Source organism: Streptomyces sp. bgisy159 (assembly GCF_965341775.1).
Classification (GTDB): domain Bacteria; phylum Actinomycetota; class Actinomycetes; order Streptomycetales; family Streptomycetaceae; genus Streptomyces.
In genome coordinates, this window is the sequence record NZ_CBDQZH010000047.1 from 1 (window position 1) to 56628 (window position 56628).

The 56628-nt window shown below is 72.0% G+C and carries 52 protein-coding genes and 1 pseudogene (1 of these 53 only partly in view); 23 read left to right on the forward strand and 30 right to left on the reverse strand.

The window, feature by feature from the left end:
* Window positions 1–1406: ABC transporter substrate-binding protein (locus ACSLTV_RS30780; protein ID WP_432134358.1), on the reverse strand; the 1406-nt coding region annotated here is incomplete at its 3' end.
* Window positions 1407–1953: 547 nt separating this feature from the next.
* Between ACSLTV_RS30780 and ACSLTV_RS30785 the strand changes: the two genes are divergently transcribed.
* The gene (locus ACSLTV_RS30785; RefSeq protein ID WP_432134359.1) at window positions 1954–3573 is read left to right on the forward strand and encodes an ABC-F family ATP-binding cassette domain-containing protein; all 1620 of its coding nucleotides are present in this window, start codon (window positions 1954–1956) and stop codon (window positions 3571–3573) included.
* A 327-nt stretch (window positions 3574–3900) separates the two neighbouring features.
* The gene (locus ACSLTV_RS30790; RefSeq protein ID WP_432157582.1) at window positions 3901–4794 is read left to right on the forward strand and encodes a phosphorothioated DNA-binding restriction endonuclease; all 894 of its coding nucleotides are present in this window, start codon (window positions 3901–3903) and stop codon (window positions 4792–4794) included.
* Window positions 4795–4989: 195 nt separating this feature from the next.
* Here the strand turns inward: ACSLTV_RS30790 and ACSLTV_RS30795 are convergent, their stop codons facing one another.
* Window positions 4990–5469, reverse strand: a complete 480-nt coding sequence (locus ACSLTV_RS30795; RefSeq protein ID WP_435613307.1) for a hypothetical protein — start codon at window positions 5467–5469, stop codon at window positions 4990–4992.
* Between the two features lie 185 nt (window positions 5470–5654).
* On the reverse strand, window positions 5655–7328 hold the full coding sequence (locus ACSLTV_RS30800) for a phospholipase D-like domain-containing protein (protein WP_432134362.1): 1674 nt from the start codon (window positions 7326–7328) through the stop codon (window positions 5655–5657).
* A gap of 450 nt (window positions 7329–7778) precedes the next feature.
* Here ACSLTV_RS30800 and ACSLTV_RS30805 point away from each other — a divergent pair, with 450 nt between their 5' ends.
* Window positions 7779–8444, forward strand: a complete 666-nt coding sequence (locus ACSLTV_RS30805) for a hypothetical protein (protein ID WP_432134363.1) — start codon at window positions 7779–7781, stop codon at window positions 8442–8444.
* Window positions 8445–8453: 9 nt separating this feature from the next.
* Here ACSLTV_RS30805 and ACSLTV_RS30810 read toward each other — a convergent pair whose 3' ends face one another.
* A complete protein-coding gene (locus ACSLTV_RS30810) occupies window positions 8454–8720 on the reverse strand; it encodes an SHOCT domain-containing protein (RefSeq protein WP_432134416.1) in 267 nt (88 codons plus the stop codon).
* Window positions 8721–8939: 219 nt separating this feature from the next.
* Here ACSLTV_RS30810 and ACSLTV_RS30815 point away from each other — a divergent pair, with 219 nt between their 5' ends.
* A complete protein-coding gene (locus ACSLTV_RS30815) occupies window positions 8940–9488 on the forward strand; it encodes a hypothetical protein (RefSeq protein ID WP_435613308.1) in 549 nt (182 codons plus the stop codon).
* 218 nt (window positions 9489–9706) lie between these two features.
* Window positions 9707–11230, forward strand: coding sequence for a multicopper oxidase family protein (locus tag ACSLTV_RS30820; RefSeq protein WP_435613309.1), 1524 nt, complete (start codon window positions 9707–9709; stop codon window positions 11228–11230).
* Between the two features lie 36 nt (window positions 11231–11266).
* Here the strand turns inward: ACSLTV_RS30820 and ACSLTV_RS30825 are convergent, their stop codons facing one another.
* The 6 genes from ACSLTV_RS30825 to ACSLTV_RS30850 all read right to left on the reverse strand — a co-directional run bounded on the left by ACSLTV_RS30825 (window position 11267) and on the right by ACSLTV_RS30850 (window position 19282).
* Window positions 11267–12520: a PP2C family protein-serine/threonine phosphatase gene (locus ACSLTV_RS30825; RefSeq protein WP_432157585.1), complete on the reverse strand. Its 1254-nt coding sequence runs from the start codon at window positions 12518–12520 to the stop codon at window positions 11267–11269.
* 102 nt (window positions 12521–12622) lie between these two features.
* Entirely contained in the window at window positions 12623–13837 is a 1215-nt protein-coding gene (locus ACSLTV_RS30830; protein WP_435613310.1) for a cation:proton antiporter, read from the reverse strand.
* Window positions 13838–13862: 25 nt separating this feature from the next.
* Complete coding sequence (locus ACSLTV_RS30835; protein WP_432134367.1) at window positions 13863–15764, reverse strand: alkyl/aryl-sulfatase; 1902 nt, start codon at window positions 15762–15764, stop codon at window positions 13863–13865.
* 337 nt (window positions 15765–16101) lie between these two features.
* On the reverse strand, window positions 16102–16980 hold the full coding sequence (locus ACSLTV_RS30840; protein WP_432157587.1) for a universal stress protein: 879 nt from the start codon (window positions 16978–16980) through the stop codon (window positions 16102–16104).
* A gap of 121 nt (window positions 16981–17101) precedes the next feature.
* Window positions 17102–18547 carry a HAMP domain-containing sensor histidine kinase gene (locus tag ACSLTV_RS30845; protein ID WP_432134369.1) on the reverse strand — a complete coding sequence of 482 codons (1446 nt, stop codon included), beginning with the start codon at window positions 18545–18547 and terminating at the stop codon, window positions 17102–17104.
* Window positions 18548–19282 (reverse strand): response regulator transcription factor, encoded by a 735-nt coding sequence (locus tag ACSLTV_RS30850; protein WP_432157588.1) that lies wholly within the window; start codon window positions 19280–19282, stop codon window positions 18548–18550.
* A 154-nt stretch (window positions 19283–19436) separates the two neighbouring features.
* Here ACSLTV_RS30850 and ACSLTV_RS30855 point away from each other — a divergent pair, with 154 nt between their 5' ends.
* Window positions 19437–20228 carry an AraC family transcriptional regulator gene (locus ACSLTV_RS30855; protein ID WP_432134371.1) on the forward strand — a complete coding sequence of 264 codons (792 nt, stop codon included), beginning with the start codon at window positions 19437–19439 and terminating at the stop codon, window positions 20226–20228.
* Window positions 20229–20581: 353 nt separating this feature from the next.
* Here ACSLTV_RS30855 and ACSLTV_RS30860 read toward each other — a convergent pair whose 3' ends face one another.
* Window positions 20582–21058 carry a hypothetical protein gene (locus ACSLTV_RS30860; protein WP_432157589.1) on the reverse strand — a complete coding sequence of 159 codons (477 nt, stop codon included), beginning with the start codon at window positions 21056–21058 and terminating at the stop codon, window positions 20582–20584.
* Between the two features lie 109 nt (window positions 21059–21167).
* On the opposite strand from ACSLTV_RS30860, the gene ACSLTV_RS30865 reads away from it, so the two are divergent.
* From ACSLTV_RS30865 to ACSLTV_RS30880, 4 genes are all read left to right on the forward strand, one after another.
* Window positions 21168–21506 (forward strand): YnfA family protein, encoded by a 339-nt coding sequence (locus tag ACSLTV_RS30865; protein WP_432134418.1) that lies wholly within the window; start codon window positions 21168–21170, stop codon window positions 21504–21506.
* Window positions 21507–21600: 94 nt separating this feature from the next.
* The gene (locus ACSLTV_RS30870; protein ID WP_435613311.1) at window positions 21601–22368 is read left to right on the forward strand and encodes an SDR family NAD(P)-dependent oxidoreductase; all 768 of its coding nucleotides are present in this window, start codon (window positions 21601–21603) and stop codon (window positions 22366–22368) included.
* On the forward strand, window positions 22368–22553 hold the full coding sequence (locus ACSLTV_RS30875; RefSeq protein ID WP_432134420.1) for a hypothetical protein: 186 nt from the start codon (window positions 22368–22370) through the stop codon (window positions 22551–22553). Before ACSLTV_RS30870 ends, ACSLTV_RS30875 begins: the two co-directional genes overlap by 1 nt.
* A 23-nt stretch (window positions 22554–22576) precedes the next feature.
* A complete protein-coding gene (locus ACSLTV_RS30880) occupies window positions 22577–23839 on the forward strand; it encodes a GNAT family N-acetyltransferase (RefSeq protein ID WP_432157590.1) in 1263 nt (420 codons plus the stop codon).
* Window positions 23840–23852: 13 nt separating this feature from the next.
* On the opposite strand, the gene ACSLTV_RS30885 is transcribed toward ACSLTV_RS30880, so the two are convergent.
* Window positions 23853–25046 carry an RtcB family protein gene (locus ACSLTV_RS30885; RefSeq protein ID WP_432157591.1) on the reverse strand — a complete coding sequence of 398 codons (1194 nt, stop codon included), beginning with the start codon at window positions 25044–25046 and terminating at the stop codon, window positions 23853–23855.
* Window positions 25047–25265: 219 nt separating this feature from the next.
* Between ACSLTV_RS30885 and ACSLTV_RS30890 the strand changes: the two genes are divergently transcribed.
* The 3 genes from ACSLTV_RS30890 (at window position 25266) to ACSLTV_RS30900 (ending at window position 28511) form a co-directional block, all read left to right on the forward strand.
* Window positions 25266–26129, forward strand: coding sequence for a DUF3558 domain-containing protein (locus ACSLTV_RS30890; RefSeq protein ID WP_435613312.1), 864 nt, complete (start codon window positions 25266–25268; stop codon window positions 26127–26129).
* A gap of 107 nt (window positions 26130–26236) precedes the next feature.
* The gene (locus ACSLTV_RS30895; RefSeq protein ID WP_432134377.1) at window positions 26237–27160 is read left to right on the forward strand and encodes a DUF3558 family protein; all 924 of its coding nucleotides are present in this window, start codon (window positions 26237–26239) and stop codon (window positions 27158–27160) included.
* A gap of 103 nt (window positions 27161–27263) precedes the next feature.
* A complete protein-coding gene (locus tag ACSLTV_RS30900; RefSeq protein WP_432134419.1) occupies window positions 27264–28511 on the forward strand; it encodes a DUF2637 domain-containing protein in 1248 nt (415 codons plus the stop codon).
* A 65-nt stretch (window positions 28512–28576) separates the two neighbouring features.
* On the opposite strand, the gene lysS is transcribed toward ACSLTV_RS30900, so the two are convergent.
* Window positions 28577–30316, reverse strand: a complete 1740-nt coding sequence (gene lysS / locus ACSLTV_RS30905; RefSeq protein ID WP_432134378.1) for a lysine--tRNA ligase — start codon at window positions 30314–30316, stop codon at window positions 28577–28579.
* A gap of 138 nt (window positions 30317–30454) precedes the next feature.
* Between lysS and argS the strand changes: the two genes are divergently transcribed.
* Window positions 30455–32215, forward strand: coding sequence for an arginine--tRNA ligase (gene argS / locus ACSLTV_RS30910; RefSeq protein ID WP_435613313.1), 1761 nt, complete (start codon window positions 30455–30457; stop codon window positions 32213–32215).
* Window positions 32216–32283: 68 nt separating this feature from the next.
* On the opposite strand, the gene ACSLTV_RS30915 is transcribed toward argS, so the two are convergent.
* Window positions 32284–32928, reverse strand: coding sequence for a hypothetical protein (locus ACSLTV_RS30915; protein WP_432134380.1), 645 nt, complete (start codon window positions 32926–32928; stop codon window positions 32284–32286).
* A gap of 33 nt (window positions 32929–32961) precedes the next feature.
* Window positions 32962–33444, reverse strand: coding sequence for an ATP-binding protein (locus ACSLTV_RS30920; RefSeq protein WP_432134381.1), 483 nt, complete (start codon window positions 33442–33444; stop codon window positions 32962–32964).
* Window positions 33445–33558: 114 nt separating this feature from the next.
* Here ACSLTV_RS30920 and ACSLTV_RS30925 point away from each other — a divergent pair, with 114 nt between their 5' ends.
* The 4 genes from ACSLTV_RS30925 to ACSLTV_RS30940 are packed head-to-tail and all read left to right on the forward strand — an operon-like array spanning window position 33559 to window position 36918.
* Complete coding sequence (locus ACSLTV_RS30925) at window positions 33559–34386, forward strand: helix-turn-helix domain-containing protein (RefSeq protein WP_432134382.1); 828 nt, start codon at window positions 33559–33561, stop codon at window positions 34384–34386.
* Window positions 34383–34571 (forward strand): DUF397 domain-containing protein, encoded by a 189-nt coding sequence (locus ACSLTV_RS30930; RefSeq protein ID WP_432134383.1) that lies wholly within the window; start codon window positions 34383–34385, stop codon window positions 34569–34571. Before ACSLTV_RS30925 ends, ACSLTV_RS30930 begins: the two co-directional genes overlap by 4 nt.
* Window positions 34572–34606: 35 nt before the next feature.
* On the forward strand, window positions 34607–35425 hold the full coding sequence (locus tag ACSLTV_RS30935) for a DUF4253 domain-containing protein (RefSeq protein ID WP_435613314.1): 819 nt from the start codon (window positions 34607–34609) through the stop codon (window positions 35423–35425).
* Between the two features lie 14 nt (window positions 35426–35439).
* Window positions 35440–36918, forward strand: a complete 1479-nt coding sequence (locus tag ACSLTV_RS30940; RefSeq protein ID WP_435613315.1) for an immunity 49 family protein — start codon at window positions 35440–35442, stop codon at window positions 36916–36918.
* A 7-nt stretch (window positions 36919–36925) separates the two neighbouring features.
* On the opposite strand, the gene ACSLTV_RS30945 is transcribed toward ACSLTV_RS30940, so the two are convergent.
* Together ACSLTV_RS30945 and hemB are read right to left on the reverse strand one after the other, a co-directional pair.
* The gene (locus tag ACSLTV_RS30945) at window positions 36926–38224 is read right to left on the reverse strand and encodes a PLP-dependent aminotransferase family protein (RefSeq protein ID WP_432134386.1); all 1299 of its coding nucleotides are present in this window, start codon (window positions 38222–38224) and stop codon (window positions 36926–36928) included.
* Window positions 38225–38683: 459 nt separating this feature from the next.
* Complete coding sequence (gene hemB, locus ACSLTV_RS30950) at window positions 38684–39676, reverse strand: porphobilinogen synthase (protein WP_432134387.1); 993 nt, start codon at window positions 39674–39676, stop codon at window positions 38684–38686.
* Between the two features lie 277 nt (window positions 39677–39953).
* Here hemB and ACSLTV_RS30955 point away from each other — a divergent pair.
* Both ACSLTV_RS30955 and ACSLTV_RS30960 read left to right on the forward strand, forming a co-directional pair.
* A pseudogene (locus ACSLTV_RS30955) lies at window positions 39954–40340 on the forward strand (Scr1 family TA system antitoxin-like transcriptional regulator); the annotation flags it as partial.
* Window positions 40337–40546 carry a DUF397 domain-containing protein gene (locus ACSLTV_RS30960; RefSeq protein ID WP_435613316.1) on the forward strand — a complete coding sequence of 70 codons (210 nt, stop codon included), beginning with the start codon at window positions 40337–40339 and terminating at the stop codon, window positions 40544–40546. The pseudogene ACSLTV_RS30955 and the gene ACSLTV_RS30960, both read left to right, overlap by 4 nt.
* A gap of 86 nt (window positions 40547–40632) precedes the next feature.
* Here ACSLTV_RS30960 and ACSLTV_RS30965 read toward each other — a convergent pair whose 3' ends face one another.
* From ACSLTV_RS30965 to ACSLTV_RS30985, 5 genes are all read right to left on the reverse strand, one after another.
* Window positions 40633–42336, reverse strand: a complete 1704-nt coding sequence (locus tag ACSLTV_RS30965) for a uroporphyrinogen-III synthase (protein WP_435613317.1) — start codon at window positions 42334–42336, stop codon at window positions 40633–40635.
* Window positions 42333–43301 carry a hydroxymethylbilane synthase gene (gene hemC, locus ACSLTV_RS30970; protein ID WP_432134389.1) on the reverse strand — a complete coding sequence of 323 codons (969 nt, stop codon included), beginning with the start codon at window positions 43299–43301 and terminating at the stop codon, window positions 42333–42335. The genes ACSLTV_RS30965 and hemC overlap by 4 nt, the downstream gene beginning before the upstream one ends.
* A complete protein-coding gene (locus ACSLTV_RS30975) occupies window positions 43298–45010 on the reverse strand; it encodes a glutamyl-tRNA reductase (RefSeq protein ID WP_435613318.1) in 1713 nt (570 codons plus the stop codon). Before ACSLTV_RS30975 ends, hemC begins: the two co-directional genes overlap by 4 nt.
* Window positions 45007–45774 (reverse strand): redox-sensing transcriptional repressor Rex, encoded by a 768-nt coding sequence (locus ACSLTV_RS30980; RefSeq protein ID WP_432157599.1) that lies wholly within the window; start codon window positions 45772–45774, stop codon window positions 45007–45009. Before ACSLTV_RS30980 ends, ACSLTV_RS30975 begins: the two co-directional genes overlap by 4 nt.
* Before the next feature lie 288 nt (window positions 45775–46062).
* A complete protein-coding gene (locus ACSLTV_RS30985; protein ID WP_432134392.1) occupies window positions 46063–46350 on the reverse strand; it encodes a glutaredoxin family protein in 288 nt (95 codons plus the stop codon).
* Window positions 46351–46503: 153 nt separating this feature from the next.
* On the opposite strand from ACSLTV_RS30985, the gene ACSLTV_RS30990 reads away from it, so the two are divergent.
* The 3 genes from ACSLTV_RS30990 to ACSLTV_RS31000 all read left to right on the forward strand — a co-directional run bounded on the left by ACSLTV_RS30990 (window position 46504) and on the right by ACSLTV_RS31000 (window position 50102).
* Window positions 46504–47424 carry an HAD family hydrolase gene (locus ACSLTV_RS30990; RefSeq protein ID WP_432134393.1) on the forward strand — a complete coding sequence of 307 codons (921 nt, stop codon included), beginning with the start codon at window positions 46504–46506 and terminating at the stop codon, window positions 47422–47424.
* Between the two features lie 410 nt (window positions 47425–47834).
* Window positions 47835–48617 carry an ECF subfamily RNA polymerase sigma factor, BldN family gene (locus tag ACSLTV_RS30995; RefSeq protein WP_432134394.1) on the forward strand — a complete coding sequence of 261 codons (783 nt, stop codon included), beginning with the start codon at window positions 47835–47837 and terminating at the stop codon, window positions 48615–48617.
* A gap of 252 nt (window positions 48618–48869) precedes the next feature.
* Window positions 48870–50102: a DUF5667 domain-containing protein gene (locus ACSLTV_RS31000; protein WP_432157600.1), complete on the forward strand. Its 1233-nt coding sequence runs from the start codon at window positions 48870–48872 to the stop codon at window positions 50100–50102.
* 67 nt (window positions 50103–50169) lie between these two features.
* On the opposite strand, the gene ACSLTV_RS31005 is transcribed toward ACSLTV_RS31000, so the two are convergent.
* The 8 genes from ACSLTV_RS31005 to ACSLTV_RS31040 form a co-directional block, all read right to left on the reverse strand.
* Window positions 50170–51267: a lysophospholipid acyltransferase family protein gene (locus tag ACSLTV_RS31005; protein WP_432134396.1), complete on the reverse strand. Its 1098-nt coding sequence runs from the start codon at window positions 51265–51267 to the stop codon at window positions 50170–50172.
* Between the two features lie 31 nt (window positions 51268–51298).
* On the reverse strand, window positions 51299–52360 hold the full coding sequence (locus ACSLTV_RS31010; RefSeq protein WP_432134397.1) for an NAD-dependent epimerase/dehydratase family protein: 1062 nt from the start codon (window positions 52358–52360) through the stop codon (window positions 51299–51301).
* A 176-nt stretch (window positions 52361–52536) separates the two neighbouring features.
* A complete protein-coding gene (locus tag ACSLTV_RS31015) occupies window positions 52537–52635 on the reverse strand; it encodes a 30S ribosomal protein bS22 (protein ID WP_003948845.1) in 99 nt (32 codons plus the stop codon).
* 157 nt (window positions 52636–52792) lie between these two features.
* Window positions 52793–53002, reverse strand: a complete 210-nt coding sequence (locus ACSLTV_RS31020; protein WP_432134398.1) for a helix-turn-helix domain-containing protein — start codon at window positions 53000–53002, stop codon at window positions 52793–52795.
* Between the two features lie 134 nt (window positions 53003–53136).
* On the reverse strand, window positions 53137–53946 hold the full coding sequence (locus ACSLTV_RS31025) for a phosphatase (RefSeq protein WP_432134399.1): 810 nt from the start codon (window positions 53944–53946) through the stop codon (window positions 53137–53139).
* Between the two features lie 217 nt (window positions 53947–54163).
* A complete protein-coding gene (locus tag ACSLTV_RS31030) occupies window positions 54164–55339 on the reverse strand; it encodes an acetoin utilization protein AcuC (RefSeq protein ID WP_432134400.1) in 1176 nt (391 codons plus the stop codon).
* Window positions 55290–56531: an MFS transporter gene (locus ACSLTV_RS31035; RefSeq protein WP_432134401.1), complete on the reverse strand. Its 1242-nt coding sequence runs from the start codon at window positions 56529–56531 to the stop codon at window positions 55290–55292. The genes ACSLTV_RS31030 and ACSLTV_RS31035 overlap by 50 nt, the downstream gene beginning before the upstream one ends.
* A 60-nt stretch (window positions 56532–56591) precedes the next feature.
* Window positions 56592–56628 carry the 3' end of a VC0807 family protein gene (locus ACSLTV_RS31040; protein WP_432134402.1) on the reverse strand. It continues 680 nt past the right edge of the window, so 37 of the gene's 717 nt are visible here — the last part of the coding sequence; the start codon falls outside the window, past its right edge; it ends in the stop codon at window positions 56592–56594.

Here is a 56628-nt window from a genome sequence, read left to right on the forward strand (position 1 = left end):
GCGCCTGCACACGGGTGAAGGCGGCCGGAGCCGGTCGACCCGTCGAGCAACCGCTCGAACCTGAGAAGTCCGTCCACGCTGATCCGGGCGCCGGCCAGGCCCGGTGAACAGAGGAACCACGCGCACACCTGGACCAGGGGGATCTTGGGAACCGTCCACCACCACCGCTCCTCGGCCGCCCGCCAGCGCTGTGCGGCCTCGGTGGGGTCCTCGCAGACCTCCGCCAGATCCAGCAACTCGTCGAATCGTTCGTCGGCGAAGGCACTCTGCCGGGCGGCACGGCCGGTCGAGCGCCAGAAGGACAGGGATCCCGCTGGATGGTCGAAGACGGGCGATGTCAGGGCGTAGAGGAGGCAGAAGTCCCGGTCGGCCGACGCGCGCACGTACTGCGCGAAAGTCAGCTCGGTGGTGGTGACGGCGACACCCAGGGAGGCACCGAGCTGCGAGGCCAGTTCGGTCACTGCCTCCGCGTTGGGGGCAAATGCCGAGTAGGCGATGTCGAGTCCGTCTTTGGCCGCTCGACGCAGTGCGTCCCGGTCGGCCGGGCTGACGGATTCCCAGACGCCTGTCGACGGAAGCCAGGGTCGGGTCAGCGCCTGCGTGGCCGAACTCAGAGCAGCCCGGTCGATGAGCCCGGCCAGGGCCCGTCGGGCCTGCGGCGCATGCAGAAACCCCTGGGCTCTTCGTCCGAAGTCGAGCGATCCATGGACGGCTATGGGACGCCGGACTCCGTGGGGATGCTCAGCGAATTCTGCGGCCTGTTTCACCCCGAACCCAGTGGTGGCCGTCATGTCAATGGCGCCGCTCAAGTAAGACCGGACGGCCTCCTCGGGTTCGGCGATACAGGTGAAACGCAGCTCGTCCGGGCACGGATCCACCTGTTCCCAGTGGGGATTCCGCCGGAGCACGATTTCCCGATCCTGCCACCGCTCCACGGCAAATGGGCCGAGCGCGACACCACCGGACAGACCCTTCCCCTCCGTGCGGCGACGCGGCGCGAAGTCCGGAATGGACATCAACTCAGGCGCGAAAGTGATCGGCCGCCGGAACCGGTATTCCACGGTGCGTTCGTCGATCGCGACCACAGGCGCGGCTTTTCCGGAGTGGTCGAGGAATGTCGTGGCGGCATTCGACCCGCGCTTGAGCGCATGGGCGATTCCGCGTACGGCGTCCACTGCACGCAGGGGTGCGCCGTCCGACCAGCGCAGGCCCTCATCGAGTCGCACCTGCCATCGCGCACCACCCTCGCGGGGAGATGCTTCGACCGCAGAGTTGACGGCGGAACCACTGGCGAAGAGGGGCGCCAGAACACCTTCGGCGATGAAGCGAGCGCTGTAGTCCACCGGGAGATGGAGGTCACGCGTGAGCGGCATCGCGTCGAGGGCGAATGCTATCGTGGCGCTCATTTCACTGCTCCCCGTTTTCCATTCAATGACCGGGTTCGCAGTGCGGACACATCCACAGACTGCGAACCCGGCATGCCACCGCATTAGCAGCGGTTGACGAAAGCAAGCTGCTCATTGAGCGTCACCTGCTCGAAGTCGAGCTCCTCGTCGACCTCAGCAGCCGCGACGACCTCGATGGTCTCCTCGATGTTGTTCATTCGAATTCACCCCCCCTCGAAATCCCAGGTGATCACGCCATCACGCGTCACCAAAAACCGTCAAGAAGAAACGACATGCATGATCTACGTCACACACACTGCAAAACCCTGAGGGGTGGACGAAACAGACATATGGAAGTGGCCGGATGTGGTCCGTTTGCCTATCGACTGGACAGGGAAAAGCGGCAGTCCAGTCCAGGGGAGGCATTATTCAAGCGACACAGGTGCTGTCTTGCTTCGCTCACCCCGGCAGAGGCAAGCTGCAAGAGCTATGCAACGGAATGGCCCATGCCGCGTTCATGAGAGTGCCGTCGGCAGGCCATCGCGACAGAGAGATCTACTCCTCACTCATGGGCTTTCTTCAGTTCAACGGTGTTCGGTACACAGTCGACGACGGCAGGACGCTCTTCCGGGACGTGAGCTTCTCGTTGAGCTCAGGCGAGGTGGCAGCACTCATCGGCCACAACGGCGCGGGTAAGTCGACCCTCGTCAACATCGCGTCCGGCGCCCTGACACCGCAGGACGGGAGCGTCACCGTCCAAGGCGGCCTCGCGGTGATGCCACAGTTCATCGGATCGCTGAGGGACTCCTCGACTGTGCGTGACCTGCTCCTCGCCACGGCCCCGTCCCGGCTCGCCCGGATCGCGGCGGCCCTCGACACCGCCGAACTGAAGATGATGGAGCAGGACGACGAAGCCACCCAGATGCAGTATGCGGAGGCGCTGACCGAATGGGGCGAGGCCGGCGGTTACGACATGGAGGTGTTGTGGGACGTCGTGACCATAGCGGCCCTCGGCATCCCCTACGAGCGCGCACGGTTCCGCGAGGTCAACACCCTCTCCGGCGGGGAGCAGAAGCGCCTCGCCCTGGAAGCGCTGCTGCGTGGACGCGAGCAGGTCCTCGTCCTCGACGAGCCCGACAACTACCTGGACGTGGCTGGCAAGCAATGGCTTGAGCAGCGGTTGCAGGAGACGGACAAGGCGGTCCTGCTGGTCAGCCACGACCGGGAGTTCTTGGGCAACGTGGCGACCAAGGTGGTCACGTTGGAGGGCCGCGGCTGCTGGGTCCACGGCGGTTCGTTCGCCAGTTGGAAGGAAGCCCGGACAGCCCGCAGGGAACGTCTCGAAGAGCTGCATCGCCGATGGGACGAGGAGCACGACCGGCTCAAGGAACTCGTGCACACGCTCGGCGAGCAGGCCAAGGTCAGTCCGGCCATGGCCGCCCGCTACCGTGCGGCCCAGACCCGGCTGAGGAAGTACGAGGAGGCGGGCCGGCCACCCGAACTGCCGCGCAAGCAGCGCGTGGTGCCCCGGCTGGCGGGCGGGCGCACCGGCACGCGCGTGGTCACCTGCAACCGGCTGGAACTGACCGGCCTCATGCGTCCGTTCGACCTCGACGTGTTCCTGGGCGACCGGGTCGCGGTGCTCGGCTCGAACGGCTCCGGCAAGAGTCACCTGCTGCGGCTGCTCGCCGGTGAGAGCCTCGACCACACCGGTGAGTCGAGACTCGGCGCTCGCGTGGTGCCGGGCCACTTCGCACAGACCCACCAGCACGCCGACTGGGAGGGCCGCACACTGGCCGAGATCCTCGGCCGCGGGCACGGGACGCGGGAGGGGATCGACCGGGCTACTGCAGCGCGAGCGCTCTCCCGCTACGAACTGGCCGACGCGGCGGACCGCCGGTTCGAGGCTCTCTCCGGAGGACAACAGGCCCGATTCCAGATCCTCCTGCTGGAGCTCGGCGGTGCCACGCTCCTGCTGCTGGACGAGCCGACCGACAACCTCGACCTGGTGTCGGCCGAGGCCCTGCAGCAGGCGATCAGCGAGTTCGACGGAACTGTGATCGCCGTGACCCACGACCGTTGGCTCGCCCGCTCCTTCAACCGCTTCCTCCTGTTCCGCGCAGACGGCGAGGTGGTGGAGACAGCGGAGCCGGTGTGGGACGGGGCCCGCGTGAAGCGAGCGCGGTGAGCCCTCGGTTTCCAGGAGTGACCTGACCAGGGCATTGTGAGACCGCGAGGGCACATCCAGGGCACATGGGCATGGGAAACGGCGTAGAACGGTGAGAACTACGTAGAGGTGTCTCCGCAGCTCAGCGCACATTTCAACAAGAAACCCCAGATTCCCCCGGCCCCTCCCATTCGCTGCACGAGTGGCAGGATTTCAGCCATCGGTTGCATGAGGCGGGGCATCAGCCTTATTGCCTTGTGTGGCCCTGAGCTGGGGTTTCGTGGTCAGCGGGCTGTCGTCGAAGATCTCGTTCCCCCGTCGCCGACAGCCCGTCTACGATCAGCGGCCATGGACTGGCTGGAGCGGATCGCCGAGCTGAGGCAGTGGACCAAAGGCGGAACTCGCGCTCCGCACAAGCCGCTGCTGCTCCTGTACGCCCTCGGCCGGTTCCAGAGGGACGCCGACGAAGGTTTGCGATACACCGCCGTGGAGCACGACCTGCAGCGCCTGCTGACCGAGTACGGCCCGCCTCACAAGACGACGCCCGCCTACCCGTTCCACCACCTGGTCAGCGACGGCGTATGGGAGGTCCGCACCGATCGCGGACCGGGCAGCCCCGGCAGCGGAGTACGGGACCTCCGCGAGACGGGCGCCACCGGCCGGCTCGCGCCGGACATGAGAGCCGCCCTGCGACGCGATCCGGACCTGCTCGGCAGAATCGCGCGATCGCTGCTCGACCTGCACTTCCCGCCCTCCCTGCACGGGGAACTGTGCGAAGCCGTCGGCCTCGACCTGGAACCGACGGAGTCCGAGCGACTCTCCGCTGTACGCAGACAGCGGGACCGGACGCTGCGGGAACTCGTGCTGACCGCCTACGAGTACCAGTGTGCCTTCTGCGGATACGACGGCAGGATCGGCGCGGTACCGGTCGGGCTGGAGGCCGCTCACGTGCGCTGGTGGGCGTTCGGCGGACCCGACGAGATCGAGAACGGGCTGTGCCTGTGCGCGCTGCACCACAAGCTCTTCGACAAGGGCGTCCTCGGCGTGGGAGACGGCCAACGCATCCTGGTCTCACAACGCTTCGTCGGCCACAGCCCTGCCGCCCGCGAGCACGTCATAGCCCTCGCGGGCCGCCCGCTCATCGGACCACAGCCCGGCTCACACCCTGTTGCTGCGGTTCACCTCGACTGGCATACCCGGCAGGTCTTCCACGGCGAACCGCGCCCTGCCACGACTGCCTGACCTGAAAGACGGGCACGGTCGCGTGCCAGTTCTGTACGTCGCTCGTCAGGCAACGCAGTCGAAGCGCTGAGTGGGCGAGCGCCGACTTCCAGGTCATGGTGCGCTTCCGATGGCGCAAGCAGGGCATCGCCGAGCGAATGCACAAGGCGCGTTGCAGATCGCCCACCGACATGTGCACGACGAGCTTCTCGTCTCCTAGCCCCGGCGTTCGTCTTCCTCCCGGGCCGTCTGGCGTCCGGTCTCCCCGCCGCGTGAGGACGATTCCTGCGCTCGTTGCGCGAAGGCGAGCTCCACGCCCGCCATCAGCGGGTAGGCGACGGACACCGCGAGCGCCGTCACCGGCCAGGCGGCCACGCCGCCGAGGAAATAGGCGATGCCCCAGGCGAGGGTGGCCGAGGCGCCCACGGACATCAGGCTCAGCGAGATGCCCAGCGCGGTGACCGTGCCGGGCTCCTGCTCCAGCGGGCGTCGGAGGCCGACGGACGCGACGGCCTCCAGCAGGCTGAACGCGAGGGCCGCGCCCAGCGCGAAGTAGACGAAGTGCGCTGATCCGGAGACCTTGGCCTCGGTGTTCAGCAAGCCGAGGGCGGCGGTGATCACCACGGAGAACCCGTAGGCCTGCCCGTTGTTGCGCAGCGAGGCCCGCAGCCCGTGTGCCGTACGCGTCAACCGCATGACTTGCCTGTCTCCGCCCCTGGGAGCGGGAGCCCGCAGTGGCCGTCCACTGCGGGCAAGCTAGCGCGTGCACCCACCGGGCGCGGTGCGCGAACCGCCGATCGAAGTCCCTCGGGAGGGGCCCGGCCGGGGCCCCGCGCTCGCCCGGGGAGCGGGGCTCCCGTGGGCGGGCTACGGCGTCGGCGTCAGCGGGGGCACGTGCCCGTGCTGTGGTCGTAGGTCGCCGTGTGGCGGGAGTGCTGCCACTCCGGGTCGAGGAGGTCCCGCTCCAGCTGCCGTGCGGCGGCCGGGTCCTCGACGATGTAGCCGAAGTCCTGGAGCCAGGACGGGTAGAGGTTCTTCGAGCCGATGTAGAAGGCCGAGTCGTCGACGGAGATCAGCTTGTGGTGCAGGGCGTAGGGCTTGCCGTCCGCCCAGGTGCCCGGGCCGGCCGCGCGGAACGAGGCCAGTTGCAGGTTGGCGCACATCACCCGGTCGGCGTCGGCCGTGCTGCCCGTCGCGAGGGTCAGGCGGTCGCGGAGCGTGTCGCTGATCTCGGTGAGGGACTTGATCTGCGAGTAGCCGCCGCTGCCGATCAGGCCGCGGTTGGCCGGGTCGCTGACGACGATCCTGACCTTCACGCCCGCGGCGAGCCTGGCCGCCAGGGTGTCGTACAGGCGGACGTCGTAGCGGGGCAGCGGAGGGCACGTGGAGTTGAGGTCCTGCTGGGAGATCTCCACGTGGTCACGGGCACTGGCGATCAGGGCGCGCAGCGCGCTCTCCTCGGGGTTGACCGTGTCGTAGTCGCGGTCGGTGTTGGTGCGGTCGCCCAGCACGCGGGGGAAGCAGGTGGCGTCCCTGGGCGAGGCCATGGCAGGGAGCGCGAACGACGAGGCGGGGTCGCGGTCCTCGATGCCGACCCCGAGACCGCCCACGGCGATGACGGGTGTCGTGCCGTCGGCCGGGGCGGGCCCGGGGTTGGCGTCGCGTTCGAGCGAGGCCATGCACGGGGCGTGTCCGGAGGTGGCCAGCCACACCTTCGCGGGGTTGCCCGCGTTGCGGCAGGTCCAGTCCCACAGGGTGTCCAGGTAGGCGCCCGCGGTGCGGGCGGCGGGGCCGCGCAGGGCCAGGTCGACGTCCGTGACCGGGTGGGAGGTGTCGAGATAGTCGCCCTTCCAGTCGTTGATCCCACCGGTGATCACCGACTCGCCGTCGACCACGACGAGTTTGGAGTGGTTCCAGGAGAAGGCGGTCTTCGACGTCGTCATGGAGGCGACGTCGAGGGTGACGGCGTCCGCCGCGTCACCGAGCCGGTCGAGCAGGTCGTTCTTGTACACGGACGGGATGACGTCGGCGTGGTAGAGCGGGGCCGCACCGACGAGGACGCGGACCTTGAGCCGGTGACCGGCGGCCACCGACGCCCGGAGCCCGTCGGCGATCGCGTCGTTGAACGCCCCGTCGGGCAGCGGGGCGAGCGAGGAGATGTCCACGGTGCGCCGGGCACGTGAGATGTCGCGGACCATGGCCGACAGCAGCTTCCGGGAGCCTGTGCGGTGTGCGCAGGAGGCATCGCCCCAGCAGCCCGGGGTCTGCAGCAGCCAGCCGGCCGGGTCGCCGGGCTCCGCGGCGAGGGTGTTGCCGGCGCTCCGCCCCCACACCCTGCCCTCCAGGCCGGGCGACACCTGCCGAAGGACGTCCTCGACCCGGTCGAGATGCGGGGTGCCGACAGGGGCGCCGGAGTCGGCGCCGACGTTGGTGCTGGGGCTGGTGCCGGCAGTGGTACTGGTGCCGGCGGCGTGGGCGGGCGGGGCGCCCAGCGTGGCCAGGGCTGCGGACAGGACTGCGGCCGGGGCCATGACACGGCGGAACTGGCGGTGCACGGAGGTCCTTCGACGGAGGCGGGTCGCGGACCTCGACGGTCGGTCCGGATCACGAGTGCGAAGAAGCTACCGCCTGGTAGCCGCGTGTCGGCGCCGGACCGGTGATGATCGGTCAGCGGAGCGCCCCCGGCGCGCGCCGACCGGACGACGCGGTACCCCCGTGCCCCGCCGTGCGCCCGGGCCCGCGGCCGTCGGGGCCGCCGGCGCCCGCACCGGGGAAGAGTTGACCGGAAAGTGACGCCTACCGGGCGCAACGGGGCCCGTTCCGCCCGAAGCGGTCAACTGGCTGGATCAGTACGATGATTGGCGTGATCTGACTGCACCTGCACGGGGTGGGAGCTGTCTCGCTCTGCAACAGGCGGTGGACCGGTACGGCCGTCCCGAAGGCGGCCGCCGGCACGAGTGCCCCGGTCCACCGACCCCCCTTGACGCAAGAGGTGACGACAGCAGATGACCTCGAATCGCTTCCGGCGCTACGCCGGACGTCTGGTGCCCCTGGTGACCGTCGGCGGACTCGCGCTGGCGGCGGCACCGTCCGCGGTGGCCGACGAGCAGCCGACCCGCCGGCAGCTCCTGACGGACTGCGCGTCCGGCGTGGGCAAGTGCACGTTCAACTCCCCCACGGTCGGCAAGGCCTACCTCGGAGGGTTCCACAAGGTCTCCGACCACCTCTACAACTGCAGCAGCTCCACCGCCACCCAGTCGGTGACCTGGAACGACACCGTGGGGTCGAGCGACTCGCTGGGCGTCTCGGTCACGACGGGCGGCAAGATCGCCGGGATCGTGGACCTGAGTGTGACCGCCAGCTACAACCACAGCTGGTCCACGTCCCACTCGGAGAGCAGCTCGCTCACCATGACGGTGCGGCCCGGTGAGGTCGGCTGGATCTCCCGCGCCCAGGTGATGCGGCAGGTCTCGGGCACGTGGCAGACCCACTACGACAGTCCGAAGTGGGGCCACTACTACTGGTTCTTCGGTGACACCGTCACCAGCCCGGCGCCCAACGGGACGGACGGCGTCACCAACTCACTCGTCGTCAACTCCCGCAAGATGACGGCGACGGAGAAGCGCATGTGCGGCGCCGACGCGCACCGCGGCAAGGCCTTCGCCCGGTAGCCGACGGCGTCACTTCCTCCGGCCCGGGGTGTTCTGCAGAATCCCCAGACGCCGCTGGTACTCGTCCTCGTCGATCTCCCCGCGTGCGAAGCGCTCGGCGAGAAGTTGTTCCGGAGCGCCGGGTCCGGCGGGGGGCGGCGGGGGCGTGTCCGGGTGGGACAGGGCGCGGAAGAGCAGGACGCCGAAGGTGATGAGGACGGCCCAGAAGAGGATCATGCCGGCCGACATCGCGAACCAGCCCCAGCCGCCGACGTCGTGGTCATACCAGAACATCACGGTGCTCACCGCCTCTTCGTGACAGGGGAGCGCGGCTCCGGCGGCTGCGGGGGCGCCCCTGCCCTCCCCTTCACCGTCGCCCTCTCCCGGCGGGACGTCATGGGCCGAAGCGGTCAAGGCGCAGGGCCCTTCGGCCCGGGCCTTCCCTCCGGCGCGGCGGAGGGTACCTCCCCCGGGTACATTGACCCTGCCCGGAAACATCCAGCACGGACGGATCACATGACGACGACGACAGCGGCGGCACCCGCCGCGGCGAGGGACCGGCACACCGCCCGGCCTGTCGTCGCGTCCTGGGCGCGGGCCGCCGTCGTCGCGGTGCTCGCGGTGCTCGCGGTGCTCGTGCACCACGAGACGTCCGCGCCGGTGAGTCATGCGGCGCCGGCCTCCGCGCCGCATCGCGCCTCCGGTCCCTCCACGCCGCACCACCCTTCCGGTCCCTCCACGCCGCACCGCGCCTCCGGTCCCTCCGGCCCTTCCGCTCACGTGTCCCCCGCCCCCGGCGCGTCCGCGCCGTCGCAGGTCACCGCCACCGCCACCGCCGTGGCCCCCGTTCCGGTCGCCATCGGCGACGGCGGACCCTGTTCGGGCTCGGCGGGGCAGCACTGCTCAGCCGCCGGGGTCGACACGGTCAAGATCCTGCCGCCGGCCGGGGCCATCGCCGGGCGGGCTCCGGCCCGGGCCGGGCGCCTGGCCGGCGGGCCCGGCATGCCGGGAACGGTGGGGCGGGCGCCACCCGATCTCTCCGTCCTCTCCCGACTGCTGCTGTAGAGCGCGCCCACGGCCGCGCACGTCCACGGGGAGCCCCCTGTCCTCGTTCGAGGGCCGTAGGCCCCTGTCAGGGTTCCGCCTCCCCCGGGCACACATGTCCCCGGACGCGCCGCCGTGACCGTCAGCCACCACAGCGAAACGCATCGTGAGAAGAGGCCCCCGTGAACAACACCCCTGCGCACAGCACCCCCGCCCACGCCCCTGTGAACAGCACCCGTGTGAGCGAAACCCCTGGAAGCACCCCCGGCCGCCGCTCCTTCCTCCTGGCCGGGCTCGGTGTCGCCGGCGCCGGTGTGCTCGCCGCCTGTGGCGGTGGCTCCGGCGCCGGCCGGCCCGCCCTGGTCAGCCCGTCCGGTGCCGCGGTCGGCGCGGCGGACGGCAAGCGGAACCGGACCGGCCGGACGCACGAGGTGAGCCTGGTCGCCGCGCCGGCCCCGGTGGAGCTGGGCGGCGGTGTCACGGCCGGCACCTGGGCCTTCGCCGGCCGGACGCCCGGCGAGGAGCTGCGGGTCTCGGCCGGTGACCTGGTCGCCGCCACACTGTCCAACCGCCTCCCCGACCGGACCACCACCTCCGTCCACTGGCACGGCATCGCCCTGCGCAACGACATGGACGGCGTACCGCCCGTCACCCAGACGGCCGTCGCCTCCGGCCAGGACTTCACCTACCGCTTCCTCGCCGACGCGCCGGGCACCTACTTCTTCCACCCGCACGTCGGCCTCCAGCTGGACCGGGGCCTGTACGCACCGCTGATCGTGGAGGACCCCAACGAACCGCTGTCGTACGACGACGAGTGGGTCGTCGTGCTGGACGACTGGCTGGACGGAGTCGCGGGCACCCCGGACGAGGTCTACGCCGAGCTGAAGCGGGGCATGGGCGCGATGCACGGCGGCGGCATGGCGATGAAGCACATGCTGATGGGGGCGGAGAGCCCGCTGCTGGGCGGGGACGCCGGCGATGTGAGGTACCCGTACCACCTGGTCAACGGCCGGGTTCCGGGCGACCCGCAGGTCCTGCGGAGCGCCCCCGGCCGGCGGGTCCGGCTGCGGCTGGTCAACGCCGGGGGCGACACCGCGTACCGCGTGGCCCTCGGCGGGCACCGGATGACCGTCACCCACACCGACGGCTTCCCCGTCCGGCACCAGGAGGCCGACGCCCTGCTGATCGGCATGGGCGAACGCTACGACGTGCTGGTCACCCTCGGCGACGGCGTCTTCCCGCTGGTCGCCCTGGCGGAGGGGAAGAACGCCGTCGGGCGGGCTCTCGTCCGCACCGGTTCCGGCGCCGCCCCGGTGGCGGACTTCCGGCCCGGGGAACTGGAGGGGGCGGTCGCGACCGGGTCCCGGCTGAAGGCCGCGGACGACGTCCGGCTGCCGTCGGGGAAGGCCGACCGGGTCCACCGCGTCGAGCTGACCGGCGGCATGATGGCGTACGACTGGGCGATCAACGGCGAGCGGTTCGACATGGACGACCCGGCCCGCCGGCCGATCACCGTGGCCGAGGGGCAGCGCGTCCGGCTGGACTTCGTCAACTCCACCGGGATGTGGCACCCGGTGCACCTGCACGGCCACACCTACCAGCTCGGCGCCGACGGGCCCCGCAAGGACACCGCGATCGTGCTGCCCGGGAGGACGGTGTCGGTCTTCTTCGACGCGGACAACCCCGGCCGGTGGCTGCTGCACTGCCACAACGCGTACCACGGGGAGGCCGGGATGATGGCGCTGCTGGCCTACGAGGACTGACCCCACCGGCGGCGGCCGGGGCCGTTCAGAGGCCGTTCAGAGCCGTACGACGATCAGCGCGACGTCGTCCCGGCCGCCGCCGCGGACGCCGAGGCGGTCCAGGACGGTGTCCGCGAGCTGTTCGGCGCCGAGCCGGCCGGCGTACTCGCCGAGTACGTCGGTCAGCCGGCGCAGGCCGACGTCGATGTCCTCGCCGCGGCGCTCGATGAGCCCGTCGGTGTAGAGCACCAGGGTGTCCCCGGGCCGGTAGGACGCGCTCGACTGGGGGCGCGGGACGTGCTGCGGCCGGGCGCCGAGCGGTGGGTCGGTGGCCCGGTCCAGGAAGTCCCAGCCGCCGTCGGGGCGGACGAGCACCGGCGGCGGATGGCCGGCGCTGCTGTAGGTGATGAGCCGGCTGCGGGCGTCGATGATCGCTTTGAAGGCGGTGGTGCCGAGCGCCCCCTCTACCGACCGGGCGTACAGGCCGAGCACCTCCAGGGCCTGCGCCGGGCGCTCCAGGGCGCGGATGGCGGCGGACAGGGCGGCGCGCAGCATGCCCATGACGGCCGCCGCCTCCAGTCCGTGGCCGATGACGTCGCCGACCGCGACGGCGAGCCGGTCGGGCGGGATGTCGACGACGTCGTACCAGTCGCCGCACACGTTGAGGGAGCCCGCGGCGGGCAGGTAGCGCACCGCGACATCACGGTGGTGGTCCAGGTCGGGGGTGCGCAGCATGGCTTGCTGCAGGGTGACGGCGACCTTGCGTTCGCGGGTGTGCGCCTGCCGCAGCTCCTCGTTCAGCCGCTGCACCTCGCGGGCCCGGGTGTACAGCTCGGCGTGCAGGGCCTGGGCCTCCTCCAGGCGCCGGCCCACCCGGATGCTGTCCGGGGCGAGCGCCTGGTGCTCCTTGACGAAGACGGTGACGTCCTCCACCCAGTGGATGATGTAGGCCACCTGGCCGTCCGAGCCGAGGACGGGCGTGTTCACCGGCGACCACCAGCGCTCGTCGAACGTCCCGGGCCGGCCCGCGACCGGGATGTCGTACTTCTGCAGCACCATGGTGTCGGCCCGGCGGGTCACCAGCACCCGGTCCAGGGAGGCGCGCAGGTTGCGCACCCCGGTGGCCTCCGGATCGGCCGGGTTGTCGGGGAACGCGGTGAAGATGTGGCGGCCGAGGAGGTCGTCGCGGGTGCGTCCGGTGGCCGTCAGATAGGCGCGGTTCACGTCGACGATGACCAGGTGCGGGTCGAGGACCAGGTAGGGGCTCGGTGTCGCGGCGAACAACGCGGCGTGGTCGACCTGCGAGGCCACTGGCAGCACTCCCTTCCCGCCCCCGCCGACTGGTCCTCAATCTACGGGCGCCGGTACCGGAGCGCGCGTTGCCGACGGTGCACGACGGCCGGGGCACGGCGTTCACCAAGCCTCCGCCTCGGTCGTCGGCAGGGACGGCGGCTCCGCCCGGCCCCGGCCGTGCAGGAGCCGCAGTGCCGGCAGGGGCAGCAGGAGCACGGACAGCATGGCGGCGCCGACCAGGGCGGCGGCCTCGTCCGTGCCGATGACCTTCTGGTCCACGCCGATGGTGGTGATGGCCACGACGAGCGGCAGGCAGGTGGACGTGAAGAGGGTGAGCGCCACCCGCTCGGCCCGGCCGAGGCCGCGCGGCGCGAACAGGTACACCGGGCCGCCGCGCACCAGCAGGAACAGCAGCAGGAACACCGGGACCAGCAGCAGGGCCCGCCCGCCGTCCAGCAGGGCGGCCAGGTCGAACTCGATGCCGGTGACGACGTAGAACAGCGGGACGAGGAAGCCGAAGCCCATCGCCTCGACCTTGCCGAAGATCTCGGCGCCGTGGGCGGGCGGGGCGCCGCGCAGGACGAGGCGGGTGAGGAGACCGGCGGCGAACGCGCCGAGCAGGATGTCCAGGCCGAACGCCTCGGCCAGCGCCAGCATGCCGGCCAGCAGCAGCATCACGAAGCGGACCGCGAACTGCCCGCTGGTGTGCAGGGTCTTCTCCACCAGCCGGGAGAACCACGGCGTCCGGGGCCGCAGCGCCCACCACACGGCGCCGGCGGTGATCGCCGCGAACACGACGAGCAGGGCCGCGGACTGAGCCGGCCGGCGCCCGCTGAGCAGCAGCGCCATGGCCACCACCGGGCCGAACTCGCCGATGGCGCCGAACGCCGACATCAGCGTGCCGAAGGGCGTCCGCAGCATGCGCTCGTCGCGCAGGATCGGCAGCACCGTCCCGAGCGCGGTGCTGGTCAGCGCGGTGCCGACGACGTACGCCTCGTACCGGTCGCCGCCGCCCACCAGCAGGCCCAGCCCGATGCCGACGGCCAGGGACACCAGCCAGGCCGCCACCGACCGGCGCAGCGGCGAGCCGCGGACCGCCAGGAAGTCGATCTCGTAGCCGGCGAGGAAGATCAGCATGGCCAGCCCCAGGTGGGACAGGGTGCTCACGACCTGGTCGGGGCCGGCCCAGCCGAGCACATCCGGTCCGAGGAGGATGCCGAGGCCGATCTCGAAGATGACCAGGGGGACGCGGATCCGGCGTGCCACGCCCTCCGCAAGGAGCGGCGCGAGCACGGCGGCCGCCATGATCAGGACAAGGGTGCCGGGATGCGCCATGAACCGCTCGACCGGGGTCGCCGGGTCACGGGGTCACGAGGGCGAAGTCCGGGTCGGGATCACTCAGATGCCCGAGGAGCTCGGTGAGCCTGCCGAGGTCGCCGCCGACCGTGACCCCGTCACGGGCCGCCAGGTCGGCGGGGGCGAGCACGCCGGCCAGGACGGCGCGCAGGTCCGCCTCGGCGAGGGTGATCTCGACGTCCGGGTCGGCGGCGGCCGGCCCGGCGCCCGTGACGTGGGTGAGGACACCGTTGCGCAGCCGCAGGGTGACGCGTTCACCGCCCGTCAGGTTCCAGCGCACCGTGATGTCGGCCTCCCAGCTGCGCGGCCCGTCCACCCGGATGGCCAGCGCGTCGAAGAGCTGGTCGAGGGTCAGCGCGGTCATCAGGTCGGGCGAGTTGCTGGCGGTGGGGGTGCCCACGGAGCCGTGCCGCAGTTCGAGCGCGCCCATGAGGTAGAAGTTGCGCCAGGTGCCGTTCTCACTGCCGTAGCCGAGCTGTTCGAGGGCGTCGGCCTGCAGGGCGCGGGCCTCGGCGTTGTCCGGGTCGGCGAAGACGACGTGGTTGACGACCTGGGCGACCCAGCGGAAGTCGCCGTCGGCGTACGACTGCCGGGCCCGGCGCAGGACTTCGTCGGCACCGCCCATGAACGCGACGTACCGGCGGGCGGACTCGACCGGTGGGTGCTCCCACAGGTGGGCCGGGTTGCCGTCGAACCAGCCCAGGTAACGCTGGTACACCGCCTTGGTGTTGTGGCTGACCGAGCCGTAGTAGCCGTGGGTGTGCCAGGACCGCTCCAGCGCGGGCGGCAACTGCATGCGCTCGGCGATCTCCGCCGCCGTCAGGCCCTGGTTGAGCATGCGCAGGGTCTGGTCGTGCAGATAGGCGTACAGGTCGCGCTGCTCGGACAGGAAGCCGACGACCCGGTCACGGCCCCACACCGGCCAGTGGTGGGAGGCGAAGGCGACGTCGGAGGAGTGGGCGAAGAGACCGATGGCCTCGGTGAGGTAGCGGGCCCAGACCCGCGGGTCGCGGACCTCGGCGCCGCGCAGCGTGAGCAGGTTGTGCAGGTTGTGGGTGGCGTTCTCCGCCATGCACAGGGCCGCGTGGTCGGGGAAGTGCAGGTTCAGCTCGGCGGGGGCCTCGGTGCCGGGGGTGAGCTGGAAGACCATGCGGATGCCGTCGACCGTCTCGGTCTGCCCGGTGCGCGTGATGGAGGCGGTCGGCGGGATCAGGCCGACCGTGCCGGTGGAGACGGTCTGGCCGAGTCCGGCGCCGATCTGCCCGCGCTCGCCCTTCGGCAGGGCGGCACCGTACATGTAGGCGGCGCGGCGGCTCATCGCCGTACCGGCGTAGACGTTCTCGCTGACGGCGTGCGCGAGGAAGCCCTGCGGGGCGAACACCGGGACGCCGCGCTCCACGTCCTCGTCGGTGATCACACCGCGTACGCCGCCGAAGTGGTCGGCGTGGCTGTGGGTGTACAGCACGGCCGTCACCGGCCGCTCACCCCGGTGGGCCCGGTACAGGGCGAGCCCCGCGGCGGCGGTCTCCGCGCACAGCAGCGGGTCGATGACGAGGACACCGCGCCCGCCCTCGACGACCGTCATGTTGGACAGGTCGAAGCCGCGCACCTGGTAGATGCCCTCGGTGACCTCGAACAGACCGTGGTCCGAGCAGAGCCGGCTCTGCCGCCACAGGCTGGGGTTGGCGGTGGCCGGGCAGTCCTGTGCGAGGAAGCCGTACGCGTCGAGGTCCCACACCGTGCGCCCCTCGCCGTCCCGGATCACCGGGTCCGCCGCCGTGCCCATGAAGCCGCGCCGCGCGTCCTTCAGGTCCTGGGTGTCGTCGAACGGGAAGCGCCGCCGGACGGCCTCGTTGGCCTTCGCCACAGCCGGTTCGGCCGGCTTGGTGTCGGTGTTCAGGGGCATCGCGGTCTCCCTCGGTCTCCGGGCGGGCGCCGGGCCGTCGGTGCGGCGCCGGGACGACGGCGCGACGGAAACGGCGGACGGAAACGGCGGCCCGGCGGCGGACTCGGCCAGTGCCACCCTCGCCCGGCGCCGGGCGGCGCACGAGCGGATGGGGGCCGTCCGGGGTACGCGGCCCGGAGCGGCGCTGCCGGGGCACGCCGGGACGGACAGCCCGGAACGGCGCTGCCGGGCACGCCGGGACGGACAGCCCGGAGGCACTACGTGCGGCGCGCTCCGGCGTACGCCGCCCCGGCCCGGCCGGCGTGGCAACGCCCCGCCGGGCTGCCGACGCCCCGGTTCAGCCCTCGCCGCGGACCACCGCGACCGGGCAGTCGGCGTGGTGGAGCAGGGCCTGGCTGACGGAGCCGAGCAGCAGGCCGGTGAAGCCGCCGTGGCCGCGGGCGCCGGTCACCAGCAGCTGGGCCTCGGCGCTGGCCTCGATCAGGGCGTGCCGAACCCGGGAGCGCACCAGTCGGCGTTCCACGCGCACCTCGGGCCGGCGGCTCTGCCACCGGGCGATCGTGTCGTCCAGCAGCCGCTGTTCCTCCTGCTGGAGGCGGTCGATGTCGACGACCACGTTCAGGGGGTCCCCGGGGCCCTCGTAGGCCCGTTCGGTCCGGGTGTTCCACACGTGCAGGGCGAGCAGGTCGACGCCGCGCATGGCCGCCTCGGCGAAGGCGAACCCGACCGCCGCCTCCCCCGCCGGCGAACCGTCGACCGCGAGCAGCACCGGGCCGGCCGGCTCGGGCCGGCCGCGTACCACGAGGACGGGGCTGTGGCCGTGGGCGGACAGGTGAACCGCGGTGGAGCCCAGCAGCAGGCTTCCGAAGGCGCCCCGGCCCCGGCTGCCGACCACGACCAGCGAGGCGGTGCGCGACTCCAGCTCCAGCACCATCACGGGTTCGCCGACGGTGACCTCGCGGTCGATCTCCAGCCGCGGCTCGGCCTCGCGGGCGCGCGATTCGGCCTCGGCGAGCGTGCCGTCCACCAGCTCGCGCACCCCGGCCGTGGTGGGGTTCCACGGCGCCGCGCGGGGCGGCACGTGCACCGACGGCCAGCCGAAGGCGTGCACCAGGCGCAGGCTCGTCCCGCGCAGCGCGGCCTCGTGCGCGGCGGTCTCGACGGCGGCCAGCGCGGCCGGCGACCCGTCCACTCCCACGACGACGGCTTGCACCATGTGGCTCCTCCTGAATCCCGGCCGGGTCCCTCCCGGGCCCCCTCCAGCCTGCGCCCGTCCGGCGCGCCGCGCATCGGGCCGGACGGCCCCGGCCCGTCCCCGGCAGGGCCCCGGACCCTCGTCACTCCTCCCCGTCACGCTCCCGCGGCCCCCCGCCGCCGACCGTGAACCCGATGACCGTGCCGCCCCCGTCGCGGCCGAAGGCGAACTGGGTGCCGCCATGGGCGAGGGCCACCTCGCGGACGATGGACAGGCCGAGACCCGACCCGGGCAGGGAACGGGCGTCGGCGGCGCGGTAGAAGCGGTCGAAGACCCGGGTCAGATCGGTGTCGGCGATACCGGGCCCGCGGTCCAGCACGGCGACCCGCACCGTCCCGCGCCGCGCCGGACCCGCGGGCACCGACGGCCCGCGGACGTCGATCTCGATCGGCGCGGTGCCGTCCCGGTCGAACTTGGCGGCGTTCTCCACCAGGTTGGACACGGCCCGGGTCAGCAGTCCCGGCCGCCCGTCGGTGGTGGTGTCCCCGCTCGCCCGCACCACGATCTCCCGCCCGGTACGGCGCCGGGCCACCGCCGCGACCTCGTCGGCGAGGTCGGCGAGGTCGAGCCGGCGCGCCGGCTCGGTGTCCGACTGCCCGGCGGCCAGCTCGACGAGTTCGTTGACCAGGTCGGTCAGTTCCCGGGCCTCCTCGGCGAGGTCGGCGACGAGTTCCTCGCGGCTGCCGGGCGGCAGTTCGTCGATGCGCCGCAGCAGCGAGATGTTGGTCCGCAGCGAGGTCAGCGGCGTCCGCAGCTCGTGCCCGGCGTTCTGCACCAGCCGACGCTGGTCCTCCTCCGACTGGGCGAGCCGGCCCAGCATGCGGTCGAAGGCGCGGCCGAGCCGGCCCACCTCGTCGGAGCCGGTGACCGGCACCGGCACACCGAGCCGCCGGGTGCGGGCGACGTCCTCGGCGGCGGTGGTGAGCACCACCAGCCGGCGGGTGATCCGGCGGGCCAGCCACCAGCCGAACAGCCCGGCGGCCGTGACGACCGCCGTCATCAGGACGAGCGTGCGCCGCTGGAGCGCCCGCAGCAGGTCCTCGGTGTCGCTGAACTGCTGCGCGACCTGCACCGCGCCCCGTCCACCGCCGAGGGAGACGGTGGCGACGCGGTACACGTCGCCGTCGACCCCGACGTCCTTGTGGACGGCCACGACGCCCGCGCCGCCCGCCCCCGCCGTGGCCCGGTCGGCCGCCGCGACCGGCAGGGCGGGGCTGCCGGGGTCGATCACGCTGCCGTCCGCGGCGAGGACCTGCACATCGGTGCGGGCCGGGCGGACCAGGTCGTGTCCGGGCGCGGAGGAGAAGTCCTCGGGGGTCATGGTGCGCCGCCGCACCTCGTAGCGGACGTCCTGCACCACCTCGTCGAACACCGTCTGCTGGTCGACGCGGACCAGCCGGGCGGCGGCGTTGTAGGAGAGGATCCCGACGAGCACGGTCACCGCGGCGGTGACGGACGCGAAGGAGACGGCGAAGGTCGTACCGAGCGACACCAGCCTGCGGCGCCGCCAGGGCGGCCGACCGCCCACTCAGGACTCCCGCAGCACGTAGCCCACGCCCCGCACGGTGTGGATCAGCTGGGGGGCGCCGGGCTCGTCGAGCTTGCGGCGCAGGTAGCCGACGTAGACGGCGAGGTTCTTCGAGCCGGGCCCGAAGTCGTACCCCCAGATCCGGTCGTAGATCGTGGAGTGGTCGAGCACGATGCCCGCGTTGCGCACGAGCAGTTCCAGCAGTTCGAACTCGGTGCGCGTCAGCTCCAGCTCGCGCCCGCCGCGCCACACCCGGCGCGCCTGCGGGTCCATCCGCAGCCCGGCGGCCTCGACGTACCGGGTGGGGGCGGCGGCGGGGGGCGTCTCGCCGGCCGGGGCGGCGGCGTCGGCGGCCGGGGCGGAGGCGGGGCCGGCCCGCCGCAGCAGGGCGCGCAGCCGGGCGAAGACCTCCTCGATGTCGAACGGCTTGACCACGTAGTCGTCGGCCCCGGCGTCCAGGCCGGCGATCCGGTCGGCGGTCTCCACCAGCGCGGTCAGCATGAGGATCGGCGTGCGGTCCCCCTCGGCCCGCAGCACCCGGGCAACCTGCAGCCCGTCGATGCCCGGCATCATCACGTCCAGGACGAGCACGTCGGGCGGGCTCTTGTGGGCGTGGGCCAGCGCCTCCACCCCGTCGGCGACCGCCGTGACCCGGTAGCCCTCCAGGGTGAGGGCACGTTCCAGGGCGTGCCGGATCGCCCGGTCGTCTTCAGCGAGGAGAACGTTCTGCGCCACGCTCCCAGTCTGCCAACGCCGTCGGCCGTTCAGCCTCCTCTTACCGGCCTCTCACCGTCACAACCGGGCTCCGCCGCAGCTCGGAGCGGTCGGCGGCCGGGCCCGGCCCGGTTGTCCCGGCATCGGTGTCAGTGCCCCGCCCTACGATCCCGTCATGGCCGCTCCCCGCCGCGACACCCGAGGCATCGTCGACGCCGCGCGACTGTTCGCCCGCGTGCGGTTCCGCCGCCGCGAGCCCGCCGCGCCCCTCGCTCCGTACCTGGAGCACTACTGGCTCATCGACTGGGACCTGTCCGAGCCGCACGTCTCGCGGGTCGTCCCGCACCCGTCGGTCAACATCGTCTTCCAGCGGTACGACCACCGGGCGCCCTTCGCCGAGGTGTCCGGCGTGGGTCTCGGCCTGTTCACGCAGCGGCTGGAGGGGCGCGGCCGGGTCTGCGGGGTCCAGTTCCGCCCGGGCGGCTTCCGCCCCTTCTCCCCCGGCCGGCCGGTCAGCCACTGGACGGGCCGGCGTCTGCGGCTGACCGGCACCGATCCCGCCCCGGTCCTGGACCCGCAGGACGACGACGCCCGGGTGGCCGCGCTGGACGCCCACCTGCTCTCCCTGGGCCCCCGGCCCGACCCCCGCGCCGAGCTGGCGACGGCTCTGGTCGACCGGGTCCGCACCGACCGGTCGATCCGCCGGGTCACCGACCTCGCCCGTGACGCCGGCCTCTCGGTCCGTCTTCTGCAGCGGCTGTTCGCCGAGTACGTGGGGGTGCCGCCGAAGTGGGTCGTCCTGCGCTACCGCATCCACGAGGCCCTGGAACGCGCCGAGACCGACCACGGCGTCGACTGGCCCACCCTCGCCGCCGACCTCGGCTACGCCGACCAGGCCCATCTGACCCGCGACTTCACAGCGACGGTGGGCATACCCCCGACCACGTACGCGGAGGCGACCCGCTGACCCCACCGGCCATGGACAGCCGGTCCGGCCGGCCCACCGACCGGGGGCACCGGGCCGCCGCGGGGCCGGCCGGACCGCAGGTCACCGGGCAATCCGGCGTCCGCAGGGCAACGGGCCCGCCCGCACGACCACCGGGCCTGCCGACCACCGGACCTCCCGCGCCGGGCCTCCCGACCACCGGCCCGGGCCCCGAGCCACCCGACCACCGAGCCCCACGGCCCCCGCCACCCAGCCACCCAGCCACCCGACCACCGAGCCCCACGGCCCGGCCCCCCGGCCACCCGGCCACCCGGCCACCCGGCCACCCGGCCACCCGGCCACCCGGCCAGCGAACCGTCCCCCCACGCCCCGCCTCAGAAGTGGTACCGATCCCCCGTGTCCAGCACCAGCACCCGCTGCCGGTCGTTGCCCCGGTTGACGTCCACGGACCCCCCGCTCCACACCGTGTCGATCTCCAGCAGCACCTCGGTCGGCCGCCCCCGCAGCCACACGCCGAACGCCATCCGCTCGCCCCACGCGTCGGCGTCCAGCTCACCCGTCCGGCACACCACGTCCCGGGCCGCCGTCCGCACGCACCCGTCGGGCAGCCGCTGTGTCCGCTTGGCGAGCGGCACCGACCAGCGCAGCCGTACGGTGGCGTCGGCGACCGGTGCGGGCCCGTGGTTCTGCGCGGTGAGGCGCATCTCCAGCCGCCCGCCGGCCAGCAGCGCGTACCCGTGGTAGGCGAGGTCCGCCTGCGGTGCCTCCTCCGCCCGCGCCGGGCCGGCCGCCAGTGCGCCCGCCGCCAGCGCCGTCGCCGCCGTCACGCCCAGCAGCCTCGTCCCGCGCATGCCATCCACTCCTCGTCAGCCGACACCCTCACCGGGTCGTACGCATGTATCCCCCGCGAGGCGAGAGGCAGGCGCCCTCCATCAGGTGACGTCTGGGAGTCTCGACACCATGCAGATCCTCCGCTCCGCCGCCCTCTTCGTCGTCGCCGCGCTGTTCGAGATCGGCGGGGCCTGGCTTGTGTGGCAGGGGCTGCGCGAGCACCGGGGCTGGCTGTGGATCAGCGGCGGCGTCCTCGCCCTCGGCGCCTACGGCTTCGTCGCCACCTTCCAGCCCGACGCCCACTTCGGCCGCGTGCTGGCCGCGTACGGCGGCGTCTTCGTCGCCGGCTCGCTGCTGTGGGGCGCCGTCGCGGACGGCTACCGCCCCGACCGCTGGGACGTGACGGGCGCCGTGATCTGCCTGACCGGCATGGCGGTGATCATGTGGGCCCCGAGAAGCGGCTCGTGACGCCACCGACCCCACGCGCTCGAACACCAGACCCACCCCCGTCGCCCGCCGCCTATCCTGGGCCGGGACCGCACACCCCGCCGAGGAGCAGCCCATGGCCCCCGCCACCCCGTCCCGCATCGCCGTAGTGACCGGCGCGAGCAGCGGCATCGGCGCCGCCACGGCCCGGCAGCTCGCCGCCGCCGGCTACCGCGTCGTGCTCACCGCCCGCCGCGAGGACCGCATCGAGGCGCTGGCCAAGGAGATCAACGAGGCCGGCGGTTCGGCGACCGCGTACCGGCTGGACGTCACGGACCGCGCGGCGGTGGACGAGTTCGCCACCGCGTTCAGGACGATCGGCGTCCTGGTCAACAACGCGGGCGGCGCGCTCGGGGCCGACCCGGTGGCCACCGGTGACCCGGACGAGTGGCGCACGATGTACGAGACCAACGTCCTCGGCACCCTCCATGTCACCCAGGCGCTGCTGCCCAAGCTGGAGGCGAGCGGCGACGGCACGGTGGTCGTGGTGTCGTCGACGGCCGGACACGGCACGTACGAGGGCGGCGCGGGCTACGTCGCCGCCAAGCACGGCGCGCACGTCCTCGCGGAGACGCTCCGCCTGGAGATCGTCGGCAAGCCGGTCCGCGTGATCGAGATCGCCCCCGGCATGGTGAAGACGGAGGAGTTCGCCCTCACCCGGTTCGGCGGCGACCGGGAGAAGGCGGACAAGGTCTACCAGGGCGTGGCCGACCCCCTCACCGCCGACGACGTGGCGGAGACCATCGCCTGGGCGGTCACCCGGCCCAGCCACGTCAACGTCGACCTGCTGGTCCTGCGCCCCCGCGCGCAGGCGTCGAACACCAAGGTCCACAGGGAGCTGTGATGGCGGAACCGAGCCCCGAGCCGATGCCGGCCTCGGACCCGTCGGCGCCGGCCTCGGCCGAGAAGCGGCGGCTGGCCCAGGAGACGAAGGACGAGCGCCAGGTCTGGTACTTCCTGGCGTACTTCCTCTTCGGCATCCACATTGTGGCGTTCGTCATGATCTACGCGGTACGGCACGGCCACTGACCGGCCCGGGGAACACTGGGGCGGTGGACAGACACCTCCCCTTCCGGACGCTGCACAACTTCCGCGACCTGGGCGGCTACCGCACCGCCGACGGCCGCCACCGGGTCCGCCCGGGCCGGCTGTACCGCTCGGACTCCCTGGGCAAGCTGCGGCAGGGCACGGCGGACTGGTCGGCGTTCCTGTCCCTGGGCGTCGGCACGGTGATCGACCTGCGGTACCCGTGGGAGATCGAGAGCCGGGGCCGGATCCCGGACCACCCGTCCTTCACGTACCGCAACCTGAGCATCGAGCACCGCCCCTACGACCAGGCGGCGCTGACGGCGGACGTCGACCCCGGCCCGTACCTCTCGGAACGGTTCATGGAGGTGGCGGAGGACGGCAAGAAGGAGATCCGGACCGCGCTGCGGCTCATCGCCGACGCGACCGCCCCGGTGGCCTTCCACTGCGCCTCCGGCAAGGACCGCACCGGCGAGCTGGCCGCCCTGGTGCTGACCCTTCTCGGTGTCGACGAGCCGACCGTGGTGGAGGACTTCACCCATACCGAGCCCGCCCGCCCGGCCCTGCTCGCCGAGTGGCGGGCGCGCAACGGCGGCCGCAGCCCCGGCTGGCCGGCCTTCGCGAGCGCGCCGGCCTCGGTGATGCGGCTCTTCCTGGCCGCGATGAGGTCCCGTCACGGCTCGGTCGACGGCTATGTGACCGGCACCCTGGGCCTGGACGCGGCCGAGCTGCGGGAGAGCCTGCGCGCCGCGTACCTGGAGCCGGTTCCCGTGTCCTGGCCCGAGCCGGCGTACCGTACGGCGACCCCCGCCGACGCGCCCGCGCTGGTCCGCCTGCGCGACTCGGCCGCGCTGTGGCAGCAGGCGCGCGGCATCGCCCAGTGGCGGCCGGGTGAGAAGGACGAGGCCCACTTCACCGCGCGGATGGCCGAGGGCGAGGTGTGGCTGGCGTACACGGCCGGTCATCTGGCCGCCGCCTGCGAGGTCTGGTGGGACGACCCGGCGGCCTGGGGCCCCCGGCCCTCCGACGCCGGCTATGTCCACCGGCTGATGACCGCCCCGCACACGGCCCCGCCCGGCGTAGGCCGCGCCCTGCTCGCCCACGCCGAGTCGCGCATCGCCGCGGCCGGCCGCCCGTACAGCCGTCTCGACTGTCTCTCGTCCAACCCGCGGCTGCGGGCGTACTACGAGGCGGCGGGCTACCGCGTCGTGGGCGAGCAGCCCGCCAAGACCGACGGCACGGGCAGCCCGTACGCGGTGACCCTCCTGGAGAAGTCGCTGCGCGACTGAACGCCGCGGGACCTCAGCCCTTGACGCACACCACCTGCTTCAGCTGCGCCACGACCTGGACGAGGTCCCGCTGCTGGTCGATGACCTGCTCGATCGGCTTGTAGGCGCCCGGGATCTCGTCCACCACGCCGGAGTCCTTGCGGCACTCCACGCCCCGGGTCTGCTCCTCCAGGTCCCGGGTCGAGAAACGCCGCTTGGCCGCGTTGCGGCTCATGCGCCGGCCGGCGCCGTGCGAGGCGGAGTTGAAGGACTTCTCGTTGCCGAGGCCCTTCACGATGTACGAACCGGTGCCCATGGAGCCGGGGATGATGCCGTAGTCGCCGGAGCCGGCCCGGATCGCGCCCTTGCGGGTCACCAGCAGGTCCATGCCGTCGTACCGCTCCTCCGCCACATAGTTGTGGTGGCAGGAGATCTCCGGCTCGAAAGTCGGCTTGGCCTTCTTGAACTCCTTGCGGACGACGTCCTTGAGCAGCGCCATCATGAGGGTGCGGTTGTACTTGGCGTACTCCTGCGCCCAGAACAGGTCGTTGCGGTACGCCGCCATCTGCGGGGTGTCCGCGACGAAGACGGCGAGGTCGCGGTCGACCAGGTCCTGGTTGTGCGGAAGCTTCTGCGCCACGCCGATGTGGTGCTCGGCGAGTTCCTTGCCGATGTTGCGGGACCCGGAGTGCAGCATGAGCCACACCGCCCCGTCGGCGTCGACGCAGACCTCCACGAAGTGGTTGCCCGAACCGAGCGTCCCCATCTGCTTGGTGGCGCGTTCCTGACGGAACCTGACCGCCTCCGCGACGCCGTCGAAACGCCCCCAGAAGTCGTCCCACCCGCCGGTGGACAGGCCGTGGAACCGGTCCGGGTCCACGGGGTCGTCGTGCATGCCCCGCCCGACCGGGATGGCCTGCTCGATCCTCGACCGCAGCCGCGACAGGTCCCCGGGCAGGTCGTTCGCCGTCAGCGACGTCCGCACCGCCGACATCCCGCAGCCGATGTCCACACCGACCGCCGCCGGACACACCGCCCCGCGCATCGCGATGACGGACCCGACGGTGGCGCCCTTGCCGTAGTGGACGTCGGGCATGACGGCCAGCCCCTTGATCCAGGGCAGCGTCGCCACGTTGCGCAGCTGCCGCAGCGCCACGTCCTCGACCGACGCCGGGTCGGTCCACATACGGATCGGCACCTTGGCGCCGGGCATCTCCACGTACGACATATCGCCTCGTTCCCCCGGGAATCACTGAAAAAGCCTCAATACGCAAAACCGGCGCCAAGGTCGACGAAAGGGACGGCAGACCGGCATCCACGGCGTTGCGTGCGATACACATTGTGGTCAGGGCCCGCCCCTGCCCAGCAAGCCATTTAGGGTCCTTCTCCCACGGAGACCCGTCAGAAGGACCCCAGCCCGTCAGCCCCCGTCGGAAGGAGCCGCACCGTGCAGCGGAAGGCCTACGGACCCGGCGTCGCCGCCCTGCTCGCGGCGGTCCTCGCCGGCTGCACGGGCAGCTCGGACACCGGGGGCGCGACCGACGACTCCAACCCCGGGCAACCCGGCACCGCCACCGCCGCGGCCGAGCCCGGCCGGTACGCCACCCTCCCCGAGCCGTGCCGCGCGGTCGGCCGGAGCGCCCTCGACGCCCTGCTGCCCGGCATCAAGCAGCTCACCGACGAGACCCGGCGCGAGGCCGCGTACACCGGCAGCCCGACCCTCACCTTCGACACCGACCGCAAGGTCGGCTGCCGTTGGAAGGTGGAGTCGCCCACCGCCACCGACCACCTCTCCGTCGACCTCGAACGCGTCGTGTCCTACGACACCTCCGTCAGCGACGACTCGCAGGCCGAACTGCTCTTCGCCGAGCAGCGGACCGCCGCCCGCCTCCCGGTGCCCGCCCCGACCGGCACGGGCACCGGCTCCCCCGTCCCCGGCGCCAGCGCGGCCGCCGCCGGCGCGAGCCCCGGCCCCACCCCGAGCGGTGGCGCCACCCCGAGCGGCAGCGCCGACGGGACACAGAGCGGCACACCGAGCGGCACGCCGAGCGGCAGCGCCACCCCCGCCGGTCTCCAGCCCCGCGTCCTCGACGACCTGGGGGACGAGGCCTTCCTCGACGACGCCCTGGGCAGCGGCGGTTCGACGGCCAAGCGACGCACGATCACTGTGGCGTTCCGCACGTCCAACGTCATCGTGACCATCCAGTACGAGGAGCAGCCGGCCACCGTCGGCACCGTGCCCGACAGCGAGGAAATGCAGGACAAGGCCCGGAAACTCGCCTCCCAGCTGGCCGAGTCGCTCGCCGGTTAACCCGGACGATCACCCTGCGGCCAACCCCGGCAACCGCCGCCACGCGGTCGGCTCACCGCGTACCGTGACCCCTCGGACCCGATCCGACCGCAGGATCCACGAGCGTCATGAGTGAAGGAACCATGCAGCGACGAGCCCAGCGAGACGACCAGAGCCACCGGCGAGCCGAGCGCACCGCCGACATGCCCCGGCCGGACGGCACCCGCCCCGTACGCCGCGCGCCGCGCGCCCTCGCCGTCGCGGCCGCCCTCCCGGTGCTCCTGCTCGCCTCCGCCTGCTCCTCCGGCTCCGGCGGCGACTCCGGTTCCGGTTCCGCTTCGGGGTCGTCCGCCGAGCGGGACGCCGGCGCCTCGGCCTCCGCGACCGCGAGCCCGTCCCCGACCGTGCCGGCCGCCACGTACGCCTCGCTGCCCAAGGCGTGTGCGACGCTGCCGAAGAAGACGCTCGGCGAGCTGGTCCCCGAGGCGGAGCCGGCCGGCAAGCCGGGCTCCACCGACGAGCCGGGCACGCGCGCCAGTTGCTCCTGGAGCAGCCTCGACAACAACGGCGTCAAGGGCTCCCAGTTCCGCTGGCTGAACGTCTCCCTGGTGCGCTTCGAGTCCGACGTGACCCGCGGCTCCGGCGACGACCTCGCCAAGGACCACTACACCCGCCAGGTCGAGGACCTCCGGACGGTGCCGGACGCCAAGAACACCAAGTCGGCCGCGCTCGCCGGCGCCGGCGACCAGGCGACGTCCGTGCGCTACGACCTGAAGAAGAAGGAGGGCGCCTTCAAGCAGCAGACGGTCGTCGTCCGGGCGGGCAACGTCGTCGTCACGGTCGACTACAACGGCGCCGGCCTGGCCGGTGACAAGACGCCGGACGCCGACGGCCTGGCCAAGCTCGCGGAGAAGGCCGCCAAGGAAGCCGTCGCGTCCGTCCGCGCGGCCAACGAGCCGAAGGCCTCGGGCACCCCCGCCCCGGCCGCCTCGAAGCCCGCCTCCTCCGCCCCCTCGGCCTCCGCTTCGGCCTCCGCTTCCCAGAAGAGCTGACGGTCCGGCGACACGTTCGCCGTACATGTGTGCCACTCTGTTGCGCGCAAGAACACGCAATGGGAGGGGAGTACGGGTGGCCGCGCCACTGCAGCTGACTCGGATGCACCGCGTTCTCATCGGCGTGGTCGTGGCCGGTGCCGTGATCATCGCCGGCATCGGCTTCGCCGGTTCGTACGCGGCCGTCCGTGAGCTGGCCATCAAGAAGGGCTTCGGGAACTTCTCGTACGTCTTCCCGATCGGCATCGACGCGGGGATCTGCGTCCTGCTGGCCCTCGACCTGCTGCTGACCTGGATCCGCATCCCGTTCCCCCTCCTGCGCCAGACGGCCTGGCTGCTGACGGCGGCGACGATCGCGTTCAACGGCGCCGCCGCCTGGCCGGACCCGCTGGGTGTGGGCATGCACGCGGTGATCCCGGTGCTGTTCGTCGTCGCGGTCGAGGCCGCCCGCCACGCCATCGGGCGCATCGCGGACATCACGGCGGACAAGCACATGGAGGGCGTCCGCCTCACCCGCTGGCTGCTCTCCCCGGTGCCGACCTTCCTGCTCTGGCGCCGCATGAAGCTCTGGGAGCTGCGCTCCTACGAACAGGTCATCAAGCTGGAGCAGGAACGTCTCGTCTACCAGGCGAGGCTCCGCTCCCGCTTCGGCCGCGCCTGGCGCCGCAAGGCCCCCGTGGAATCCCTGATGCCGCTGCGCCTGGCCCGCTACGGCGTCCCCCTGGCCGAGACGGCCCCGGCGGGCCTGGCGGCGGCGGGCATCGAGCCGGCGCTGCTCCCGCCGGTCAAGCCCGCGGTCACGGACGCCCGGGCCGCCGAGCCGGCGCCCGCGCCGCAGCAGGCGGCACCCCCCGCCGAACAGCACCCCTCGCTCCCCCACCAGCGCACCGGGCGCCCCGAGGAGGCCACCGGCCCGGAGGGAAGCCCCTGGCTGCACGCCCGCCACCCCCAGCAGATCGAGTACCACGGCGGCTACGACCCGACGTACGACCCGATGATGCAGGAGCCCCAGTACGCCCCCGAGGAGCAGTACGGGGACTGGTACGAGGAGCAGCAGCCGGAGGACTTCCAGCAGCCCTCCCCCGACGAGACCGGCAGCTTCCCGATCCCTGTCGGCCCCAACCGCAGCCGTGAGCTCGGCGAGGGCGGCGGCTCCCCGGAACCGGGCGAGGAGGAGTACTACCAGGTCTTCAAGCAGTCGATCAACGGCAGCTACCCGACGCCCCGCGAGTTCGGCGAGAACGTCGAGGCGGAGTTCAGCATCACCCTCCCGCCGGAGGACGCCAAGCGCATGGTCAACCGCTTCACGAACCGCTACAACGCGGAGCTCGAAGAGGACCACATCGCGTAGGAGCCAGGACAGGAAGAAGGGGCCCTCGTGCGAGGGCCCCTTCTTCCTGTCCTGGCTCGTGCCGCCTACTCCCCGAGCAGCGCCCGCACCCGCTCCTGACCCACCGCCAGCAGCAGCGTGGGCAGCCGCGGTCCGGTGTCCCGCCCGACGAGCAGGTGGTACAGCAGCGCGAAGAACGCGCGCTGGGCCGTCTTGATCTCGGCCGGCAGCTCCTTCGGCGTCGCGTCGGCGGAGAACCCGGCCTGCACCTTGGGCACGCCGTACACGAGGTGGGTCAGCCCGTCCAGCGACCAGTGCTCGGCGAGCCCGTCCAGCAGCAGCCGCAGCGACTGCCGGGACGCGTCGTCGAGGGACTTCAGCAGCTCCGCGTCGGGCTCCTCGCGCACGATGGTCCGCTGGTCGGCGGGCACCTGCGTGTTGATCCACGCCTCGGCCTTGTCGTACCGCGGCCGCGCCTCGTCCAGCGAGCCCAGCGGGTTCTCCGGGTCCAGTTCGGAGAGGATGCGCAGCGCCTGGTCCTGGTGGCCGGCGGTGATGTCGGCGACGGACGCCAGCGTGCGGTACGGCAGCGGCCGCGCCGTGCCCGGCAGGTCACCGGCGGCGGTCCGCACGGCGCGGGAGTGCGCGGCGACGTCGGCCGGCAGCGCGGACCCGTCGGCCACCTTGGCGTCGAGCTTGTCCCACTCGTCGTAGAGCCGCTGGATCTCCTGGTCGAAGGCGATCTTGAAGGACTGGTTGGGCTTGCGCCGGGCGTACAGCCAGCGCAGCAACTGCGGCTCCATGATCTTCAGCGCGTCGGCCGGGGTGGGCACGCCGCCCCGCGAGGACGACATCTTCGCCATGCCGGAGATGCCGACGAAGGCGTACATCGGGCCGATGGGCTGCTCGCCGCCGAAGATACCGACGATCTGCCCGCCGACCTGGAAGGAGGACCCCGGCGACGAGTGGTCGACACCGCTCGGCTCGAAGATCACGCCCTCGTACGCCCACCGCATCGGCCAGTCGACCTTCCAGACCAGCTTGCCGCGGTTGAACTCGTTCAGCCGGACCGTCTCGGAGAAGCCGCACACCGTGCAGGAGTACGTCATCTCCGTGGTGTCGTCGTCGTAGGACGTGACGGTGGTGAAGTCCTTCTGGCAGTTGCCGCAGTACGGCTTGTAGGGGAAGTACCCGGCGGACCCGGCGGAGCCGTCGTCCTCGGCGGCCGCGCCGGAGCCCTCCGCGGCCTCCAGTTCGGCCTCGTCGACCGGCTTCTGCGACTTCTTCGCCGGGGCCTTCTTGGTCCGGTACTGGGCGAGCACGGCGTCGATGTCACCGCGGTGCCTCATGGCGTGCAGGATCTGCTCCCGGTACACGCCCGAGGTGTACTGCGCGGTCTGGCTGATCCCGTCGAACTCCACGCCCAGCTCGGCCAGCGCCTCGGTCATCGCGGCCTTGAAGTGCTCGGCCCAGTTCGGGTACGACGACCCGGCGGGCGCGGGTACGGAGGTGAGCGGCTTGCCGATGTGCTCGGCCCAGGAGTCGTCGACACCCGCGATCCCGGCCGGGACCTTGCGGTAACGGTCGTAGTCGTCCCAGGAGATCAGGTGGCGCACCTGGTGGCCGCGACGCCGGATCTCGTCGGCGACGAGGTGCGGGGTCATGACCTCGCGGAGGTTGCCCAGGTGGATGGGCCCGGAGGGGGAGAGACCCGACGCGACGACGACCGGTTTGCCGGGGGCCCGACGCTCCGACGCCTCGATGACCTCGTCCGCGAAACGGGAGACCCAGTCGGTGGTCTCGGTGCTCTGCCCCACGATCGGCACGTCCTCTTGATCTGAGCTGGAATGGTCGATTGACCACCCCATACTCCCAGACGCCCCGGCGACCGGAAAAACGGCTTTACCCCCATGGGATACTGGCCGGGTATATCCATCCCCACGAGGAGAACGGCACCCATTCCTATGGCCTCGGTCACGTCCCTCAGCGACTCCGTCCGGCAGCACCTCGCGTCCGCCCTCTCCGCCGGCCTCCCGGAGGCCGCCGGCGCGGACCCGCTGCTGCGACGAAGCGACCGGGCCGACTACCAGGCCAACGGCATCCTGGCGCTGGCGAAGAAGGCCAAGGCGAACCCGCGCGAGCTGGCCACGCAGGTGGTGTCCGGGGTCGTCACCGGTGACGTGATCAAGGACATCGAGGTCTCCGGGCCCGGCTTCCTCAACATCACCCTCACCGACCGGTCGATCACCGAGAACCTGGCCGCGCGGTACGCGGACGACACCGGCCGCCTGGGCGTGCCCCTCGCCGAGCACCCCGGCACCACGGTCATCGACTACGCCCAGCCGAACGTGGCGAAGGAGATGCACGTCGGCCACCTGCGCTCGGCGGTGATCGGCGACGCCCTGCGCGGCATGCTCGACTTCACCGGCGAGAAGACGATCGGCCGCCACCACATCGGCGACTGGGGCACCCAGTTCGGCATGCTGATCCAGTACCTGCTGGAGCACCCGGGCGAGCTGGCCCCGGCCTCCGAGGTCGACGGCGAGCAGGCCATGTCGAACCTGAACCGGGTCTACAAGGCGTCCCGCGCGGTCTTCGACTCCGACGAGGAGTTCAAGGAGCGGGCGCGCAAGCGGGTCGTCGCGCTCCAGTCCGGCGACAAGGAGACGCTCGACCTCTGGCAGCAGTTCGTGGACGAGTCGAAGGTCTACTTCTACTCGGTCTTCGAGAAGCTGGACATGGAGATCCGGGACGAGGAGATCGTCGGCGAGTCCGCGTACAACGAGGGCATGCCGGAGACCGCCCGCCTCCTGGAGGAGATGGGCGTCGCGGTCCGCTCCGAGGGCGCGCTCGTCGTCTTCTTCGACGACATCCGCGGCAAGGACGACCAGCCGGTCCCGCTGATCGTGCAGAAGGCCGACGGCGGCTTCGGCTACGCGGCCTCCGACCTGACGGCGATCCGCAACCGCGTCTTCGACCTGCACGCGACGACCCTGCTGTACGTCGTGGACGTCCGCCAGTCGCTGCACTTCCGGATGGTCTTCGAGACGGCCCGCCGCGCCGGCTGGCTGAACGGCGACGTCACCGCGCACAACATGGGCTACGGCACGGTGCTGGGCAAGCACGGCAAGCCGTTCAAGACGCGTGAGGGCGAGACCGTACGGCTTGAGGACCTGCTGGACGAGGCCGTGCAGCGGGCCGCCGAGGTGGTCCGGGACAAGGCGCGCGACCTCACCGAGGACGAGATCCAGGAGCGGGCCGCACAGGTCGGCATCGGCGCCGTGAAGTACGCGGACCTGTCGACGTCGCCGAGCCGGGACTACAAGTTCGACCTCGACCAGATGGTCTCCCTGAACGGCGAGACGTCGGTCTACGTCCAGTACGCGTACGCCCGTATCCAGTCCATCCTCCGCAAGGCGGGCGACGTACGCCCGTCCGCGCACCCGGAGCTGGAACTCCACCCGGCGGAACGGGCCCTGGGCCTCCACCTGGACGCGTTCGGCGACACGGTCTTCGAGGCGGCGGCGGAGTACGCGCCGCACAAGCTGGCCGCGTACTTGTACCAACTGGCGACCCTCTACACGTCGTTCTACGACAAGTGCCCGGTCCTCAAGGCCGACACCCCCGCCCAGGTCGAGAACCGCCTCTTCCTGTGCGACATGACGGCCCGCACCCTGACCAAGGGCATGGGCCTGCTGGGCATCCGAACGCCCGAGAAGCTCTGACCGTCCACCCGACCAGCGAGCAGCCCCGCCGGACACTACGTCCGACGGGGCTGTCGGCTGTCAGAGGCTCAGGTGAAAGCGATGGCTGCCCCGGTCGCGATCGAGAGTTTCGCAGCCTGGAGAAGTTGCAGGCAGACATACGATTCGACGCCGTAACGCTGCCATCCCTTACTGGTTGCCTCTTCGGCGTCGGCGGCCTCGAAGACCTCCTCGGAGTGCGGATCGAGGTCTTCGGGAAGACCAAGGGCTTCAGCGAGTCGACGGGCTTCCACCAGCAGCCGCGCCGAAGAACCGAGGTAGCCGCCCGGAGCCCTTTTATCAACGATGACGTGGGGGAAGTCGACGGGGACGTAGTACCCCTCGCAGTCCGAATGATGGATCAGGTGGTCGAACGGTCCCGGAGGATTTCCCGGAAGAGTCTCGTAAGCTTTGCTCAACAGCGGGTCGTCAGTCGCACGCTGGGCCTCATGCAACGGCTCGGGCAGGCGCCCACCCGCCGCGAGGTGGACGGCAAGACGACGAACGGCATGCAAGCCCGAGTAGCCCCACATCTCGAACTCCGCGCCCTCCGCCCCGACCGGATCGGGCTCGGCCCACTGCCGCACTCCCGCCCGCTCCAGCAGCTCACCGATCCCGACGAAGTCAGCGCGAACCATCTCGGTGTAGTCATCCTCGGCATCGCTGAGCACACCAACGACCATGTTCAAACCCATGACCCGATCTTGTCAGCACCCACCTGCCCGCGTTCAGTTGTCGCACAGGTCGTCCAGGCCGTCACCGATGCGTGCGCTGTCCTCCGCGTACGGAATCATCGCTTCGCGCAGCAACTGGTCACAGCCGAACGCGCACCACACGACCTTCCCGAGCTCCCGTTCCCGCACCCCCCAGTCGTCGCTGAGCGCGGCGACCAGCAGCAGCCCGTGTCCGCCCTCGCCGCGCCGCTCGGCGACGCGCGGGTGGCCGGGGCCGCTGTCGTGGACCTCGACGTGCAGGACGCGGCCGTTGCAGCGGAGGAACAGCAGGAACTGGCGGCCGGGCGGTACGCCGTGCAGCAGGGCGTTGGTCGCCAGTTCGCTCACGCAGAGCAGCACGTCACCGGCCCGCTCCCACTCCGCGAGCTCCCACCACCGCAACGTCTCGGCCGCGAACTGCCGGGCGGCGGGCACCGACCTGCGGTCCCGCCGGAAGAACTTCTGCCGTAGTGGCTGGAGTTGGATCGTTTCGTTCACGGGTCGAGAGTTGCGCAGAGTTACTACCGTAGTGCACTCAGTGAACCCGTACGAAAGATTTGTACGGGCTGCAACGGGTTCGCGTACGGGCGTGTCTGGGGGATCTCGACAAGCATGAGCGCCAGGAAGCTTCCGCAGAAGAAGAACCACTCGTCGATGAAGATGCTGGGCCGCCAGCTCGGGACGGCCCGCCGGGCGGCCGGACACACCCAGGCGGCGCTCGCGCAGCGGGCCAACGTCGACGAGGAGACCATCGCGTCGATCGAACAGGGGAGGCGGTTCCTGAAGGCCGACCTGGCAGAGCTGTTGGACGAAATCCTGGGGACAAAAGGTGTGTTGGCGACTGGGGTGGCCAACCTGCCGGAGGTGGACCAGTTTCCTTTGTGGGCGGAGGAGTACATGGAGCAGGAGCGGGTGGCGATCACCTTGTCGTGGTACGACAACGCGGTGATCCCGGGCCTGCTCCAGAGCGAGCCGTACGCGCGGGCCGTGCTGCGCAATCGGGTTCCGGCCTATGAGGTGGAGGAGCTTGAGAAGACGCTGCGCCTACGCCTCGACCGCCAGGAAATCCTGCACCGCAAGAGTCCGCCGACCATGAGTTTCGTGGTGTGGGAACCGACGCTGTATATGCAGATCGGCGACGCGGAGACACGCAGGGAGCAGTTCTGCTTCCTGCGCGAGGCTGCCGACCTGCCCAACCTGTCCCTCCAGTTCCTTCCTCTCAGCAGCCCGTTCCACGCGGGACTCAACGGCCCCTTCACGCTCCTCGAAACCCCCGATCACCAGCACCTCGCCTACACGGAATCGCAACGCGGCAGCCAGTGGGTTTCTGACCCGGATGAGGTGTCCAGGCTGGCGCGCAAATATGCGATGCTGCGGACACAGGCCCTGACCACTCAGGACTCCACGAGCCTGCTCGACCGCCTGCTAGGAGAGCAATGAGCACGGAAGCGCTTCGGTGGTACAAGTCGACGTACAGCGGCGACGAGGGCGGCCAGTGCCTCGAAGTCGCCCTCTCCCCCCGGACCGTCCACATCCGCGACTCCAAGAACCCCTCTGAGAACGGCCCGGCCCTCCGCGTCGCCCCCTCCGCCTGGTCCGCCTTCCTCGGCTTCGCCGCGCGCTGAGTCCGTTGTCAGTGGCTGCACTTACAGTCACTGGCATGGCGACTCTTCCCAACCCGCTGCCCAGACTGGCGACCGACCCGAGCGGCCGTTCCCTCGGGCTTCAGCTCCCGCCCGGGAGACTCATTCAGGAGACGGACGACGGCCCGTGGCACGAGCCGCTGCTGTGGCACGCCGAGAAGGCGGCCGCCTCCGGTGTGTGGAAGGCGCTGGGCGTCCCGGCCGCGCGGGCGGGCCTGCTGCCGGTGCTCGTGGACGTGAGCGCGCAGGGCGGGCCGACGGGCTGGGAGTTGATGCCGGGGGACGTGTCGTACCCCGGTGACCACGACGCCGAGGAAGTCCTCGCGGAGTACTGGGGCGACCAGAACGATGGCGATGACGGGAACGGGAACGGGAACGGGAACGGGGAGACGGTCGAGGGCACGCCGTGGCCCGGTCTCGCGCCCGCCGGGGTCCTGACCGCCGACCCGGACGTCCGGGCGGCCGGCGTCGCGGACGCGCTCGCGGAGAACGGCCCGGGCTGGTTCAAGGACCCGAGTCTGGCGCTCGTGCCCGCTCGCCGGTCGGCCGACGTACCGGCCGCCATCGGCTGGTCGGGCCCGCTGAACCACGAAAACGACGTGGCGCGCCTGTGCGCCGTACTGAGGTCCTGGGAGGACCGCTTCGGCATACGCGTGGTCGCCCTCGGCTTCGACGTCCTGGTCGTCTCGGTGGCCGCCCCGCCGACCGACCGCGCGACCGCCGAGGCGCTGGCCGTGGAGCACTCCGCCTTCTGCCCGGACAACATCACCACCACGCTCGCCGCCTACGCCGAGGAACTGGTCGGCGCGGACTCGTGGACCTTCTGGTGGGACTGAGGATCACCGACACGATGGACGACGAAGAACTGCTGAGCGGCGTCCACGCCCGCCTGCTCCCCGCCGGCTCGATCACCCCGGAGATCGTCGGCGCCCTGACCTACGCCCGCCGGATCAGCGACGACCTGGTGTTCGCCTACGCCCTCGACCGCCCGGCCGACGTCCGCGTACTCACCGACCCGGACGTGGCGCACGTGGACCGGGAGGAGCTGGGGCGGGCGGCGTACGAGAACCTGATGCGGGTGCCGGTGACGCACGAGGAGATCCCCCACGAGGGGACGGTCCTGCACTCCCTCCACGGCGACTCGCACTTCGTCGCGAGCAAGGCGCTGTACCTGGCCGCCGCCGTCCACCGGGCGACCGGCGCGTCCCTGCCGCACGAGGGCGCCCTCGTGGTCATGCCCAGCCGCCACAACCTCGTGTACCACCCGATCGCCGACGGCACGGTGGTCGACGCGGTCAACGCCCTCGCCTCGTACGGACTCGGCGCCTACGAGGACAGCCACGGCCGGGGCGCGCTGTCCCCGCGCCTGTACTGGTGGCACCGGGGCGGTCTGACGTCCCTCACCGTCATCGACGAGGAGGCCCGCCGCTTCTCCGTCCAGCCGCCGCCGGAGCTGCTGGCCCTGATGAAGGGTCTGGTCGGCCTGGACCGGGCCGGCCGTATACCCGGCCGGGCGACGGCCGGGACACCGGACCCGGCCGGACTGACCGCCCGCGCCGCCGAGTCGATGACGGCCCTCAGCCCGAGCCCGGCCCCCGCCGCTCTGGAGGCCGCCTTCTCGACGGTCGTCCAGCTCGCCCACGCCCGCTGTGCCGCCGATCCCAGGGCGAGTTCGGGGTTCACCTGGGCCGCCTGGGCCACCGCCGTACAGCTCGGCACCGCCCTGTTCACCGGCACGGACCAGGCGCTGGACTGCCACCTGGACGAGGACCTGGTACGCCCGCTCCCGGCCGGTCCCGCCGCGCCGCCCGCCGACGCGCGGGCCTGGCTCGACGCCCTCTACCTGGCGGTCCTCTGCCGGCAGCGGGACCGCGTCCGCCGGCTGTGCGCGGTGCCTATGGAGCGGCTGCGCGAGGACGACTCGGTCGACCCGTACGTCCTGCACTGGGCCGACACCCTGCGCACCTACTTCTCCGACGACGGCTCCATGGACGACGTCGTGGCGAAACTGGGCGCCACGATCGAGGCGTCCGGGCCCGGGGTCACGCATGCGCCGAGGACGTTCGTGGACGCGATCGACTACCAGCCGGTGGCCCTCTTCCACCGCCTCATCACACGTGACCACGACACCTTCGCCAAGACGCTCACCGAGGCCCTGGCCGAGCACCGGTCGTACTGGGGAGGGTCGGCTGCGCCGCGCGCCCGGGTCGCCCTGGGCCCGCTGGCGCTGGCGAGCCTCGCCCACGACTGGGGTTTCCCCCTCCCCGAGGACCTGCCGTTCCTGCCGGTCCACCTCCTCGACGGACAGCGCATCGAGCACATCCCCTGACGGCCGCTCAGCCGACGGCCACGGCCCCGGACCCGGACCCAGTCCCGGCCAGCCCCTCGCCCAGCCGGCGCAGCCCCTCCCCGATCTCCTCCGGCGTCTGCGTCACGAAGCAGAGCCGGAGGGTCGCGGGGTCGGGCTCACCGGCGTAGAAAGGCGCTCCGGGGACGTACGCCACGTCGTGCGCGACGACCCGCGGCAGCAGGGCGGTGGTGTCGTGGCCGTCGGGCAGCCGCACCCACAGGAACATGCCGCCGTCGGGCCGGTTCCAGGTCGAGCCCTCGGGGAGCGCGCCCGGCAGCCCGGCGAGCATCGCGTCACGCCGCTCGCGGTAGACCCCGGCGACCCGGGCCACATGGGCGTCCAGGTCGCGGTCGGCGAGATAGCGGGCTGCGGCGAGCTGGTTGACGGTCGGGGTGTGCAGGTCGGCGGCCTGCTTGGCGACGGCACAGGCGCGGAGCAGTCCGGCGGGGGCACGCAGCCAGCCCAGCCGCAGCCCGGGCGCCATCACCTTGGAGAAGGAGCCGAGCAGCACCGTACGGTCCCCGGCGCCGTCGCAGGAGGCGATCCAGGGGACGCGCTCGCCGTCGTAGCGGAGTTCGCCGTAGGGGTCGTCCTCGACGATCCACAGGCCGTGGCGGGCGGCGACGGCGGCGATCGCGGCGCGCCGCTCGGCGGGCAGGGTGCGGCCGGTGGGGTTCTGGAAGGTGGGGACGGTGTAGAGCAGCTTGGGCCGCTCGCGGGCGACGAGTTCGGCGAGCGCGTCGGGGTCGGGACCGGCGTCGTCCCCGGGGACGGCGACGACGCGGGCGCCGGCCAGTCCGAAGACCTGGAGGGCTGCGAGGTAGCAGGGGCTCTCGACGAGGACGGTGTCGCCGGGGTCGAGCAGCGCGGCGGCGAGCAGGGAGAGGGCCTGCTGGGAGCCGGTGGTGACGAGCAGGTCGTCGGCGTCGGTGGCCAGCCCGCGCACGGTGTGCCGTTCGGCGAGCAGCGCGCGCAGGGCTGGTTCGCCCTCGGTGGTGGCGTACTGGAGTGCCTGGGCGGGGAGTTCGTCGAGGACGTGGCGGAAGGCGGCGGCGACGCCCTCGCGGTCGAAGACGTCGGGCGCGGGCAGGCCGCCCGCGAAGTTGATGACCTCGGGGCGCGCGGTGACGGCGAGGATGTCCCGCACGGGTGACCCTCCGACGGAGCGCGCCCGTGCGGCGAGCGGCGGCGGCACGGCGGGAGCGGCTGTGGCAGGGACGGCGGGAGCGCCTGCGGCAGAGGCTCCAGGGGCGGGGGCGAGGGCAGGGACGGCGGGGGCGGTCATTCACGGCTCCTTCGGCTGAGGGGCGGTACCTCGCGTTGCCCGCAGCCTAAGGAGATCAGTGCCGTGTACAAGGTTCTTTTCGCGATCCGGACACCGCCTCGCCCGGGCGTCCCACGGACCGTCCCGGATGACCGCCGTCGCAGCAGGTCAGAGCGGTGGACGGGCAGCGGCCGTCCCGGATCGCCCGGCGGCCCTGGCCATCGGTGCCGGGGCGCAGCAGGCTGAGGCCGTCCCCGGTCCGCCGCCCTGCACCCCCACGAGAGGCCGCCATGCCCCCGCGCCGCCGCCCCACGATCCGCCTGTTGCTGCTCGCCGCGCTGACGGTCACGGCCGCGCTCTCGCTGACGGCCTGCGACGACGGGGAGGGCCTGCGGGACGAGGGCCCGTCGGCCCTCACCCGCGGCCTCGGCCCGGCCCCGGACTTCAGCCCAGCCCCGGACGTCGGCCCGGCCCCGGACGTCAGCGGAGCTTCTGCGCGGCCTCCGTCGCCCAGTAGGTGAGGATGTTGCGCGCCCCGGCTCGCTTGATACCGGTCAGCGTCTCCAGGATGGCCCGGTCCCGGTCCACCCAGCCCTTCTCGGCGGCGGCCTCGACCATCGAGTACTCGCCGGAGATCTGGTAGGCGGCCACGGGCACGTCCACGGCGTCGGCGACCCGCGCCAGGATGTCGAGGTAGGGGCCGGCCGGCTTCACCATCACCATGTCCGCGCCCTCCTCCAGGTCGAGGGAGAGCTCCCGCAGGGACTCGCGCCAGTTCGCGGGGTCCTGCTGGTAGGTCTTGCGGTCCCCGCGCAGCGAGGAGCCGACTGCCTCCCGGAACGGGCCGTAGAAGGCGGAGGAGTACTTGGCGGTGTAGGCGAGGATCGCGACGTCCTCCCGCCCGATCTGGTCGAGGGCGTCCCGGACGACCCCGATCTGCCCGTCCATCATCCCGCTCGGGCCGACCACGTGGGCCCCGGCGTCGGCCTGGACCTGGGCCATCTCGGCGTACCGCTCCAGGGTGGCGTCGTTGTCGACCCGGCCCTGCGCGTCGAGCACCCCGCAGTGCCCGTGGTCGGTGGTCTCGTCGAGGCACAGGTCGGACATGACGAGCAGGTCGTCGCCCACCTCCGCCCGCACGTCGCGGATGGCGACCTGGAGGATCCCCTCGGGGTCGGTGCCGCAGGTGCCCACGGCGTCCTTCTTGCTCTCCTCCGGCACGCCGAACAGCATGATCCCGGAGACCCCGGCCTCGACCGCCTCGGCGGCCGCCTTCTTCAGGCTGTCCCGGGTGTGCTGCACGACCCCCGGCATCGCCGCGATCGGCACCGGCTCGCTCACCCCCTCCCGCACGAAGGCGGGAAGGATCAGATCGGCCGGGTGCAGCCGGGTCTCGGCGACCATGCGCCGCATGACGGGAGTGGTACGCAGCCGCCGCGGGCGCGCCCCGGGAAAGGAACCGTACTTCGCCATACTCCCCAAGCTACGCCCGCCGGCGCCGCCCTCTTGCCGACGCGGCGTCGGCCGCCCTGGTCCCGCCCTCGGTGCCCGAGCCTCAGAACCACCCCCGCTCGCGGGCGAGCAGCGCCGCCTGGAAGCGGTTGGTCGCCTGGAGCCGGGTCATCAGGGCCGCCACGTGCTTGCGGTACGTCCGGACCGAGATGCCCAGGTCACGGGCGCCGCTCTCGTCCTTGTCCGCGCTGTGGAGGGAGTGCGGAATCCTGCGCTCGAGGTCACGCTCGTCTCGGAGCGGCAGACCGCGCTTGTCCGCACGCCCCCGCCGCTGATCTCCGAGGTGCTGGACGAAAGCTGTCCGCGTCGGCCCGTCGGCGCACCCACTGTCATGAATGCCCAGTTGGAGCGGCTGATCGAGTTCGCAGACCTGCCGAACACCGTGCTCCAGGTCGCGCCGTTCGACATGGGGGTCCGCCGCCCCTTCGACCTGCCGGTCACTGTCCTCACGATGTCAGACCGCTCGCTGATGTCGTACGCCGAATCCGCCCAGCGGGGCCATCTGGAACGGGACAGCAGGTTCGTCCTGCCCATGCTGGCGGCCTACCATCAACTACAGGCCGAAGCGCTCTCCCAGGCCGAATCCGTGGCCATGATCAACCAGTTGCGAAAGGGCACCCCGTGACGATCGGAAGCCCGCGTTGGTTCACGTCCTCGTACAGCAACAACGGCGGCCAGTGCATAGAGATCGCCGCAAACCTCGTCGCCTCGCGCGGCGTGGTCCCCGTCCGTGACTCCAAGAACCCGAGCGGTCCGGCTCTCCGCCTCACCGCCGACGCGTTCTCGTCCTTCGTGGCGGGCGTCAAGGCCGGGGAGTTCGGCTCTGTCTGACCGCTGCGTGCCGACATGCGGGCAGGGTTAGCCACGGCGAGACAGAAACGGCGGAGCGCCCCCGCGAGGAACGCTCCGCCTCACCCTCAGGTAGCCGCGCGGCGCCTGCGCGCCCCCGGCCTCCGCTCGCTCGGCCGCGTCACCGGGTCGCCGGCCTCCAGCGCGGCCGTCCGGCGTCTGCGGCCGAAGTCGGCCAGCGCCTCGGCGAGCTTGTGCACGGACGGCTCGGGAGCCATCACGTCGACCCGCAGCCCGTGTTCCTCGGCCGTCTTGGCGGTCGCCGGACCGATGCAGGCGATGACGGTCACGTTGTGCGGCTTGCCGGCGATGCCGACCAGGTTCCGCACCGTGGACGACGACGTGAACAGCACGGCGTCGAAGCCACCGCCCTTGATCGCCTCCCGGGTCTCCGCCGGCGGCGGCGAGGCCCGTACGGTGCGGTAGGCGGTGACGTCGTCGACCTCCCAGCCGAGCTCGATCAGCCCGGCGACCAGGGTCTCGGTGGCGATGTCCGCCCGCGGCAGGAACACCCGGTCGATCGGGTCGAAGACCGGGTCGTAGGGCGGCCAGTCCTCCAGCAGGCCGGCCGCCGACTGCTCGCCGCTCGGCACCAGGTCGGGCTTCACGCCGAACGCGATGAGCGCCTTGGCGGTCTGCTCGCCCACCGCGGCCACCTTGATGCCCGCGAAGGCCCGGGCGTCCAGCCCGTACTCCTCGAACTTCTCCCGCACCGCCTTGACCGCGTTCACCGAGGTGAAGGCGATCCACTCGTAGCGGCCGGTCACCAGGCCCTTGACGGCCCGCTCCATCTGCTGCGGGGTGCGCGGCGGCTCGACGGCGATGGTCGGCACCTCGTGCGGCACGGCCCCGTAGGAGCGCAGCTGGTCGGAGAGCGACGCCGCCTGCTCCTTGGTGCGCGGTACGAGGACCTTCCAGCCGAACAGCGGCTTGGACTCGAACCACGCCAGCTGGTCGCGCTGGGCGGGGGCGCTGCGCTCCCCGACCACGGCTATCACCGGCCGGCCGCCCTCGGGGGAGGGCAGCGCCTTGGCCTGCTTCAGCGTCTGGGCGATGGTGCCGAGAGTGGCGGTCCAGGTGCGCTGCCGGGTCGTCGTACCGGCGACCGTCACGGTCATCGGGGTGTCCGGCTTGCGGCCGGCCGCGACCAGTTCCCCGGCGGCCGCGGCCACCGAGTCGAGCGTCGTCGACACCACGACCGTCCCGTCCGAGGCGCCGACCTCGGTCCAGCACCGGTCGGAGGCGGTACGGGCGTCCACGAACCGGACGTCCGCGCCCTGCGCGTCCCGCAGCGGCACACCGGCGTACGCGGGCACGCCGACCGCCGCCGCGACACCCGGCACCACCTCGAAGGGAACACCGGCCGCCGCGCAGGCGAGCATTTCCGCCGCCGCGTACGTATCAAGTCCCGGGTCCCCGGACACCGCACGGACGACCCGCCTGCCGCCCCGCGCGGCCTCCATGACAAGATGTGCCGCATCCCGCACGGCGGGGCCGCCAACGGTTGTTGACGTGGCGTCAACGACCGTCGGCTGGGGCGTGCCCGTGCCCGGAACGGGGTCCGACGAGGGGCCCGGGTCCAGGTGCGTGACGCCCGCCCGGGCGTGCGCCCGCACGACGTCGAGCACCTCGTGCTCGGCGACGACGACGTCAGCGTTCGCCAGCGCCTCCACGGCGCGCAGAGTCAGCAGTCCCGGATCCCCGGGTCCGGCACCGAGGAAGGTGACGTGCCCGTGTTCGAGGCCGGCGGCAGGAACGGTGGTGGGGCTCAATGTGCTCGCTCCCCCATCAGACCGGCCGCGCCCTGGGCAAGCATCTCGGCAGCGAGTTCGCGACCGAGCGTCATCGCCTGGTCATGCGTCTCGGGCACGGGACCGGTGGTGGACAGCTGCACCGTGCGGGAGCCGTCGGTCGTACCGACGACGCCCCGCAGGCGCATTTCCTTGACAATCTGCCCGTCGACCAGGAGGTCGGCCAGTGCGCCCACAGGGGCGCTGCAGCCGGCCTCCAGGGCGGCGAGCAGGGACCGCTCGGCGGTCACGGCGGCCCGGGTGAACGGGTCGTCGAGTTCGGCGAGCGCGGCGATCAACTCCGCATGATCGGCGGAGCATTCGATCGCCAGTGCCCCCTGGCCGGGGGCGGGCAGCACGGTGTCGACCGACAGGAAGTCGGTCACCTCGTCGATCCGGCCGAGCCGGTTCAGGCCGGCGGCGGCCAGCACCACGGCGTCCAGTTCGCCGTCGTGCACGAACCGGATCCGGGTGTCGACGTTCCCCCGGATCGGCACGGTCTCGATGTCGAGGCCGTGGGCCCGGGCGTACGCGTTGAGCTGCGCCATGCGGCGCGGCGAACCGGTGCCGATGCGCGCCCCGCGCGGGAGGTCGGTGAACTTCAGCGCGTCCCGGCCGACGATCACGTCGCGCGGGTCCTCGCGCTCGGGTACGGCCGCCAGCACCAGCCCGTCCGGCTGGGCGGTCGGCAGGTCCTTGAGCGAGTGGACCGCGAAGTCGACCTCGCCCTTCAGCAGCGCGTCGCGCAGCGCGGTGACGAACACACCGGTGCCGCCGATCTGCGCCAGCGCCTCGCGCGAGACGTCGCCGTACGTGGTGATCTCGACCAGTTCGACGGGCCGTCCGGTCACCTGGCGCACGGTCTGCGCGACCTGCCCGGACTGGGCCATGGCGAGCTTGCTGCGCCGCGTGCCGAGCCTCAAGGGCCTCAGTGCCTCGTCACTCATACCGGGCCTCGGTTCTTCGCGTTCTCATCGGTGCTGTCCTCGGCCCGCGACACGGCGGCCACCGTCTCCGGGTCGAGGTCGAACAGGGTCCGCAGCGCGTCCGCGTACCCGGCGCCGCCGGGCTCGGCCGCGAGCTGCTTGACCCGGACGGTGGGCGCGTGCAGCAGCTTGTCCACGACACGTCGCACGGTCTGGGTGATCTCGGCCCGGTGCTTGTCGTCCAGGCCGGGCAGCCGCCCGTCCAGGCGGGCGATCTCGCCGGCCACGACGTCCGCGGCCATGGCCCGTAGCGCCACCACCGTGGGGGTGATGTGCGCGGCCCGCTGGGCGGCGCCGAACGCGGCGACCTCGTCGGAGACGATCCGCCGCACCTGGTCGACGTCCGAGGCCATGGGCGCGTCCGCCGACGTCTCGGCCAGCGACTCGATGTCCACCAGCCGCACGCCGGCGAGCCGGTGCGCGGCCGCGTCGATGTCCCTCGGCATGGCCAGGTCGAGCAGGAACAGCGCGGGCTCGGGCCGTACGGCGTCGGCGACCGCCTCGGGCCGGCGCCGCTCGGGGATCCGCCCGACGGTGGCGGCGGTCGCGGCGAGCGCGGTGATCAGTTCCGCGTCGGCGCGGACGTCGTCCCGGCGTTCGACCACGGTCCCCTTGTCGACCCAGACGGCGTGCTGCTCCAGGGTCGCGGCGTCCATCCCGGCCACGGCGGCCTCGCCGAGCACGGAGAAACCGGTCTGCACGGGCGGTAGGTCGAGCGGGCAGTTGTCCTCCCCACCGCGGCCGGACTGGCCCGCCGGTACCCGGGCGGCGTGGGCCAGCGCGGGCGGTGCCCCGTCGGCGCCGAAGGGCGCGGCCGGGACCCGGCCCACGCGTCCCTGCACCGCGGTGGCGACCGCCTCGGCGGTGAGCACCAGGCCGGTCGCTCCGGTGCAGGAGACGGCCACGTCGGCACGTGTCAGCTCGGCCGGCACCGATTCCATCGGTACCGCGCGGGCCGCCACGTCCGTGCCGTCGCCCTCGGAGAGGATCTGGGCGAGCCGCTCGGCCCGCTCGAAGGTGCGGTTGGCGACGACGATCTCCGTGACACCGGCGCGCGCGAGCGTCGCCGCGGCCAGCGAGGACATCGAACCGGCGCCGATGACCAGGGCCTTCTTGCCGGCCGCCCAGTCCCGCACCTCGCCGCTCCGGGCCAGCTGCTCCAGACCGAAGGTGACCAGGGACTGCCCCGCGCGGTCGATGCCGGTCTCGGAGTGCGCCCGCTTGCCGACCCGCAGGGCCTGCTGGAACAGGTCGTTGATCAGCCGGCCGGCGCTGTGCTGTTCCTGCGCCCTGGCCAGGGAGTCCTTTATCTGGCCGAGGATCTGGCCCTCGCCGACGACCATCGAGTCCAGCCCGCAGGCCACCGAGAAGAGGTGGTGGACGGCCCGGTCCTCGTAGTGCACGTAGAGGTAGGGGGTGAGCTCGTCCAGGCCGACCCCGCTGTGCTGGGCGAGCAGCGTGGACAGCTCGGCGACGCCCGCGTGGAACTTGTCCACGTCGGCGTAGAGCTCGATGCGGTTGCACGTGGCCAGGACGGCGGCCTCGGTGGCCGGCTCCGCGGCGACGGTGTCGTGCAACAGCTTGACCTGCGCGTCCGTGCCCAGCGAGGCCCGCTCCAGCACGCTGACCGGCGCGCTGCGGTGGCTCAGCCCGACGACGAGGAGACTCATGCCGGCATCACGGCGGGTACGTCCCCGTCGGGCCCCTGCTCGGCGGCGCTCCCGCCGCGGGTGACGGCGGCCGGCGCCGCGGCGTCGGGCAGCGCGGCCTCCTCACCGGCCTTGCGCTGCTCGTGGAAAGCGAGGATCTGCAGCTCGATGGAGAGGTCGACCTTGCGCACGTCGACGCCGTCCGGCACGGACAGCACGGTCGGCGCGAAGTTCAGGATGGAGGTCACCCCGGCGGCCACGAGCCGGTCGCAGACCTGCTGGGCGGCGCCTGCGGGGGTGGCGATGACCCCGATGGACACGCCGTTCTCCTGGATGATCTTCTCCAGGTCGTCGGTGTGCTGGACGGGGATCCCGGCCACGGGCTTCCCGGCCATCGAGGGGTCGGCGTCGATCAGGGCGGCCACCCGGAAGCCGCGCGAGGCGAACCCCCCGTAGTTGGCGAGCGCGGCGCCGAGGTTACCGATACCGACGATCACAACCGGCCAGTCCTGGGTGAGCCCCAGTTCCCGGGAGATCTGGTAGACGAGATACTCGACGTCGTAGCCGACGCCGCGGGTGCCGTACGACCCGAGGTACGAGAAGTCCTTGCGCAGCTTCGCCGAGTTGACGCCGGCCGCCGCCGCGAGCTCCTCGGAGGAGACCGTGGGGACCGAGCGCTCGGACAGTGCCGTCAGCGCGCGAAGGTACAGCGGAAGACGGGCGACGGTGGCCTCGGGAATCCCTCGGCTACGGGTCGCCGGTCGGTGAGTTCGGCCAGTTGCCACGGTGCTCCTGCGGGTAGAGCGGGGCTGCAGGCGGCCATACGTCCCCGGACCGCCCCGTCGAATGCAGGCTATGTCTTTGTGAACGCGTGCACAAAGATTGTGTCCGATTTGCCCGGCCAACGTGACCGGGGTCACGCGGCTTCGCCGCGCTCGCGGGGAACCGGGACACATGGGCCCGCGTTCCTCTCTTCTCGGGGGCAAAATCGGTCACTCTCCTCACGAATCCCGCCCCCGAGACCAAGTCGCCGTCGATCCTAAGCGACATTTCCAGCCACTTGTACTGGTCGGTCAGTTTCCGGTGAGTTCCCGGCGCAGCCGTTCCTCGTTCACGCGCCAGAAGGTGTGCTGCGCTCCGTCGACGAGCACGACGGGGATCTGCTCCCAGTACTGGTCGTGGAGTTGGGGGTCCTCGGTGATGTCCTTCTTCTCCCACGGAACACCCAGCTCCCCGCAGACCTTCTCGATGACGATCTGTGCGTCATCACACAGATGACACCCGGGCTTGCCGATGAGCGTGACGAGCCGGTCCCGGGGCGCGGGACCCTTACGGCGAAAGAGGGGACTCATGCCGGCCATTCTCCCGCGTCCGGCCCGGAACCGGAGCGGGCCGGACGGCCCCTGGTGCCCAGGTGGCGCAACGATCCCTTTAACGGGACGGTCGCGGAGAGTTCACACCTGGCGAACCTCGCCGCCGACCGAACCACCGAACAAACTGGCTATGCTCACGCCATGGCCGCTCTCGGATGGCTCACCCCCCGTAGGCGCTCCGCCACGGCGCGGAGCGTGTTGGCAGGCGAGGCCTCGGCGGAGGCCGCGCGCAAGTCCGCCCAGGACACCCAGGAGATCGCCGAGGAGGAACCGCAGTTCCCGGTCCCCGGCGACCATCGCGCCGCCGCGTTCTTCGACCTGGACAACACCGTCATGCAGGGCGCCGCGCTGTTCCACTTCGGCCGGGGCCTGTACAAGCGGAAGTTCTTCGAGACGCGCGACCTGGTCAGGTTCGCCTGGCAGCAGGCGTGGTTCCGGATGGCGGGGGTCGAGGACCCCGAGCACATGCAGGACGCCCGCGACTCCGCCCTGTCGATCGTCAAGGGCCACCGGGTCTCCGAACTGACCTCGATCGGCGAGGAGATCTACGACGAGTACATGGCCGAGCGCATCTGGCCCGGCACCCGGGCGCTCGCTCAGGCCCACCTGGACGCGGGCCAGAAGGTGTGGCTGGTCACCGCGGCCCCCGTGGAGATCGCCCAGGTGATCGCCCGCCGCCTCGGCCTGACCGGCGCGCTCGGCACGGTCGCGGAGTCGGTGGACGGCGTCTACACCGGCAAGCTGGTGGGTGAGCCGCTGCACGGCCCCGCCAAGGCGGAGGCGGTCCGCGCCCTCGCCGCGGCCGAGGCCCTCGACCTCTCCCGCTGTGCCGCCTACAGCGACAGCCACAACGACATCCCGATGCTGTCCCTGGTCGGCCACCCCTACGCGATCAATCCGGACGCCAAGCTGCGCCGGCACGCCCGCGACCTGGACTGGCGCCTGCGCGACTACCGCACCGGCCGCAAGGCCGCCAAGGTCGGCATCCCGGCCGCGGCCGGCGTCGGCGCGGTGGCCGGCGGCACCGCGGCGGCCATCGCGCTGCACCGCCGCCGCCGCTGACACCCGGCCGGTCGCGCTGGATCCCGGCCGGTCGCGCTGGATCCCGGCCGGATAGCGGCTGGAACGCGCACACCCGGTCACATCAGTCACGCCAGGCCCGGGAGCCGGCCAATCCGACGGTCGTACCCCGTTTCCGCCCCCTCCAGCCCTGTTGTCCGCGCACAGCCACAACACGCCCCGGACCGACCGGAAATCCGAAGAATTTCGATCAACAAGCGGTCACTCTGCGGCACTTGGTCGGGCGTCAATCGGTTACGGAAGCGACGTAATCGATGATTTGAGCAACTGGGTGTAGCAGGCCCTGCACGAAGCGTTATTCTCCTCAGACGCAATCCGGTAACCCCTCCGTCGCTACGACGGGTGAAAGGTTCCGTACTGCACGTGATGGAAGCTCTGCCTCTGGGAGTCCCGTGTACCCACACGTCGGGGTTGACGCCTCGGGCCTGGCTACGCTGCGCGCGACCGTCGCAACGGTCAAGGAGACGCTGCGCGATCTCGTCCCCACCGCGTACGCCGTCCCCGCCTTCGCCGCCGCCCCCGTCGGCCCGTGCTACGCACTGGCCGACGGCAGCGCCGCGGTGGGCAGACGCGGGCGCACGGCCGCCGGCGCCGCCACCACCGCCCGGCGGCCCGCCGCCGACAGCGACAGCGCCCGGATGATGGACCTCGTGGAGCGCGCCCAGGCCGGCGAAGCCGACGCCTTCGGCCGCCTCTACGACCAGTACAGCGACACCGTCTACCGCTACATCTACTACCGCGTCGGCGGGAAGGCGACCGCCGAGGACCTCACCAGTGAGACGTTCCTGCGCGCCCTGCGCCGCATCGGGACCTTCACCTGGCAGGGCCGCGACTTCGGCGCCTGGCTCGTCACCATCGCCCGCAACCTGGTCGCCGACCACTTCAAGTCCAGCCGCTTCCGGCTGGAGATCACCACCGGCGAGATGCTCGACGCCAACGAGGTCGAGCGCTCGCCCGAGGACTCCGTCCTGGAGTCCCTCTCCAACGCCGCCCTCCTGGACGCCGTGCGCCGGCTCAACCCCCAGCAGCAGGAGTGCGTCACCCTGCGCTTCCTGCAGGGTCTGTCCGTCGCCGAGACCGCCCGGGTGATGGGCAAGAACGAGGGCGCCATCAAGACCCTCCAGTACCGCGCCGTCCGGACCCTCGCCCGCCTCCTGCCGGACGACGCCCGCTGAGCCGACCCCACACAGCCACTCCCTCACACTCCGCGATTTCCAACTCACGGTCAGTGACAGTCCGTTGACTTCCCGATCCGATCATCCGCAGTCCGTAACCCAAGTGCCGCGCCACTCGTTGTGCGGGATGCAGGCTCCCTGTGGTCACGTACCGACCGGCCCCGATCACCCGATCGGGACCACCCGGCCGCGTGCGTGCAACCCCGAGAATCCCCGGGGAGTCGACCGTGATGACGAGAGGAGGTGCCGCCAGTGATCGCGAACGTATCGGCGCACCGGCGGGCGAACGCCTTCGCCCAGGCCCTGGAGGAGCAGTCCGAGCGGGGCACGGCGGCCGAGCAGTCCGAGGGATCGCCACCGGCACCGGCCGCCGACCAGACCGAGCAGGGCCACCTCCTGGCCCTGGCCACGGGTCTCGCCGAGCTGCCCAGACCGGAGCTCGACCCGGAGGTCAAGGTCGTCCAGCGGGCGCAGTTGGTCGCCGCGATGGAGGCCATGCTGCAGGAGGGCACGCTCGGAGGCGAAGCCGCTGACCCTTCGGTACCCGAACAGCGAAGCCGCAGCAGGGGAGCACACCGGGCGACCGCGCTGGGCAGATTGCGGCCGCGCTCCCGGCTCGCCAAGGGACTCACCGCCGGCGGCCTCAGCGTCGGCGTCGCCGCGGGGGCCTTCGGCGGCGTCGCCGCCGCCAGCTCCGACGCCCTCCCCGGTGACTCCCTCTACGGCCTGAAGCGAGGCATCGAGGACTTCAAGCTCAACTACCTCAGCGACGACGACAGCGAACGCGGCGAGGCCTATCTCGACCAGGCCTCGACCCGTCTCGGCGAGGCCCGCCGCCTCATGGAGCGCGGCCGCAGCGGCCATCTCGACCACGAGTCCCTCGGCGAGATCCGCCGCACGCTGTCCGGCATGCGTCACGACGCCTCCGAGGGCCACCGCCTGCTCCACGAGGCCTACGAGCGCGACCCGGACTCGCTCGGCCCCATGCAGGCCCTGGACGCGTTCTCCCGCTCCCACCGCGAGGCGTGGAGCGCCCTGCGCCAGCGGCTGCCGGTCCAGCTCGGCGACGTCAGCGAGGAGGTCTCGTCGGTCCTGGACGCCATAGAGCAGGAAGTCGCCCCGCTGCAGTCCATCCTCCCGCAGCCCCCCACCCAGGGCGGCGGCGGCACGGATCAGCGGCAGGGCACCGGCCCGTCGTCCACCGGCACCTCCGGCACCGGCGGCTCCAGCACGCCCCGCACCGGTGGCACCGAGGCTCCCGGTGCCGGCGAAACCGGCAGCGGCCCGAGCAAGCCGGCCGACTCCACGTCCGAGGACGACGGCCTCCTGGGCGGCAGCACCGGTGGTCTCCTGGACCCGCTGGAGGACACCTCGACCACCGCCCCGACCAGCCCCTCCCCCGCCCCCGAGCCGGAAGTCACCATCCGGCCCCTCCTGCCGGGCCTCCTCCCGGGCCTCGGTATCGACAGCGAGGACGCCGGCTAGGCCGGGCCGACGGTGAGCACGCGGTGGGGGCCCTTCTCCGGGCAGGGTCCCCACCGCGTGCTCACCGTCAGAAGAACACCGACCTCCGCTGCACCAGCAGCTTGTAGAGCGTGTGCTGGATCTGCTCGCGGACCTGGTCGGTCAGGTTGAACATCAGCATCGGGTCCTCGGCTGCCTCCGGCGGATAGCCGTCCGTGGCGATCGGCTCGCCGAACTGGATCGTCCACTTCGTCGGAAGCGGGATCGCCCCCAGCGGCCCGAGCCACGGGAACGTCGGCGTGAGCGGGAAGTACGGGAAGCCCAGGACCCGCGCCAGCGTCTTGGCGTTGCCGATCATCGGGTAGATCTCCTCCGCCCCGACGATCGAGCACGGGATGATCGGAACACCCCGGCGCAGGGCCGTGGAGACGAAGCCGCCCCGCCCGAACCGCTGCAGCTTGTACCGCTCCCCGAAGGGCTTGCCGATGCCCTTGAAGCCCTCCGGCATCACCCCGACCAGCTCCCCCTGCCCGAGCAGCCGCTCCGCGTCCTCGGCGCAGGCCAGGGTGTGGCCCAGCTTGCGGGCGAGCTCGTTGACGACGGGCAGCACGAACACCAGGTCCGCGGCGAGCAGCCGCAGATGCCGCCCGGCCGGATGCCGGTCGTGCACGGCGACCTGCATCATCAGCCCGTCCAGCGGCAGCGTGCCGGAGTGGTTGGCGACGATCAACGCTCCGCCCTCGGCGGGGATGTTCTCGATGCCCTTCACCTCGACCCGGAAGTACTTCTCGTACACCGGCCGCAGCAGGGACATCAGGACCTGGTCGGTCAGCTCCTCGTCGTAGCCGAAGTCGTCGACCTCGTAGTCCCCGGTCAGGCGCCGGCGCAGGAAGGACAGGCCGCTCGCCAGACGGCGTTCCAGCGCCGAGGCGGCCTCGGTCCGCTCCGGCTCCCGTTCATCCGTCACACGGCCGTCCTCCTGCGCCACGGACCCGCTGGGCAGGGCCGGGACCGCGCCGGCCTCCGGTACCCCGCGCAACTCGCTCACTTCCCGTACCGGCACGGTCTGCTCGCCGCCGGCCGTGCGTCGGCTCCCCCCGCCCCCGCCCCTGCGCCGGGCCGGCCGCTGTCCGGCGCCCCCGCGAGACCGGTCGTCGTCGAACGGAATGACCTTGGCGTCCGCCATCGTTGATGCGCTCCTCGGTTGGCACCGCGCGTCAGTCGGCGCTCTGCATCGGGGGGTGACCGCCGCCCGGGACGGACAGGGCGGCGATCCGGTCGACGGCCCCCGCAAGGGCCTCGGGGGGCAGCAGTCCGGGTCCCCGGCTGCGCGCGAAGTCCGCGAAGGTCTCGGCGGTGGTGTATTTCGGCGCGAACCCCAGCGTCTCGCGCATCTGGTCCGTCGCCACGACCCGGCCGTGGGTGAGCAGCCGGATCTGCTCGGGTGAGAAGTCCGTCATTCCCAGCGTACGCACCAGCGACCCGGCCCAGGTCACGGCGGGCAGCAGCAGCGGCACGGTGGGCCGCCCGAGCCGCCGCGAGCACTGCGACAGCGTCAGCACGCCGTCACCGGCGATGTTGAAGGTGCCGCTGTTGAGGGTGCCCCGCATCGGCTCGTGCGAGGCGATCCGCAGCACCTCGATCGCGTCGTCCTCGTGCACGAACTGCAGCCGGGGGTCGTAGCCGAACACCGTCGGCAGCACCGGCAGCGAGAAATAGGAGGCCAGGGGGGTCTCCGCGGTGGGGCCGAGGATGTTGGCGAAGCGCAGCACACACACCGCGACGTCGGGCCGCCGCCGCGCGAAGCCGCGCACGTACCCCTCGACCTCGACGGTGTCCTTGGCGAACCCACCGCTGGGCAGCGACTTGGCCGCCGTGGTCTCGGTGAACACGGCCGGGTCCCGCGACGCGGAGCCGTACACGTTCGTACTGCTCTTGACGACGAGCCGGCGCACACCGGGCGACTTCTGACAGGCACCGAGGAGCTGCATGGTGCCGATGACGTTGGTCTCCTTGACGGTGGCCCGGCTGCCGCTGCCCAGCGCGGTGGCCGTCACGTCGAGGTGGACGACGGTGTCGGCGCCGCTCTCGGCGAGCACCCGGGCGATCCCTGGCTGCCGGATGTCGGCCTGGACGAACTCGGCCGCACCGAGCCGGTGCTCGGGCCGCACCACGTCCACGGCGATCACCCTGTCGACGCCCGGGTCACGCTGGATCCGTCGTACGAACCGGCCTCCCAGTTGGCGGGCCACTCCGGTCACGAGCACGACCTTGCCCAAGATCAGCGCCTTTCTTCCAGGACCTGGTACTCCGCATCGTCCACCGCGTTCCCCCGTGGAGCCAACCTAGCGGTTCGATGTTGCCCTGTGATGACCGCCGGTCCGGACAGAAGAACGACCCCCCACCGTTATCAGGTGGGGGGTCGAACCGCGCTCGTAACGCTCGGCGCGTCGCCTTACTTCTTGTTGCGACGCTGAACGCGCGTGCGCTTGAGCAGCTTGCGGTGCTTCTTCTTGGCCATCCGCTTGCGCCGCTTCTTGATAACAGAGCCCACGACTACCCTCGCTCACTTCTCATCACTCGGTGTTTGGGCGCCATGGGCCCACACGACCTACGAGGGGCTAGCCTACCCGCCCGAGCGCCGAGGTCGTTAATCGAGGGTTTCCGGGGAGGTCCGGGACACGGGGTACACGAACCTCCCCGGTGTGGAGCTAGGCGGTTTCCACCCCCACATAGCTATCGCGGAGGTACTCGTGAACCGCGTCCTCCGGGACGCGGAAGGACCGCCCCACCCGGATCGCGGGCAGATGACCGCTGTGCACCAGCCGGTACACGGTCATCTTGGACACTCGCATCACCGCGGCGACTTCCGCCACGGTAAGGAACTGAACCTCGCTCAGAGGCCTCTCGCCAGCAGCCATGACACACCTGAACCTTCCGCACTCGACTCGACGGCCACCGGCTTCCCCTTCCGGTGACTCTTCGTCGCTGCGTGCTCACTCCCCAGACTAGGGGCGGGTGATGCGAGTGGGGAAGAGGTGCACCCATCAACGGCCTACTGTGACAGACACGCCCGATTGAGTACGTAGCGGGTAAGCGGCCGGTAGTAAACAGACCGCACAGCGTCATCAAGCGGAACGACCACCGACACGACCCCCTCGGCCTCCCCCACGAACGGCGCCGGGTCGTCGACGTCGGCGAGCCCGATGGCCTCGAACCCCAGCTGACCTGCCCCACAGAGCCATCCGTGGTCTCCGATCACCAGCTGAGGCAGCGGTCCGCCGGCCTCCGCGAGGGCTCCGAGCGCGACTCGGACCGGCAGGGGTGAGTGGGTGTGCGCGCCGGTCGCACGACCGGCGCGACCGCCACCGGTTTCCCGCAGGAACCCGACTCCCCGTGCGTACACAAGACGGTGCGTACGTAGACCGAACCGGGTCGTTATGTCGACACAGCGACCATACGCGGGGGTGAGGACGGTACATCCCGCCGCCGACAGCGCGTACGCGAGCCCGGCGTAGAACCCGAGCAGCCGCCCCGGGTGCCCGGTCCCGATCAGCACGGCACCCCGGCGCCCGGCGACGTCTCCCACCCGTTCGGCGAAGGCGTCCAACCCGCTGATGGTGAGCCCGGGATCGATGTACTCGTCCCCCGTCGCCACCTCGGGCCCCCTCCCGCACCGCTCCCCCATCAGCCGCAGCACCTCCGCCGTCCCCCACCGGCCCAGCGGCCCCACCCCCAGCACCACCCGGGGGTCCCCCGCGGCGAACGCCCGGTATCTGCGCAGGCTCACCTCCCGCGGCGTCCCCACCACCCCGGCCAGCCGGGCCCCCACCAAGTGCCGCCGCAACCCGCACCCACTGACCACCCCCCGATACTCCTCCCGCCCCGCCTCCCGCCACCGGCGAATGCCCCCGACACCCCACCGTCGGGGGAACGCCGCGAGGCCGCGGGCCCCACCGGAACACCCTCACCCTCGGGGAACCACCGCAAGACCGCCGACCCCACCGGAACACCCTCACCCTCGGGGAACCACCGCAAGACCGCCGACCCCACCGGAACACCCTCGCCCTCGGGGGCGCTCCTCACGCCAGCAACCCGCGCAACGGGAACACCGCCCGCCGGGTCGCCAGCACGGCCTGGTCCAACCGGTCGGCGGGGTCGTATCCCGCCTCCCACTCCGCCCACCCCACGGGCCACCGGCCATCGGTCATCCGCACCGGCCCCAGCTGCCGGGTCCGCGCGAAGACCTCCGCCCGCCAGCTCTCCGGGATCACCGTCTCCGGCTCCACCGGCTTCCCCGCGGCCACTCCCACCAGATGCGCCCACGACCGCGGCACCACGTCCACCACCGCGTACCCGCCGCCGCCCAGCGCCACCCACCGGCCCCCGGCCCAGGCGTGCGCCAGCTCATGACACGCCACCTGCACGGCCCGCTGGGCGTCCAGCGACACCGCGAGATGCGCCAGCGGATCCTCGAAGTGCGTGTCGGCGCCGTGCTGCGTCACCAGCACGTCCGGCCGGAAGTCGGCGATCAGCTCCGGCACCACCGAGTGGAAGGCCCGCAGCCACCCCGCGTCCCCGGTCCCGGCCGGCAGCGCCACGTTCACCGCCGACCCCTCCGCGGCGCCCTCCGCCCCGGTCTCCTCCGGCCACCCCGTCTGCGGGAACAGCGTCCGAGGGTGCTCGTGCAGCGAGACCGTCAGCACCCGGGGGTCCTCCCAGAACGCCGCCTGCACCCCGTCCCCGTGGTGCACGTCGACGTCCACGTAGGCCACCCGCTCGGCCCCCAGCTCCAGCAGCCGCGCGATCGCGAGGGCCGCGTCGTTGTAGACGCAGAACCCCGACGCGCCCCCGGGCATGGCGTGGTGCAGGCCACCCGCGAAGTTCACCGCGTGCAGCGCGTCGCCCCGCCAGACCGCCTCCGCCGCCCCCACCGACTGCCCGGCGATCAACGCCGAGACCTCGTGCATCCCGGCGAAGGCCGGATCGTCCACCGTGCCCAGCCCGTACGCCGTGTCGGCCGAGCCCGGATCCACGGAGGCCGCCTTCACCGCCGCGATGTAGTCCTCCCGGTGCACCAGCCGCAGCGTGGAGTCCCCGGCCGGCTTCGCCGAGACGACCTCCACCTCGCGGTCGAGCCCCAACGCCTCCACCAGACTCCGGGTCAGCCTCAGCCGAACCGGATCCATCGGATGCTCGGACCCGAAGTCATAGCCCGTTACTGCCTCGTCCCACATCAGCTGTGCGCGGCCGCTCATACGCGCCACCGTATCGGTCCGGTTGAGCCGCGAACGACCGGGCGTACACCAACGTCACCAGCACCAACACCATCGGCACCAGCATCGCCCCCCGGTAGCTCCACACGTCGCCGAGCGACCCCACCAGCGGCGAACCGACCAGGAAGCCGACGTAGTTGAAGATGTTCAGCCGCGCGACCGCCGCGTCGGACGCCCCGGGGAACAGCCGCCCGGCCGCCGCGAAGGTCTGCGGCACCAGCACGCACAACCCCAGCCCCACACAGGTGAACCCGAGCATCCCCACCCACGCCCCGGGCGCCCCCGCCACCACCGCGAAACCCGCCGCGGCCACCACCGTGCCGCCCCGCACCACCGCCACCGCCCCGAACCGCCGCACCCCGAAGTCTCCGATGGCCCGCCCCACCAACGTGGTCACCATGTACACGTTGTACGGCACGGTCGCCAGCTGCTCCGAACTGCCCAGCACGTCCTGGAGGTACTTCGCGCTCCAGTTGGAGACGGTCGAGTCGCCGATGTAGGCGAAGGCCATCACCAGGCACAGCGGCAGCAGCAGCTTGAAGACGACACCGGCCCCGTCCCCCCGGCCCGCGTCCCCCGCCTCCCGCGGCCCACCACTGTGCGCACTGTCCGCGCCGACCCCGTCGACGTACCACCGGCTCCCCACCAGCACCGCCGGTACCAGCACCGCCACCACCGGCAGGTACGACACCCACAGCGCCAGCTCCCAGTGCGCCCCCGCCCACGCCAGCGAGGCCCCCACGATCCCGCCCAGGCTGTAGGAGGCGTGGAAGCTCAGCATGATGCTGCGCCCGTACGCCCGCTGCAGACTCACCCCGAGCATGTTCATCGAGGCGTCCAACGCGCCCACGGCCAGCCCGAAGACCGCCAGCGACAGCCCCAGCACGGCCATCCCGTCGCCCGCGCCGACCCCGACCAGCGCCAGCAGCACCAACGGCTGGGACCAGCGCAGCACCCCGCTGGGCCGGAACCGCCGCACCAGCCGCTCGGTCGCCACGCTGCCGGCCCCGGCGAGGACCGGCACCGCCGCCAGGAAGGCCGGCAGCAGCGCGTCGGAGACCCCGTACCGGTCCTGGATCGCCGGGATCCGGGTCACGAGCAGCGCGAAGGCGGCCCCCTGGGCGAAGAAGCTGAACGCCAACGAGGCCCGGCCGCGCCGCAGGACTTCTGTCATGGCGGCGAGCGTAGGGCCCCGGGCTACCGCTGGGTAGATCCAGCCAAAGATGAATTACGCTCAACTTCCCTGGCCCGCGAGGGCGAGGGCGCGCGCG

What these genes read in the sequence shown, in the direction of transcription:
- ACSLTV_RS30835 (WP_432134367.1), bottom strand. Translation starts at nt 15,764, where the DNA reads ATGCCCCTGAACACCGACACCAAGCCGGCCGAACCGGCTGTGGCGAAG.
- ACSLTV_RS31005 (WP_432134396.1), bottom strand. Translation starts at nt 51,267, where the DNA reads ATGGCGGACGCCAAGGTCATTCCGTTCGACGACGACCGGTCTCGCGGG.
- ACSLTV_RS30915 (WP_432134380.1), bottom strand. Translation starts at nt 32,928, where the DNA reads ATGGGTTTGAACATGGTCGTTGGTGTGCTCAGCGATGCCGAGGATGAC.
- ACSLTV_RS31020 (WP_432134398.1), bottom strand. Translation starts at nt 53,002, where the DNA reads ATGGCTGCTGGCGAGAGGCCTCTGAGCGAGGTTCAGTTCCTTACCGTG.
- ACSLTV_RS30865 (WP_432134418.1), top strand. Translation starts at nt 21,168, where the DNA reads ATGCAGATCCTCCGCTCCGCCGCCCTCTTCGTCGTCGCCGCGCTGTTC.
- ACSLTV_RS30900 (WP_432134419.1), top strand. Translation starts at nt 27,264, where the DNA reads ATGCACCGCGTTCTCATCGGCGTGGTCGTGGCCGGTGCCGTGATCATC.
- ACSLTV_RS30830 (WP_435613310.1), bottom strand. Translation starts at nt 13,837, where the DNA reads ATGGCGCATCCCGGCACCCTTGTCCTGATCATGGCGGCCGCCGTGCTC.
- hemC (WP_432134389.1), bottom strand. Translation starts at nt 43,301, where the DNA reads ATGAGTGACGAGGCACTGAGGCCCTTGAGGCTCGGCACGCGGCGCAGC.
- ACSLTV_RS30840 (WP_432157587.1), bottom strand. Translation starts at nt 16,980, where the DNA reads ATGGTGCAAGCCGTCGTCGTGGGAGTGGACGGGTCGCCGGCCGCGCTG.
- ACSLTV_RS30790 (WP_432157582.1), top strand. Translation starts at nt 3,901, where the DNA reads ATGGACTGGCTGGAGCGGATCGCCGAGCTGAGGCAGTGGACCAAAGGC.
- ACSLTV_RS30895 (WP_432134377.1), top strand. Translation starts at nt 26,237, where the DNA reads ATGAGTGAAGGAACCATGCAGCGACGAGCCCAGCGAGACGACCAGAGC.
- ACSLTV_RS30940 (WP_435613315.1), top strand. Translation starts at nt 35,440, where the DNA reads ATGGACGACGAAGAACTGCTGAGCGGCGTCCACGCCCGCCTGCTCCCC.
- ACSLTV_RS30935 (WP_435613314.1), top strand. Translation starts at nt 34,607, where the DNA reads ATGGCGACTCTTCCCAACCCGCTGCCCAGACTGGCGACCGACCCGAGC.
- ACSLTV_RS30870 (WP_435613311.1), top strand. Translation starts at nt 21,601, where the DNA reads ATGGCCCCCGCCACCCCGTCCCGCATCGCCGTAGTGACCGGCGCGAGC.
- ACSLTV_RS30785 (WP_432134359.1), top strand. Translation starts at nt 1,954, where the DNA reads ATGGGCTTTCTTCAGTTCAACGGTGTTCGGTACACAGTCGACGACGGC.
- ACSLTV_RS31035 (WP_432134401.1), bottom strand. Translation starts at nt 56,531, where the DNA reads ATGACAGAAGTCCTGCGGCGCGGCCGGGCCTCGTTGGCGTTCAGCTTC.
- argS (WP_435613313.1), top strand. Translation starts at nt 30,455, where the DNA reads ATGGCCTCGGTCACGTCCCTCAGCGACTCCGTCCGGCAGCACCTCGCG.
- ACSLTV_RS30985 (WP_432134392.1), bottom strand. Translation starts at nt 46,350, where the DNA reads ATGGCCGGCATGAGTCCCCTCTTTCGCCGTAAGGGTCCCGCGCCCCGG.
- ACSLTV_RS30860 (WP_432157589.1), bottom strand. Translation starts at nt 21,058, where the DNA reads ATGCGCGGGACGAGGCTGCTGGGCGTGACGGCGGCGACGGCGCTGGCG.
- hemB (WP_432134387.1), bottom strand. Translation starts at nt 39,676, where the DNA reads ATGGCGAAGTACGGTTCCTTTCCCGGGGCGCGCCCGCGGCGGCTGCGT.
- ACSLTV_RS30885 (WP_432157591.1), bottom strand. Translation starts at nt 25,046, where the DNA reads ATGTCGTACGTGGAGATGCCCGGCGCCAAGGTGCCGATCCGTATGTGG.
- ACSLTV_RS30815 (WP_435613308.1), top strand. Translation starts at nt 8,940, where the DNA reads ATGACGACGACGACAGCGGCGGCACCCGCCGCGGCGAGGGACCGGCAC.
- ACSLTV_RS30925 (WP_432134382.1), top strand. Translation starts at nt 33,559, where the DNA reads ATGAGCGCCAGGAAGCTTCCGCAGAAGAAGAACCACTCGTCGATGAAG.
- ACSLTV_RS30990 (WP_432134393.1), top strand. Translation starts at nt 46,504, where the DNA reads ATGGCCGCTCTCGGATGGCTCACCCCCCGTAGGCGCTCCGCCACGGCG.
- ACSLTV_RS30875 (WP_432134420.1), top strand. Translation starts at nt 22,368, where the DNA reads ATGGCGGAACCGAGCCCCGAGCCGATGCCGGCCTCGGACCCGTCGGCG.
- ACSLTV_RS30945 (WP_432134386.1), bottom strand. Translation starts at nt 38,224, where the DNA reads ATGACCGCCCCCGCCGTCCCTGCCCTCGCCCCCGCCCCTGGAGCCTCT.
- ACSLTV_RS30855 (WP_432134371.1), top strand. Translation starts at nt 19,437, where the DNA reads ATGGCCGCTCCCCGCCGCGACACCCGAGGCATCGTCGACGCCGCGCGA.
- ACSLTV_RS30975 (WP_435613318.1), bottom strand. Translation starts at nt 45,010, where the DNA reads ATGAGTCTCCTCGTCGTCGGGCTGAGCCACCGCAGCGCGCCGGTCAGC.
- ACSLTV_RS30805 (WP_432134363.1), top strand. Translation starts at nt 7,779, where the DNA reads ATGACCTCGAATCGCTTCCGGCGCTACGCCGGACGTCTGGTGCCCCTG.
- ACSLTV_RS30930 (WP_432134383.1), top strand. Translation starts at nt 34,383, where the DNA reads ATGAGCACGGAAGCGCTTCGGTGGTACAAGTCGACGTACAGCGGCGAC.
- ACSLTV_RS30795 (WP_435613307.1), bottom strand. Translation starts at nt 5,469, where the DNA reads ATGCGGTTGACGCGTACGGCACACGGGCTGCGGGCCTCGCTGCGCAAC.
- ACSLTV_RS31030 (WP_432134400.1), bottom strand. Translation starts at nt 55,339, where the DNA reads ATGAGCGGCCGCGCACAGCTGATGTGGGACGAGGCAGTAACGGGCTAT.